Origin of the sequence: Wolbachia endosymbiont of Drosophila mauritiana (assembly GCF_004795975.1) — a bacterium.
Taxonomy (GTDB): Bacteria; Pseudomonadota; Alphaproteobacteria; order Rickettsiales; family Anaplasmataceae; genus Wolbachia.
Genome location: NZ_CP034335.1, coordinates 288,358 through 345,745, shown reverse-complemented (window position 1 = coordinate 345,745; position 57,388 = coordinate 288,358). Strand labels below are relative to the sequence as shown.

67 protein-coding genes, 2 tRNA genes, 2 rRNA genes, 2 pseudogenes and 1 riboswitch (2 of these 74 running past the window's edge) are annotated in these 57,388 nt (G+C 34.2%); of the genes and pseudogenes, 16 read left to right on the top strand and 57 right to left on the bottom strand.

Annotated features, from left to right (window positions below; translation table 11 throughout):
- Positions 1-550 carry the 3' portion of an ankyrin repeat domain-containing protein gene (locus tag EJB00_RS01815; protein WP_135352875.1) on the top strand. The gene continues 488 nt to the left of window position 1, outside the view, so only the last 550 of its 1,038 coding nucleotides appear in the window; the start codon falls outside the window, past its left edge; its stop codon occupies positions 548-550.
- Between the two features lie 725 nt (positions 551-1,275).
- Here EJB00_RS01815 and EJB00_RS01805 read toward each other — a convergent pair.
- From EJB00_RS01805 to pgsA, 8 genes are all read right to left on the bottom strand, one after another.
- On the bottom strand, positions 1,276-1,956 hold the full coding sequence (locus EJB00_RS01805; protein ID WP_135352876.1) for a thiamine diphosphokinase: 681 nt from the start codon (positions 1,954-1,956) through the stop codon (positions 1,276-1,278).
- A complete protein-coding gene (locus tag EJB00_RS01800) occupies positions 1,928-2,239 on the bottom strand; it encodes a SemiSWEET family sugar transporter (RefSeq protein WP_225416330.1) in 312 nt (103 codons plus the stop codon). Before EJB00_RS01800 ends, EJB00_RS01805 begins: the two co-directional genes overlap by 29 nt.
- A riboswitch (TPP riboswitch) is annotated at positions 2,201-2,305 on the bottom strand. It overlaps the preceding gene by 39 nt.
- A 76-nt stretch (positions 2,306-2,381) precedes the next feature.
- Entirely contained in the window at positions 2,382-3,251 is an 870-nt protein-coding gene (locus tag EJB00_RS01795; protein ID WP_135352877.1) for an SPFH domain-containing protein, read from the bottom strand.
- Positions 3,235-4,284: a M23 family metallopeptidase gene (locus tag EJB00_RS01790; RefSeq protein WP_015588380.1), complete on the bottom strand. Its 1,050-nt coding sequence runs from the start codon at positions 4,282-4,284 to the stop codon at positions 3,235-3,237. Before EJB00_RS01790 ends, EJB00_RS01795 begins: the two co-directional genes overlap by 17 nt.
- Positions 4,281-5,021 carry a YebC/PmpR family DNA-binding transcriptional regulator gene (locus EJB00_RS01785; protein ID WP_135352878.1) on the bottom strand — a complete coding sequence of 247 codons (741 nt, stop codon included), beginning with the start codon at positions 5,019-5,021 and terminating at the stop codon, positions 4,281-4,283. The genes EJB00_RS01790 and EJB00_RS01785 overlap by 4 nt, the downstream gene beginning before the upstream one ends.
- Positions 5,022-5,028: 7 nt before the next feature.
- Positions 5,029-5,715 (bottom strand): outer membrane protein assembly factor BamD, encoded by a 687-nt coding sequence (gene bamD, locus EJB00_RS01780; protein ID WP_015588378.1) that lies wholly within the window; start codon positions 5,713-5,715, stop codon positions 5,029-5,031.
- 67 nt (positions 5,716-5,782) lie between these two features.
- Positions 5,783-6,781, bottom strand: a complete 999-nt coding sequence (locus EJB00_RS01775) for a hypothetical protein (RefSeq protein ID WP_015588377.1) — start codon at positions 6,779-6,781, stop codon at positions 5,783-5,785.
- Positions 6,782-6,881: 100 nt separating this feature from the next.
- Entirely contained in the window at positions 6,882-7,424 is a 543-nt protein-coding gene (gene pgsA, locus EJB00_RS01770) for a CDP-diacylglycerol--glycerol-3-phosphate 3-phosphatidyltransferase (RefSeq protein WP_015588376.1), read from the bottom strand.
- 119 nt (positions 7,425-7,543) lie between these two features.
- Here pgsA and EJB00_RS01765 point away from each other — a divergent pair, with 119 nt between their 5' ends.
- From EJB00_RS01765 to grxD, 3 genes are read left to right on the top strand one after another with little or no spacing between them, the layout of a single operon-like run.
- Entirely contained in the window at positions 7,544-8,863 is a 1,320-nt protein-coding gene (locus EJB00_RS01765) for a malic enzyme-like NAD(P)-binding protein (protein ID WP_015588375.1), read from the top strand.
- Between the two features lie 38 nt (positions 8,864-8,901).
- The gene (locus EJB00_RS01760) at positions 8,902-9,120 is read left to right on the top strand and encodes a BolA/IbaG family iron-sulfur metabolism protein (RefSeq protein WP_135352879.1); all 219 of its coding nucleotides are present in this window, start codon (positions 8,902-8,904) and stop codon (positions 9,118-9,120) included.
- Positions 9,121-9,136: 16 nt separating this feature from the next.
- Positions 9,137-9,460, top strand: a complete 324-nt coding sequence (gene grxD / locus EJB00_RS01755; protein ID WP_135352880.1) for a Grx4 family monothiol glutaredoxin — start codon at positions 9,137-9,139, stop codon at positions 9,458-9,460.
- Positions 9,461-9,596: 136 nt separating this feature from the next.
- On the opposite strand, the gene EJB00_RS01750 is transcribed toward grxD, so the two are convergent.
- Complete coding sequence (locus EJB00_RS01750) at positions 9,597-10,631, bottom strand: efflux RND transporter periplasmic adaptor subunit (protein ID WP_179943653.1); 1,035 nt, start codon at positions 10,629-10,631, stop codon at positions 9,597-9,599.
- Between the two features lie 264 nt (positions 10,632-10,895).
- Between EJB00_RS01750 and EJB00_RS01745 the strand changes: the two genes are divergently transcribed.
- On the top strand, positions 10,896-11,159 hold the full coding sequence (locus EJB00_RS01745) for a hypothetical protein (protein WP_135352881.1): 264 nt from the start codon (positions 10,896-10,898) through the stop codon (positions 11,157-11,159).
- A 476-nt stretch (positions 11,160-11,635) separates the two neighbouring features.
- Here the strand turns inward: EJB00_RS01745 and EJB00_RS01740 are convergent, their stop codons facing one another.
- From EJB00_RS01740 to EJB00_RS06650, 3 genes and pseudogenes are all read right to left on the bottom strand, one after another.
- Entirely contained in the window at positions 11,636-12,919 is a 1,284-nt protein-coding gene (locus tag EJB00_RS01740) for a hypothetical protein (protein ID WP_135352882.1), read from the bottom strand.
- A gap of 157 nt (positions 12,920-13,076) precedes the next feature.
- A complete protein-coding gene (ppdK, locus tag EJB00_RS01735) occupies positions 13,077-15,746 on the bottom strand; it encodes a pyruvate, phosphate dikinase (RefSeq protein WP_135352883.1) in 2,670 nt (889 codons plus the stop codon).
- 305 nt (positions 15,747-16,051) lie between these two features.
- A pseudogene (locus EJB00_RS06650) lies at positions 16,052-16,992 on the bottom strand (IS5 family transposase).
- A 252-nt stretch (positions 16,993-17,244) separates the two neighbouring features.
- Here EJB00_RS06650 and EJB00_RS06205 point away from each other — a divergent pair.
- The 3 genes from EJB00_RS06205 (at position 17,245) to EJB00_RS01715 (ending at position 18,670) form a co-directional block, all read left to right on the top strand.
- Positions 17,245-17,388: a hypothetical protein gene (locus tag EJB00_RS06205; protein ID WP_167470139.1), complete on the top strand. Its 144-nt coding sequence runs from the start codon at positions 17,245-17,247 to the stop codon at positions 17,386-17,388.
- Positions 17,389-17,504: 116 nt separating this feature from the next.
- Positions 17,505-18,239, top strand: a complete 735-nt coding sequence (gene fabG / locus EJB00_RS01720) for a 3-oxoacyl-[acyl-carrier-protein] reductase (protein ID WP_006012309.1) — start codon at positions 17,505-17,507, stop codon at positions 18,237-18,239.
- A gap of 95 nt (positions 18,240-18,334) precedes the next feature.
- Positions 18,335-18,670, top strand: coding sequence for a TrbC/VirB2 family protein (locus EJB00_RS01715; RefSeq protein ID WP_006012302.1), 336 nt, complete (start codon positions 18,335-18,337; stop codon positions 18,668-18,670).
- A 1-nt stretch (position 18,671) separates the two neighbouring features.
- Here the strand turns inward: EJB00_RS01715 and EJB00_RS01710 are convergent, their stop codons facing one another.
- From EJB00_RS01710 to carA, 36 genes are all read right to left on the bottom strand, one after another.
- Complete coding sequence (locus EJB00_RS01710) at positions 18,672-19,961, bottom strand: M48 family metalloprotease (protein ID WP_135352884.1); 1,290 nt, start codon at positions 19,959-19,961, stop codon at positions 18,672-18,674.
- A gap of 71 nt (positions 19,962-20,032) precedes the next feature.
- Positions 20,033-20,686 carry a 3,4-dihydroxy-2-butanone-4-phosphate synthase gene (gene ribB / locus EJB00_RS01705; protein ID WP_135352885.1) on the bottom strand — a complete coding sequence of 218 codons (654 nt, stop codon included), beginning with the start codon at positions 20,684-20,686 and terminating at the stop codon, positions 20,033-20,035.
- Positions 20,687-20,689: 3 nt separating this feature from the next.
- On the bottom strand, positions 20,690-21,184 hold the full coding sequence (gene greA, locus EJB00_RS01700; RefSeq protein ID WP_135352886.1) for a transcription elongation factor GreA: 495 nt from the start codon (positions 21,182-21,184) through the stop codon (positions 20,690-20,692).
- A 9-nt stretch (positions 21,185-21,193) separates the two neighbouring features.
- Positions 21,194-22,735, bottom strand: a complete 1,542-nt coding sequence (atpA, locus tag EJB00_RS01695; RefSeq protein WP_015588366.1) for a F0F1 ATP synthase subunit alpha — start codon at positions 22,733-22,735, stop codon at positions 21,194-21,196.
- Positions 22,732-23,283 (bottom strand): ATP synthase F1 subunit delta, encoded by a 552-nt coding sequence (gene atpH / locus EJB00_RS01690; protein WP_015588365.1) that lies wholly within the window; start codon positions 23,281-23,283, stop codon positions 22,732-22,734. Before atpH ends, atpA begins: the two co-directional genes overlap by 4 nt.
- 38 nt (positions 23,284-23,321) lie before the next feature.
- Positions 23,322-23,675 (bottom strand): YraN family protein, encoded by a 354-nt coding sequence (locus EJB00_RS01685; RefSeq protein WP_015588364.1) that lies wholly within the window; start codon positions 23,673-23,675, stop codon positions 23,322-23,324.
- Positions 23,676-23,686: 11 nt separating this feature from the next.
- Entirely contained in the window at positions 23,687-24,115 is a 429-nt protein-coding gene (gene rplQ, locus EJB00_RS01680; protein WP_010404731.1) for a 50S ribosomal protein L17, read from the bottom strand.
- Between the two features lie 7 nt (positions 24,116-24,122).
- A complete protein-coding gene (locus tag EJB00_RS01675) occupies positions 24,123-25,190 on the bottom strand; it encodes a DNA-directed RNA polymerase subunit alpha (protein ID WP_015588363.1) in 1,068 nt (355 codons plus the stop codon).
- A 20-nt stretch (positions 25,191-25,210) separates the two neighbouring features.
- Entirely contained in the window at positions 25,211-25,597 is a 387-nt protein-coding gene (gene rpsK / locus EJB00_RS01670) for a 30S ribosomal protein S11 (protein ID WP_015588362.1), read from the bottom strand.
- Between the two features lie 24 nt (positions 25,598-25,621).
- Entirely contained in the window at positions 25,622-25,990 is a 369-nt protein-coding gene (gene rpsM / locus EJB00_RS01665) for a 30S ribosomal protein S13 (RefSeq protein ID WP_010404723.1), read from the bottom strand.
- Between the two features lie 59 nt (positions 25,991-26,049).
- Positions 26,050-26,691, bottom strand: coding sequence for an adenylate kinase family protein (locus EJB00_RS01660; protein WP_015588361.1), 642 nt, complete (start codon positions 26,689-26,691; stop codon positions 26,050-26,052).
- Entirely contained in the window at positions 26,688-28,016 is a 1,329-nt protein-coding gene (gene secY / locus EJB00_RS01655) for a preprotein translocase subunit SecY (protein ID WP_135352887.1), read from the bottom strand. Before secY ends, EJB00_RS01660 begins: the two co-directional genes overlap by 4 nt.
- A 3-nt stretch (positions 28,017-28,019) precedes the next feature.
- Positions 28,020-28,490, bottom strand: coding sequence for a 50S ribosomal protein L15 (gene rplO, locus EJB00_RS01650; protein ID WP_135352888.1), 471 nt, complete (start codon positions 28,488-28,490; stop codon positions 28,020-28,022).
- 3 nt (positions 28,491-28,493) lie between these two features.
- A complete protein-coding gene (gene rpsE / locus EJB00_RS01645; protein WP_010404712.1) occupies positions 28,494-29,006 on the bottom strand; it encodes a 30S ribosomal protein S5 in 513 nt (170 codons plus the stop codon).
- Positions 29,007-29,018: 12 nt separating this feature from the next.
- The gene (gene rplR / locus EJB00_RS01640; RefSeq protein ID WP_015588357.1) at positions 29,019-29,390 is read right to left on the bottom strand and encodes a 50S ribosomal protein L18; all 372 of its coding nucleotides are present in this window, start codon (positions 29,388-29,390) and stop codon (positions 29,019-29,021) included.
- A gap of 5 nt (positions 29,391-29,395) precedes the next feature.
- Entirely contained in the window at positions 29,396-29,941 is a 546-nt protein-coding gene (rplF, locus tag EJB00_RS01635; RefSeq protein WP_135352889.1) for a 50S ribosomal protein L6, read from the bottom strand.
- Positions 29,942-29,957: 16 nt separating this feature from the next.
- On the bottom strand, positions 29,958-30,353 hold the full coding sequence (rpsH, locus tag EJB00_RS01630) for a 30S ribosomal protein S8 (RefSeq protein WP_015588355.1): 396 nt from the start codon (positions 30,351-30,353) through the stop codon (positions 29,958-29,960).
- Between the two features lie 22 nt (positions 30,354-30,375).
- Entirely contained in the window at positions 30,376-30,684 is a 309-nt protein-coding gene (rpsN, locus tag EJB00_RS01625; protein WP_015588354.1) for a 30S ribosomal protein S14, read from the bottom strand.
- A gap of 12 nt (positions 30,685-30,696) precedes the next feature.
- Positions 30,697-31,233, bottom strand: coding sequence for a 50S ribosomal protein L5 (gene rplE / locus EJB00_RS01620; protein ID WP_015588353.1), 537 nt, complete (start codon positions 31,231-31,233; stop codon positions 30,697-30,699).
- 6 nt (positions 31,234-31,239) lie between these two features.
- Positions 31,240-31,557: a 50S ribosomal protein L24 gene (gene rplX, locus EJB00_RS01615; protein WP_015588352.1), complete on the bottom strand. Its 318-nt coding sequence runs from the start codon at positions 31,555-31,557 to the stop codon at positions 31,240-31,242.
- The gene (rplN, locus tag EJB00_RS01610; protein ID WP_015588351.1) at positions 31,557-31,916 is read right to left on the bottom strand and encodes a 50S ribosomal protein L14; all 360 of its coding nucleotides are present in this window, start codon (positions 31,914-31,916) and stop codon (positions 31,557-31,559) included. The genes rplX and rplN overlap by 1 nt, the downstream gene beginning before the upstream one ends.
- A gap of 18 nt (positions 31,917-31,934) precedes the next feature.
- A complete protein-coding gene (gene rpsQ / locus EJB00_RS01605) occupies positions 31,935-32,165 on the bottom strand; it encodes a 30S ribosomal protein S17 (RefSeq protein ID WP_015588350.1) in 231 nt (76 codons plus the stop codon).
- Positions 32,158-32,361 carry a 50S ribosomal protein L29 gene (gene rpmC, locus EJB00_RS01600; protein ID WP_015588349.1) on the bottom strand — a complete coding sequence of 68 codons (204 nt, stop codon included), beginning with the start codon at positions 32,359-32,361 and terminating at the stop codon, positions 32,158-32,160. The genes rpsQ and rpmC overlap by 8 nt, the downstream gene beginning before the upstream one ends.
- Before the next feature lie 11 nt (positions 32,362-32,372).
- On the bottom strand, positions 32,373-32,786 hold the full coding sequence (gene rplP, locus EJB00_RS01595) for a 50S ribosomal protein L16 (protein WP_006012233.1): 414 nt from the start codon (positions 32,784-32,786) through the stop codon (positions 32,373-32,375).
- Positions 32,787-32,797: 11 nt separating this feature from the next.
- Positions 32,798-33,418, bottom strand: coding sequence for a 30S ribosomal protein S3 (gene rpsC, locus EJB00_RS01590; protein ID WP_135352890.1), 621 nt, complete (start codon positions 33,416-33,418; stop codon positions 32,798-32,800).
- A 39-nt stretch (positions 33,419-33,457) separates the two neighbouring features.
- Positions 33,458-33,808 carry a 50S ribosomal protein L22 gene (rplV, locus tag EJB00_RS01585; RefSeq protein ID WP_135352891.1) on the bottom strand — a complete coding sequence of 117 codons (351 nt, stop codon included), beginning with the start codon at positions 33,806-33,808 and terminating at the stop codon, positions 33,458-33,460.
- A gap of 9 nt (positions 33,809-33,817) precedes the next feature.
- Entirely contained in the window at positions 33,818-34,102 is a 285-nt protein-coding gene (rpsS, locus tag EJB00_RS01580; RefSeq protein ID WP_135352892.1) for a 30S ribosomal protein S19, read from the bottom strand.
- Positions 34,103-34,105: 3 nt separating this feature from the next.
- Positions 34,106-34,930 (bottom strand): 50S ribosomal protein L2, encoded by an 825-nt coding sequence (gene rplB, locus EJB00_RS01575; protein ID WP_135352893.1) that lies wholly within the window; start codon positions 34,928-34,930, stop codon positions 34,106-34,108.
- A gap of 1 nt (position 34,931) precedes the next feature.
- Entirely contained in the window at positions 34,932-35,219 is a 288-nt protein-coding gene (locus EJB00_RS01570) for a 50S ribosomal protein L23 (RefSeq protein WP_015588346.1), read from the bottom strand.
- Positions 35,216-35,830 carry a 50S ribosomal protein L4 gene (gene rplD, locus EJB00_RS01565; protein ID WP_006012216.1) on the bottom strand — a complete coding sequence of 205 codons (615 nt, stop codon included), beginning with the start codon at positions 35,828-35,830 and terminating at the stop codon, positions 35,216-35,218. The genes EJB00_RS01570 and rplD overlap by 4 nt, the downstream gene beginning before the upstream one ends.
- A 2-nt stretch (positions 35,831-35,832) precedes the next feature.
- On the bottom strand, positions 35,833-36,555 hold the full coding sequence (rplC, locus tag EJB00_RS01560; RefSeq protein ID WP_015588345.1) for a 50S ribosomal protein L3: 723 nt from the start codon (positions 36,553-36,555) through the stop codon (positions 35,833-35,835).
- Between the two features lie 10 nt (positions 36,556-36,565).
- Positions 36,566-36,886, bottom strand: a complete 321-nt coding sequence (rpsJ, locus tag EJB00_RS01555) for a 30S ribosomal protein S10 (RefSeq protein WP_012482004.1) — start codon at positions 36,884-36,886, stop codon at positions 36,566-36,568.
- 14 nt (positions 36,887-36,900) lie between these two features.
- Complete coding sequence (gene tuf, locus EJB00_RS01550; protein WP_015587867.1) at positions 36,901-38,073, bottom strand: elongation factor Tu; 1,173 nt, start codon at positions 38,071-38,073, stop codon at positions 36,901-36,903.
- A gap of 78 nt (positions 38,074-38,151) precedes the next feature.
- Positions 38,152-38,222: transfer RNA gene (locus tag EJB00_RS01545), tRNA-Gly, on the bottom strand.
- A 4-nt stretch (positions 38,223-38,226) separates the two neighbouring features.
- A tRNA-Tyr gene (locus EJB00_RS01540) sits at positions 38,227-38,308 on the bottom strand.
- A gap of 105 nt (positions 38,309-38,413) precedes the next feature.
- Entirely contained in the window at positions 38,414-39,505 is a 1,092-nt protein-coding gene (gene carA / locus EJB00_RS01535) for a glutamine-hydrolyzing carbamoyl-phosphate synthase small subunit (RefSeq protein WP_135352895.1), read from the bottom strand.
- Between the two features lie 149 nt (positions 39,506-39,654).
- Here carA and EJB00_RS01530 point away from each other — a divergent pair, with 149 nt between their 5' ends.
- Positions 39,655-40,122 (top strand): hypothetical protein, encoded by a 468-nt coding sequence (locus tag EJB00_RS01530; protein ID WP_015588343.1) that lies wholly within the window; start codon positions 39,655-39,657, stop codon positions 40,120-40,122.
- Between the two features lie 769 nt (positions 40,123-40,891).
- Here the strand turns inward: EJB00_RS01530 and fsa are convergent.
- Entirely contained in the window at positions 40,892-41,533 is a 642-nt protein-coding gene (gene fsa / locus EJB00_RS01525) for a fructose-6-phosphate aldolase (RefSeq protein WP_015588342.1), read from the bottom strand.
- Positions 41,534-41,964: 431 nt separating this feature from the next.
- On the opposite strand from fsa, the gene EJB00_RS01520 reads away from it, so the two are divergent.
- The gene (locus EJB00_RS01520; protein WP_135352896.1) at positions 41,965-44,763 is read left to right on the top strand and encodes a coiled-coil domain-containing protein; all 2,799 of its coding nucleotides are present in this window, start codon (positions 41,965-41,967) and stop codon (positions 44,761-44,763) included.
- A 252-nt stretch (positions 44,764-45,015) separates the two neighbouring features.
- On the opposite strand, the gene EJB00_RS01515 is transcribed toward EJB00_RS01520, so the two are convergent.
- From EJB00_RS01515 to pstC, 3 genes are all read right to left on the bottom strand, one after another.
- On the bottom strand, positions 45,016-45,357 hold the full coding sequence (locus tag EJB00_RS01515; RefSeq protein WP_015588340.1) for a hypothetical protein: 342 nt from the start codon (positions 45,355-45,357) through the stop codon (positions 45,016-45,018).
- A gap of 5 nt (positions 45,358-45,362) precedes the next feature.
- Positions 45,363-46,799 carry a F0F1 ATP synthase subunit beta gene (gene atpD, locus EJB00_RS01510; RefSeq protein WP_179943652.1) on the bottom strand — a complete coding sequence of 479 codons (1,437 nt, stop codon included), beginning with the start codon at positions 46,797-46,799 and terminating at the stop codon, positions 45,363-45,365.
- Positions 46,800-46,895: 96 nt separating this feature from the next.
- Positions 46,896-47,984 (bottom strand): phosphate ABC transporter permease subunit PstC, encoded by a 1,089-nt coding sequence (gene pstC, locus EJB00_RS01505; RefSeq protein ID WP_015588338.1) that lies wholly within the window; start codon positions 47,982-47,984, stop codon positions 46,896-46,898.
- A 107-nt stretch (positions 47,985-48,091) separates the two neighbouring features.
- Between pstC and rpmH the strand changes: the two genes are divergently transcribed.
- The 3 genes from rpmH to EJB00_RS01490 all read left to right on the top strand — a co-directional run bounded on the left by rpmH (position 48,092) and on the right by EJB00_RS01490 (position 48,870).
- On the top strand, positions 48,092-48,226 hold the full coding sequence (gene rpmH, locus EJB00_RS01500; RefSeq protein WP_015588337.1) for a 50S ribosomal protein L34: 135 nt from the start codon (positions 48,092-48,094) through the stop codon (positions 48,224-48,226).
- The gene (gene rnpA / locus EJB00_RS01495; RefSeq protein WP_135352912.1) at positions 48,210-48,587 is read left to right on the top strand and encodes a ribonuclease P protein component; all 378 of its coding nucleotides are present in this window, start codon (positions 48,210-48,212) and stop codon (positions 48,585-48,587) included. Before rpmH ends, rnpA begins: the two co-directional genes overlap by 17 nt.
- Before the next feature lie 73 nt (positions 48,588-48,660).
- Positions 48,661-48,870, top strand: a complete 210-nt coding sequence (locus tag EJB00_RS01490) for a hypothetical protein (protein WP_015588336.1) — start codon at positions 48,661-48,663, stop codon at positions 48,868-48,870.
- 123 nt (positions 48,871-48,993) lie between these two features.
- Here the strand turns inward: EJB00_RS01490 and EJB00_RS06315 are convergent.
- From EJB00_RS06315 to EJB00_RS01480, 3 genes and pseudogenes are all read right to left on the bottom strand, one after another.
- A pseudogene (locus tag EJB00_RS06315) lies at positions 48,994-49,303 on the bottom strand (IS66 family transposase); the annotation flags it as partial.
- A gap of 351 nt (positions 49,304-49,654) precedes the next feature.
- Positions 49,655-49,761, bottom strand: a 5S ribosomal RNA gene (gene rrf, locus EJB00_RS01485).
- Positions 49,762-49,828: 67 nt separating this feature from the next.
- Positions 49,829-52,593 (bottom strand): 23S ribosomal RNA (locus tag EJB00_RS01480).
- A 331-nt stretch (positions 52,594-52,924) separates the two neighbouring features.
- Here EJB00_RS01480 and EJB00_RS01475 point away from each other — a divergent pair.
- The 3 genes from EJB00_RS01475 to ruvX all read left to right on the top strand — a co-directional run bounded on the left by EJB00_RS01475 (position 52,925) and on the right by ruvX (position 56,361).
- Positions 52,925-53,995: a methyltransferase domain-containing protein gene (locus EJB00_RS01475; protein ID WP_135352897.1), complete on the top strand. Its 1,071-nt coding sequence runs from the start codon at positions 52,925-52,927 to the stop codon at positions 53,993-53,995.
- Between the two features lie 48 nt (positions 53,996-54,043).
- Positions 54,044-55,828 (top strand): ribonucleoside-diphosphate reductase subunit alpha, encoded by a 1,785-nt coding sequence (locus EJB00_RS01470; protein ID WP_108784002.1) that lies wholly within the window; start codon positions 54,044-54,046, stop codon positions 55,826-55,828.
- Positions 55,829-55,893: 65 nt separating this feature from the next.
- The gene (gene ruvX / locus EJB00_RS01465; RefSeq protein WP_015588333.1) at positions 55,894-56,361 is read left to right on the top strand and encodes a Holliday junction resolvase RuvX; all 468 of its coding nucleotides are present in this window, start codon (positions 55,894-55,896) and stop codon (positions 56,359-56,361) included.
- A 26-nt stretch (positions 56,362-56,387) separates the two neighbouring features.
- On the opposite strand, the gene ruvC is transcribed toward ruvX, so the two are convergent.
- Both ruvC and EJB00_RS01455 read right to left on the bottom strand, forming a co-directional pair.
- On the bottom strand, positions 56,388-56,876 hold the full coding sequence (ruvC, locus tag EJB00_RS01460) for a crossover junction endodeoxyribonuclease RuvC (protein WP_135352898.1): 489 nt from the start codon (positions 56,874-56,876) through the stop codon (positions 56,388-56,390).
- On the bottom strand, positions 56,877-57,388 hold the 3' portion of the coding sequence (locus EJB00_RS01455; RefSeq protein ID WP_015588331.1) for a cytochrome c oxidase subunit 3. The gene runs 316 nt beyond the window's last position; the window shows 512 of its 828 coding nt (coding positions 317-828); its start codon lies off the right edge, out of view; it ends in the stop codon at positions 56,877-56,879.

Sequence of the window (57,388 nt, the reverse complement as noted above, 5' to 3'; positions counted from 1 at the left end):
AAAAACTCCTTTTGATTTAGCTAAAACAGAAGAAATAAAAGCTCTATTAAAAAAAGCCGCAGAAAAAACTGATGACAGTTCAGTATCGACAGATAGTGAAGGAGATCAAGAGAAAGATGCTGGACAAGAAGGTAATGTCCAACCAAGTTTACAAGAACAAAAGGAAGAATCACAGGAACTCATTGCAGAAGAAATCAGTGATGTACAAATTGAAGATGCTGATAATGGACATTCTATTGACATAGCACTGACAAAAAATGGTGTTAATCCACGAAGTGAATCATCAACAAGTGAAGAACACCCTAGCTCTTTTTTTGATAATTTGCTTAATATAATTATGAAGCCCTTTTCTTTAATAGGATCATTTTTTGGTGGCTTTTTTTCATGGTTGTTTGGATCTGATCAAACAACTGGGCAAGAACCATTGAGCAATTCAGTAGGAGATGAATCATCAACCAAACCTGACCAAACAACTATGCAGGAATCACCAAGTAACTCAGGAGGAGAGGAGCTAAAAAACTATCAAGAGGGTGACAATAATATTATATAATAGATTTCTTGCATAACTGGAATGCAAAAGTTGATGTCATGAAACCAATTAAATTTACGGAGTATAATGGATTCCAGACTGGAATGACGCTCTTTTGGTGCACAACCTTTGGTGTATTACGAAACGATTCCCATTCAAGGCAATGTCATCCCAGTGCTTGACACTGGGATCCAGAAATTTTGGGTACAAAAGTAATCCTAAGTTTTTATTGATGAGATTACGAAAGAGTGGATCCCAGTGTCAAGCACTGGGATGACAATAAGGAGCTACCTGAATGACAAGAAAAGACTACTTGAATGACAAAAAAGGGAGAATTGGCTTGCACATTCCCCTGAACAGATACCTTGATACATTAAAGTTTCTAGGTTTGAGTAGTGAAATCCGATCAGTATGAAAATTAGCAAACTCCTTTTTATTCGCTGTAGAATAAAATTTTTTATTTTAATGAAAAAATTGCTTCCGCATACTCAAGATGCCATTATAATGATGGTAGAGATATTTAGAGAGCTCAAAATCTATCTCGGTCTGCAGACCTTTTAACCAATTTTTCAATAAAAATTCAGCTACATCTGTTGTGTGTACATTCTGAATCTTTTTTATACAGGAGGATTTTATGTCCAGAATTCCAGATATTTGACCTTTACTTTAGCTAATAACAGGCGCCTGTAGTTTTTAGAATTAGTGTTAACACGGTTTTTCTACTTTTTTTTTCTTAATGTTTTAACTCAATACACACCATCATCATTTGCTGCTTCTAAATATATCATTGCTAAACACACGCCGCTGTGTATTTCTATAGATAACTCATTGCCTAAACTTCGATTAAAGCAAGAATTCTTTCCTGGAAAAGCAAGGTTACTAAGGCACAGTTCCCATTTTAATCCTTTAGTTGATATTTGAGCTTTCGGTATACCAAGTAAGGACATTTTAGTATTTTTTAGCAAAGAGGAAAAATAGGTAATACCCTTTTGTAAGGCGTACCCCACCATGGAAGGCGAAGGCATATAAAAGATACTATCTGTACTTGAAAAAATGTTGATATTTTGTAGTATATGATCAATTGCTCCTCCAGTAATACCCGTTACTATTGATGGCAATAACTTTACTGTTTTTAAGTGAGCCATTGCTTTAGAAAAGTCGCAATAATCTTGATCAGGTAGATATACTGTATTTAAATTAGCACGTAAATTCGGATTTATACTATCCAAATCTCCTATTACAAGATCAGGTTTCACGCCAATTGATAGAAGCTTGTTTGCTCCTCCATCTACAGCAATAACAGGTATATCTTGTTTAAAAAATGATGAATCAGGTATTTCTCCATTTAGCACTACAATAGAGCAATATTCTTGCTCCACGCTACAATGTAGCATATGGTTATAAAACGCTCCGTGCAGTTTTTGCATCGTAGTAACATTTTTGAACAATTGATATTATACTGATCACTAATCCAGCAATATTACTGAGTATCACAAAAGTTAAACCCTGACAAATACCGTAAATAAGCCAAGATGATGAACAAATAAGATAACTCACCAACATTAGCATCGATACGTCACGAGTAAGTTTTGTGATATATGCTTTATATACTTGAGGCAATAACCCAATGAGAGATGTAACGAACGCGATGAAGCCAAAGCATTCTTCAATATTGACATACATACATTTTCCTACGTTTGTGTTTAACAAGAGTCAGGTTCAAAGGGTTGTACTTTATGTACTCTCAGCTTTTTTAGAGCACCCCTAATGCGTGTAATTTATAACACCATTTAGTCTATTAATCAAGAAATTAACAGTGACTTGCATTCATGAAACCCTATCGGCTTCTGTGCTAATTATTATTCAAACTAATAGTCGGCTGTGCATCTTGCTCAGAGATCAGAGCAACTAGCAAATTGTTTATCAATTGAACCTTTTGTTTTCCATCCAATTGTAAGCTTTTATTTTTTTCAAAATGAGCTATTACTTCCTCGATAATTCCTATTGCATTTTGCACTATATGCTTTCTTGCAGAGGTGATGGCATGCGCTTGTTGACGCCTTAGCATTGCTTGTGCAATCTCAGATGAATACGCCAAATGCGATATTCTTGCTTCTGCAATTTCAATTCCAGCAATATTCAATCTTTGTTGTAACATTAACCGCAATTCATCTGAAATTTTATCAGAATTTTTACGCAAAGATTCCTCATCGTTTTCGCTATCATAAGGATAATTACTTGCCAGTTCTCTAATTACCGAGTCACTTTGCACAAAAACAAAATCATGATAATTATTAACATTATAATATGCCTTTGCAGGGCTGCTAACTCTCCAAACAATCACTACTGAAATCTCTATTGGACTTCCATTTGCATCATTAACTTTGATTTTTTCTGTGTTAATATTCTGAAATTTCAGAGAAACTCTATATTTACTCGAAAATGGAAGCGTTACGCATATTCCAGATTTAAAATAAGTTCCAATATAATGACCAAAAAACTCTATCACTCTTGCTTCATTAGGGTCATTAACAAAAAGTGACTGAAGAAAAGTTAAAATTGAAACAGCAGCAACTCCAAGTGCAATTGTGCTGTCATACACAAAAAGTACCAATAAAATTAACCCTAGCGCTATTAGTACAGGAAAAGCCCGAATTTTACTTAGATTTCTATCATTTATTGTATTTTTATCTGTACTGTCTTCATCAGATTGCTTTTTCACTTGCACCCTCTCTGCCGATTATTTCATCTACCTTACTTACAAATAATTTAAACTCTCTTAATTCACGATCAGGCAACTTTATCTCATTGCCATGAGCTATCGTAAGCGGATCAATATGTTTACCATTATATATAACTTCATAATGTAAATGAGGTCCTGTTGCAACACCAGTGCTGCCAACATAAGCAATGATTTGTCCCTGCTTTACTTTAGAGCCTAACTTTATATCGCTACTAAATTTGCTTATATGTGCGTAACAAGTTGAATATTTATTGTTGTGCTTTATTTTGATGTAATTCCCATAGCCACCATTCTTTCCTATATATTCTATTACACCTTCTGCAGTGGCGTGTATAGGAGTGCCAAGTTTAGCTGCATAATCTACTCCTTTATGAAAAGCAATTTTACCATGAATGGGATGCTTTCTATTACCAAAATTCGAGGATATACGAAAATCTCCGTTTAAAGGACTTACAAAAATTTCGCTACTCTTCAAGCTTACCCCCTCTTTATTAAAATACTCTTCTTTGCTGTTTTGTGACTCATAATGATACAAGCTAATGACCTTTTTATCTGTTGTCAGTGAAGTATATAAAATTTTTTCTTCAGCCTTCTGATCACTCTCACACAGAACTTCCAACTTGCTTTTGGGCACAATGTCTTTTTTAAAATCTACACCATAATCTTTATATATGCTGATTAATCTCATTATTGTATCTGGCGCCAAACCTCCTGCATCAAAAAAAGAGGATTTTATGTCACTGGATATGAATAACAACTTTCTATCACTTTCTGTCACCAAAGCAGCTTTTTTTTTCCTGATCCCGTCTTGGAATAACACTGGAGAGTGGGTTAGTGTCATTTCAGTGCTTGACCAATTTTTTAATCGAAAATGTTGTATAGCGTGCTGTTTACAATCAATTTTGCTGGATTCCAGTGTCTGGGCACTGGAATGACAATAGTCTTTCTGCGCAAATGTTTCAGTTGCATATGCTGGTAAAATACAAAGCAGTGGAAGTATTACCAGCCTCATAGTTTATCAGCAAAAATAAAATTACCTTCAACATACTGCACATCATCATTATCTTCTAGCTCTTCAACTAATGTAGATAATTTATCAATTAATTCTTTGTCGCTAACTTCAATCAGGTCCTTTGGTTGCCATGAAAGACGAGCAAGTTCTGGTTCTCCAAATTTTGTATAGAAAGCGTCACGTACTTTACCAAAGTCTTTTACTTCACAAGTTATAACATATAATTCTTCTTTGTTATTTTCCTCAACATTCAATACTTCTAATGCAATTCCATAGTTAAATAAATCTTCAAAATTTATACCCTCTGCTTTATAGACAATTAAGCCTACATGATCGAAAAGATAACTCACACATCCTGTTTCTCCCAAATTACCGCCTTTGCGAGAAAAGATATAACGTATCTCAGAAGCAGTTCGGTTGCGATTATTTGTCAGAGCATGGACAATAAGTGCAGCACCAAAAGGTCCGCAGCCTTCATATTGTATTTCTTCATAACTTTCTCCAGCAACGTTACCAGCTGCATTTTTTATTGCTGTTTCTATTTTATCTTTTGGTAGATTTTCCTTTCGCGCAGCAAATATAGCAGAGCGAAGACGTGGATTGAGTTCTGGATCAGGCAGCCCTTGTTTTGCAGCAACTGTTATTTCCCTAATGAGCTTCGTAAATTTTTGCGAGCGCTTTGCATCCTGAGCACCTTTTCGATGTTTTATATTTGAAAACTGTGAATGACCAGCCATAAGAAAACTAATTCACCCCTTCTGCTAACATATTTTCATACTGCTCAGCTTCTAAGTCAAGGCCAAGAGCTAAGTGAGCTGTTATTAAATAACTAATAACTCTAGAAGAATACTTAGAATCTTTATCGCTTACCATATTTTGAAAACGCTTAATTGCTGCTAAATATTCACCACGCTTTAGGTAAAATTCACCAATAGAATACTCTTTTCTTGATATATGTTCTGTGATTAATTTTTCTTTTTCTTTGATCTCTTCTATATATTCGCTATTCGGAAAAAGATTAATATATTCAGTAGCTAGCTCTAAAATTTTATATGCAATTTGTTGCCCAAGCTGCACTTTGTTAATTTGCATGTAATAAGATAATACTCTTAAGTAATATACATATGGCAAATCTTCACCATTTGAATAAACGTATATATAATCATCCATATCACCTGCAGCACTGCTGTAGTTACCCATATTATAGTAAGAAACTCCAGATAATAATTTTGCTTTCATTGCCCAATAAGATAAAGGATACAAATCCTCTATCTTTTTAAATGCTCTAATAGCTTGCTTATATTTTTTCTGATCATAAAGCTTAACTGCCTCCTCATATAGTTCAGTTTCAGTGTGTTCCAGATCATTCGCATATAACTGCGTAAAGGGGCAAGTCAGAAGAAAAAAGCATATGATTAAAGTCTTATACATAAGATTTTTTTTGATCAAAATAAAGTATAGACTAAATATTACCTAAATAAACAAATTTTTGGCATTATCATCGAACGAAAAGCGGCTCTTGGCCAACATTACCTATATTGCTCGCACCACCACCTATTGCAACACCCTTTCCGCTCACTTCTATATTCTCTAGCTTTCTAATATAAGAATGTATGCTCAATCCACTTCCGACCATCAAAAGAGCAATACCTACTAGACCTAAAACAGGCCCAACAGCAGATGATGCTAATGCTACTTCAGAAATCAACATTATCTTCCTGATTAGTAATAAAGAAGAACCAGCAAGCATTAACTTAGCTACAGACATATTGCTTATCTTTTTTTCAGATTTCTCATCAAAGCCTTGCTCTTTTTCTAACTCGTGTTTTGTACTTTTCTTATACTCACGATAGCAGAAAGTAGCACTTGCTACAAAGTAGAATAAACTAGACATTGAAAAAGCTACGTCTCCTATTATTCCTTGCTCCAATGCTTCACCTACTATGCTAGCCACAATAACTAATGTAACTAAAGCAGCATCAGCATAGTTAAAGTAATCATCAACGGTACAAGGAAGGTCTCTCTTTTCTTTTTCTACTGTTTTCCCACTTTCAATATTCTCCAATTCTCGTTCTTTTTGTGCTATTTTTCTATTATTATAAATTAAATATAGCGTGCAAATAAGGGATAAGACTGTGAAAGGTAATATAGTATGGCCTAATGCGCTGCTTATAAGGCCAAGTACTACCTGATCGCTACATGTTTTTTCAAGCTCAATTGCCATCAATAATGCAAATGGAACCATTGTTACCAATGATACACATTTCCTATGTAGCTCTCTTTTTTTTAGTGTTAATAGTTCTTGTTCCAGCTTCTGCTTTTTTTTTCCTTCTTCAAGTATTAATAATTCTTGCTCAAGTTTTTTTCTCTTTTTTTCTTCTTCATCAACTGTTGACCAGAAATCTCGAAAAAAATCCTCTATTTTAGTATCTTTCTCAGAACTTGATCTCTTAAAGGAAGACTCAGTATTAAAGCTATCTATAATAATACCAGTCATACAAACTTGACCAATTTATAAACTAATACATTATACAGGATTTTAACTAATCAGTCAATATTGTGAAATTATTAACCTTCTTTGTATACTCTTAAGCAATTTAGTCAATCTGTTTGATGCCAGCTAGAACGTAATTATAGCCTGACCACATAGTCATAACAGCTGCAGCCCATAAGCAAATCACACCTGCATATCTAATTTTCTCATAATCACTCATTATTAGCGCTACCACAGCAATCATCTGCAAAAATGTTTTAATTTTTCCAGCCTTACTCACAGGTAGGCTAACGTTTGTAGCTATCAAAAACTCCCGCATACCTGAAACTAATATCTCCCTACAAACAATTATAACTGACGGTATAATTGTAATATCATCTATCTTGTGCTTATAAACTAGCATGATTATTGTTGAAGCTACTACTAATTTGTCGGCAATTGGATCAAATAACTTGCCAAAATTCGATTGGACTTTCCATGCACGTGCTAAATAACCATCAAAAAAATCTGTAATGCACGCAAACATAAAGATCAATATTGTTATTAGATTTGCATATTTACTTTCTATATAAAAGCTTGATATTATTGCCGATATCGCGAGCGCACGAGAAATTGTTAGCAAATTAGGCACGTTTTTCTTAAGCATGTAAGTCACACTATTGGTAGATAAACTTATACAGAAGTACAGCAGAATTCACAAGCTAATAGTTGAATATTCATAAAAACCCCATATACTTAAAAAATTACTAACAATAAGCTCAAAGCATGAATAATGATTTAGATAACACCACAAAACAAGAAGCACTTAAGTACCATAATAAAAGTGGTAAACCTGGTAAGGTATCGATCATACCGACAAAACCCTTGTCTACACAGCATGACCTATCACTTGCTTATTCCCCTGGTGTTGCAGCCCCATGCCTTGCAATAGCTAAAAACCCTGAGGCTGTTTATGATTACACGGCAAAAAGCAATTATGTGGCTGTCATTTCAAATGGCACCGCAGTGCTGGGACTTGGCAATATCGGTCCTCTTGCTTCAAAACCCGTCATGGAAGGCAAAGCTGTTTTATTTAAGCATTTTGCTGACATTGATGCAATTGATATAGAAGTTGACACAGAAAACATAGAAGATTTCATCAATGCAGTAAGGTATCTTGGTCCAAGTTGGGGGGGAATAAATCTAGAAGATATAAGATCTCCTGATTGTTTTATAATAGAGAAACGTCTAAATGAGTTGATGGATATTCCGGTGTTCCACGATGATCAACATGGAACTGCAGTAGTTGTTGCAGCTGGTATAGAAAATGCCCTCGATATTGTTGGAAAGAAATTAAGAAATGTAAAGATCATCATGAATGGTGCTGGAGCAGCTGGTATTGCGTGTTTGGAAATACTGAAGTCTATGGGTGCTAAGAACATAGTACTATGTGATAAACAAGGAGTAATACACAAAGACAGAAAAGAGGATATGAATGAGTGGAAAGAAAAATATGCAATTGACAGTAAAGAACGTTCCTTGCTCGATGCCATAAAAGATGCTGATGTATTCATCGGACTCTCTGCAAAGGATGTGCTCAGTGAAGAGATGTTAAAAAGCATGGGTAAAGACCCAATCATTTTTGCTCTTGCTAATCCTGATCCAGAAATAAGGCCTGAGTTTGCAAAGTCTGTAAGGCCAGATGCAATAATTGCAACTGGTAGATCAGACTATAACAACCAAGTCAATAACGTAATGGGATTTCCTTACATATTCAGAGGAGCACTCGACGTACATGCAACGACAATAAATGATGAAATGAAAATTGCTGCTGCAGATGCAATAGCAAAGCTTGCCCGCGAATCAGTGCCAAATGAGATATCTGCAGCCTATGGCGGTCGTAAAATGAGCTATGGACGTGAATATATAATACCTACTCCATTTGATCCAAGATTAATTTCTATAGTATCTCCTGCTGTTGCAAAAGCTGCCGTTACCTCAGGTGTGGCAAGAAAGGAAATAGAGGACTGGAATGAGTATGCAAGTCAATTAAAATCTCGTCTTGCTAGTGCTCTCAGCACGCTGAATCTATTGTCTTCACAATAATCAATTGCATATTTTAGACTTATAATTAAAATAAACCAATGACTATTACAATTCACGAGTTAGGGAAAATTATCAAACAATCATTTCCTGATGCTGATATAAAGATTAAGGACCTTGCTGGAGATGATGATCATTATCATTTAAAAATAACTTCCAAGTGTTTTTCTGGAAAGACAAAAATAGAACAACACAGAATGGTATATAAGGCTCTTGAAGGTCAGTCTATACATGCATTGCAACTAGAAACTGGAGCTTAAAATTAAGGTGATATTTATGAACAACTTTGAACAAATAAAAAAAGACATAGCAGAAAACGATGTAGTGCTGTATATGAAAGGCACCTCTGACTTTCCTCAATGTGGATTCTCTGGACTCGTCGTGTCAATTCTCAAAAAATTGAATGTAAAATTTAAATGCATCAACGTACTTGAGAATGATGAAATACGTCAGTCCATAAAAAGTTTTTCTGATTGGCCAACAATTCCACAATTATATATAAAGGGAGAATTTGTTGGTGGCTGTGATATAATCCGCGAGATGTATGAAAACGGTGAATTACAAAATTTGTTAAAAGAAAAAAAGGTTGTTGCGGAGTAAGTTTACACAGCAAAGTGGCAAAATAAGATAGATAAAAACATAGTGTTAGTGTCCAGACACTGCCTTCTTTTCTGGGTTTCAGTGTCAGCTACTTGAATGACAGAACTCGATGTCATGAAAGTAGCTGACACTGGAGTTATACCTTATCACCAGGATTAACAAATAGATGACCCAATGTTATTAACTTTATAGGCTTACTTTCATTATTTGCGACTACCCAAACTCCATCGTCTTCATAATCAACAATTTCTATTGCTGTAAATACTACATAATTATTGTCATCAACAATCTTTATTCCAAGAATACCATCGTCATTTAAGCTTAAGGCTGAAGAAGGAATTTTATATGCAAATCTTTCACCTGAAGGGAGGCTTACACTAGCAGTCAGTCCTTGCAAGGATATAATCTCATTATCAGTTACCTTTACCTCCACTCTATAAGATCCAGTTTTAGGCTCAGCAATTTTACTAATAAAACTCACTTCACCTACTAATTCCCTTCCGTCTAGCAAATTAATTTGCGCTGCACTACTCAGTTTTATTTTATTTACTTCATTTTCTGAAACATACAACACTACAAGAACCTGATCAAAATTAACTATGTCAGTTATCTTATGTCCAAGATTAACAAAATCCCCTTCATTTACGTTGATCTTATCTACATAACCATCAATAGGGGATTTAATCGCAGTATTTTCTAAATCCAACTCTAGCCTTTTTAGGTCAGCTTTTGCACTCTGCAATGCAGTAAAAGCTGTTTCCACTTGTATCTGCGCTCCATAGCCTTTTTTATTCAATTTTTTAGAGGAATGATACTCAATTTCACGCTGATTTAATAAAGCTTTGGCTTTCTCAACTTGTGCAACTCTGTCATAATCTTCTATCTTTAAAATTACATCGCCTCTTTTTACTTTTTCACCATCAGACAAATAAATAGCAATAACTTGACCACTTGTTCTTGAGACAAGGCTTGCCCTATGCAAGGGATTTACTGTACCAGAAAAATTTAAATATACAGTGCGATTTTGTGGAGTATAATCCTGAGTTTTTACTGAAAAACTACTAGTTGTATCATCACTATGAACTGTTTGATCTTCTTTTAAAAACGTACTATTGATAAAAAACAGTAGAATAAGAACAATACTGGAAACGATGATTACTTTGTTTCTCATCTTTAAACAATAAAATTTATTTACCAACCTTGTTAGAAACAACTGCATAAATTTTCGAATCAGAAGTGTAAGTATAATACATCTATTGTCACTCTATAAACAGTTTTATGTGAGCAAATTTTTCTAAAATTAAGTAAGTTTGCTAAAATGCAATTTTAAATCAAGAAACCTTATCCGAAAAGTTATTATGTCAATATAAGAATTAACATTATATTAGCATATAAGTACTAACATGGTGTTAGTTTTATAATTAAGGAGCATATTATGACAAATCCTGTACTAAACCCTCCATTTCAATGGAAGGAAGTTGATTCACTTCATGATTGCTATAGAGAATGTGAAGAAAAGTCCCCAGGGTGGGCAATAGCAGAGCGAAATAAATGCCAGTGGTACTGTCATTTGAAAGATACTCATGGCTTATTTAAATCTGATTCACAAGAAGAGTCGACACCTATTGATATAAGTAGTACATTCAGAGAGATTGGAAATAAATTCTATGATCTTGCAGATTCAGTGTCTGTTCTATAGTAAAATAAAGGATCAAAGTTCAATTAGTAAGTCTACTTTTGTAGACTTACTCTCTCATATTGACTCAACTGCAGAGCTGAAGTGCTAATGCCTGAGCTTTTTTTTACTGACTTTCCGTATTTTCAGGAAGAGGAGACCCTATTAACTCTATCTTGGTCTGTTGTACCACAATGTTCGTACAGCAACTAAAAGGGTGTCATTCCAGCGCGTGACGCTGGAATCCATAATCTTTTCAAAAACTCAAAATTCCTGGATCCCACCTATTTATTTTCGGTGCTCCCTTTCTTGTCATTCCAGTGTCAGCTACTTGAATGACTCCTATTTATTTTCAGTGCTCCCTTATCTTGTCATTCCAGTGCGTGACACTGGAATCGAGAAAAGAAGCCAGTATCAGTTACTTTCATGACAACCATTTGTGTTTCTATGGTTGTATTTCTCTCTTCTACCTATTTTGCCACCCTGATGAGGATATATTATCATATATTTAAATAGGGTAAGCCCATCACTAAACGGGTATCCAATTGCTCAACACTATCAATTTTAATTTGTAAAGCATCCTTTATAAATTCATCAGCCTGTTTTATGCTCATCGTAATTATATATTTATTTTTTTGAATACGTGATGAATAGCTACATTTATGTAAGTCTAAAATTCCAACAAATCTGCTTCTATCATCTTTATAGTGAAAAATTACGTTAACACCCACAGCTTCTTCTTGATCATATTTAATATCAAGTTTTGGTTTATGGCCATAATTTGCTCCAATAATCCTTCTTATTGAGTGTTCTACTGCCATTTTTATTATTTGAGGATTACTGCAGTCTGAAACAGGCACTGATTTATAATCATGAGCAGCTACTTTAGCATAAACCGACTGGCTTTCTAATTTATCTGAGTATTTTTCATTAAATTCTTTTACCCTTTTAAAATGTCTTTCATATTGAGTCAACCCATCTTTTCCTTTTTTCTCCATCCTTTTCAAGAATTCCTCTACTGGCTCTCGTTTGGCTAGAGTAATTTTGCGTATAAGCGGAATTTGTTTTTTCAAGCTAATCCAATATGATAGGCAAACAACTTTTGCATCTTCCGAAAATAGACCTTCTAATTTTTTCACTGCATTGTATAAGTTTGCTGGTTCTGGTTTATAATGCCCACTATTATTGTCTATATAAGTTATTTTACCATTTACCACTTTCATTAAACCAGAACATAAAACTGGCCTACCACCTGCAAGAGTTGAATAACGATAAGCCCATTCGCTTTTGTTAACATTAATATGTTCATGAGTTACTAGCTTTCCGTCAAGCGTGATCACATAAGCTACATAACCTTTTTTACCCTTACTAATTTTATCAGTTGTATCATATAGTTTGCCTTTAAAGCCTTTTAACTTGTTACCTTCCACTTCTGGCATTAAGTCCACGTATAATTTTCCTTTATAAGGAATTATAGTATATTCTGCTTGGTCATCTGGAGTAAAATACTTAACCCTTGTATTAGTTCCAGGGATTTTTCTTCCTTCAACTCCAACTTCTGGAAACAAATTATATCGTGGAAAAAAATAAGTAAAATTATTCTCTATCCAATACAGAATCTTATTTATGATACCAAAAACTTTTCTATTACCTAAATCAATAGAGAGTTGCTGTTCTTTTGGTACTGCTAGATGATTGGACTTTGTACCAGATTTGCCAAATTCTTTGGCAGCATATTTAAACTTTTCTAGTAAATATTCCTTACGTTCTTTTGATATTGACATTTTTACCTCATTCACTACTATTTTATAGTATATTATTTTAGACAAAAAGTCAATCTTTCTTGAGATATTAAGAAAAAAAGTAGCAGCAAAATAGCTAAACTGACTTAGATTTATCGACAATTTGAAAAATCATCATTCCGCTACTTGTTAGCGAAATCTATGTTCGTACAATTGTGCTGCCCAACAAACTTATGCTAAGCTGTGCTGCCACTAATTTTGCAACCGGTACTCTATAGGGCGAGCATGACACATAATCAACCCCTGATTTGATGAAAAACTCTATGGACTGTGGATTCGCTCCATGCTCTCCACATATACCAAGTTTAATTTCTTTTCTGGTTTTTTTGCCCCTTTCGATAGCTATTCTGATTAATTCCCCTACCCCTTCGACATCTAGCACCTCAAAGGGATCGTTTTTGAATATGTTGCTTTCCTTATAAGAATCGAGGAAATTAACTGAATCATCTCGTGAAAGTCCCATAGTTGTTTGTGTTAAATCATTAGTGCCAAAACTAAAAAATTCTGCGTGTTTTGCGAGTTTGTCAGCAATAAGTGCTGCTCTTGGCAGTTCTATCATCGTTCCGATTGAATAATTCACATCGAAATTTTTAGCTTCTTTCTTTACTAACTCGCATATCAGAACAAACTCTTTCTCGCTAATGATAAAAGGAATCATGATTTCAGGTTTCACTTCTATCTTCTTTTCTTTCCTTAATTCACTTGCAGCACGGAGTATTGCCCTAATCTGCATTTTATATATTTCAGGATGAGAAATAGCAAGCCTACACCCTCGATGGCCAAGCATTGGATTTTTTTCTGATAACTGTACTATTTTATTTTTTACCGATTCAACTGACTTATTCAGTGATCTGGCGATTTTTTCTATAATGGATTGATCATGAGGTAAAAACTCATGTAGAGGTGGATCAAGTAATCGTATAGTGACTTCCTTGCCCTCCATAATAGAAAACATTTCTTTGAAATCAGACTTTTGCATTTCTTCGAGTTTATTTAATGCATTTGCCCTTTCATTTTCATCATCAGCTATTATCAATTTTTGAATGAATTCGATTCTATCATTAGCAAAAAACATATGTTCTGTGCGACATAATCCTATACCTTCTGCACCAAATTCTTTTGCAATTTTTGCATCTTTTGGAGTATCAGCATTCGCTCTCACCTTCACTGTTTTGATTTTATCTACCCAGTTAATTATCGTTTTGAACTCTTGCGATAATTCAGGCAAAACTGTCGGAAGAATACCAAGCATAACCTCTCCTGTTCCTCCGTCGATGGTGATTGGTTCACCTTTATTTATTTTTATATCCCCTATAGAAAGGTATTTTCCATCTTTATCAACATAAAGTCCACTTAGACTACAAATACATGGTTTACCCATTCCACGAGTTACAACAGCGGCATGCGAGGTCATACCTCCCCTCGCTGTTATTATTCCACTTGCAGCATTCATTCCATTAATATCTTCAGGACTCGTTTCTGATCTTACCAAAATTACTTTTTTACCCTGCTCTGCAGCTTTTTCAGCATCACTTGCACTGAATACTATATATCCAGAAGCAACACCTGGAGAAGCTGGCAGTCCTTTGCCTATTACTTCTTGATCGATTTTAACATCAAGAACTGGATGTAATAAATTGTCAAAGGTTTTTGGATCAATTCTCAATATTCCTTCCTCTTTTGTAATCGCTCCTTCGTTTACCATATCAACTATTATGCGAATAGCAGCTTCGGCTGTGCGCTTGCCAGACCTAGTCTGCAAAATCCATAACTTACCGTCCTGTACAGTAAATTCGATATCCTGCATGTCCTTATTATGCCTTTCAAGTTTTTCACATACCGTGCATAATTCCCGGTAGACACTTGGTAGCAACTTCTCCATGGTACTTTCTTGCTCCCCGTCAATTGGCATAGGAGTATAAACACCAGAAACCACATCCTCACCCTGAGCATTAACTAAAAACTCACCAAAAAGCTTTTTTTCTCCAGTTGAAGGATTCCTTGTAAATATCACACCAGTTGCTGAATTATCATTCAGATTGCCAAAAACCATTGCTTGTACATTAACTGCAGTTCCAAGATTTTCAGGAATATTATTTATTTTTCTATAGGAAACAGCTCTATCATTTTGCCAAGAAGAAAACACTGCATTTACTGAATTGAGTAACTGTTCTTCAACGTTCTGCGGGAAATTTTTTCCTATTTCCTCATATACTACATCTTTGAAATCATTAACAATCCCCTTTAAAACATCAACATCAAGATCAGCTAAGCTTTTTGCTCCTCTCTTTTGCTGTTCATTATCAACAACATCTTGAAATAGGTGATGGTCAAGCTGTAGTACAACATTCGAGTACATCATAATGAAACGACAGTAGCTATCATAGGCAAAACGTTCTCCACTTTTTTTTGCAAGACCAACAACGGTTGCATCATTTAGGCCAACATTTAGGACTGTATCGAGCATGCCCGGCATTGAATTCACACTACCAGAGCGTATGGAAACTAATAAAGGATTATTTGAATCCCCAAATTTACAACCGATGTCACTTTCGAGCATCGCCATGTAGTTTTTTATCTCGTTACGTAGATCACAAGACAATTCATTATCTTGACAATAGGCCTGACAAACAGCAGTGGAAATTGTAAAACCAGGTGGAACAGGAATGCCAATGTTACACATCTCTGCCAGATTTGCTCCCTTCCCTCCTAGTAGATTTCTCATTGCTGCATTGCCTTCACAGTTGCTTTGGCTAAAGTAATATATTAACTTTTCTTGCATTTTTTTCGGATTTTCACTAATACACATACTATTCTAATAAATTTGTCGGGCAGGAGTAATAAATTTTGTAAAATTCAGCACAATTAAATAGCCTCTTTTCCTTTCATTCTAGTGTCCCTATTGTCATTCAAGTATTCTTTCTTGTCATCTCAATGACCTCTATGATGTCATTCCAGCGCATGACGCCGGAATCCAGTTTGTCCATAACCTCACCAAAAACGTTGTGTTTTAGCATAATTTTGTGCTCAATATGCTTATTTGTAGTAAAGACTCCTGGATTCCAGCAGGCTTTGTTGCACAGCTCTTCGGATAGTGGGTAATGTATAATAAATTCATGAAGCTATATCAAACTTAGCCATGCCTATTTCAGTAAATTTGTTAAGCAAATAACACTTGAGTAGCAGTTCCTTCTCACGATTAATCTCAGATTTATTCCTAAAACTAAATCCAAATATTTGCTTCAGTCGCGAGAAAAAACTTTCTATATAAGATCTCTTCCAATAATTTATCTCTTTTTTCCACCTCTTCATACCATCTTCATCATATGACTTTATGAGCTTGATTGTAGAATTTCTCTCATTCATATAATCCAACTTTGGATGCTCTACTGCATTATTTTGCGGAGGAATCCTTGTCTTTATGTCAAGCTCATCGCACAGTTTGTATAACTTCTTTCGATCTATCTGCATATATCGTGCTTATGTTATACTTGGTATCCACTCTTTCAATAAGATCACAGGCTCCATAGTGGTCGGAATAAACTCCACTACTGTATTTTGCAGCTATAACTTTTTTACTACCTATCTCCAGCATTACATCTTGTTTGCTCATAGCGGCGATACTTTATATCTGTACCATTTGCCTTACTATGGCCTGGAATATTATTGTAGATGCTGATACCTGTACTATCTATAGCAATTTCAATATCTTCCATATCGTTCTTATCAACTCTGCAGTCGTTGATTTTGATATTAAGCTTTTTAAACCTTCTTGAAGCCTGCGAATAGCTGATAATTTGCAAAATTTTCCCTATTTGCTCAAGATATTTCTCTATAAATCCCACTGTTTGCCTAAGACCAATCCTGAATAGATAAGTTATTATGTGAATTAGAATCACTACTTTGTCGCTGTAGACATTGTTGCCACCTGCTACTTTTGGACTATTTTCGTACCAATTTTCAATGGCATCGTTGATATAATGAAAAACATTTCCCCTTTCTTGAAGAAATTTGTTATATTCATTGCAGTTACTGACTTTCATTCTTATTGGCATATTTTTCCTTTGTCGGCTAAATATCTATTTTATAACAAATTCCATCAGTAACTGCCTGTTCTTTCCTTGAGTGGTGCAACAAAGACATTCCAGCATCAAGTGCTGGAATGACACCGTCATACCTGTTAGAGTATGAATGTAGCCTTATCTCACACTCCTGTCATCCCAGTGCCCAGACACTGGGATCCAGAAGATTGATCAAGTAATAAGAACTAGTCACGCGCTGGCTCTCTTAAATTACTTTAGCTATAAGTGTTAAGAAATTTACCAATCAAAAAAAGGCAAAAGAATCCACATGGTGTTGATTTTATTACTGTAATTGATAATGTGCTAACGCTTAAACGAAGCGTGTTTAGGCTGAATAGAAAAAATAAAAAAGGCATGCAGCCGCCATAATTTCGCCAATAAATACAAGATTTATCAAGAAGCTTCTATTAAATGAAAGTTATGCAAAAAATCTATTGCAAGTCTTTTAATATTCTGTTAAGAGCTGAAGCAATATAAAAATTATTATGTTTGGATTAGAGAATAAGAAATTTCTGATTACTGGTGCATCAGGTGGAATAGGCCAGGCAATTGTAGAAATTATGCATAAGGCCAGAGCAACTTTATGTATTTCTAGTACAAAAAAAGAAGTACTCGAAGAAGTTGCTAAAAAATATGAAAAAAACATTCACGTACTTCCTTGCGACTTATCAAATTCTGAAGAGGTAAATCAACTAATAAATAAAGCAAGTGAGTTGATGAAAGGCTTTGATGGGCTCATATGCAATGCAGGCATTACACAAGACAGTTTATTACTAAGAATGACAGATGAATCATGGCAAAAGGTGATTGATATTAATTTGAGTTCTACATTTAAGCTAAATAGAGAAGCATGCAAGAAATTAATTAAAAATAATTGGGGAAGAATCATAAATATTTCCTCAATAGTAGGATTGACAGGAAATGCCGGGCAAGTAAATTATGCAGCATCAAAAGCTGGAATAATAGCTATGAGCAAATCTATAGCAAAAGAAGTTGCAAGTCGCGGTGTAACAGTAAATTGTGTTGCTCCTGGATTTATAGATACTAAAATGACTGAAGTTTTAAATAAAGAACAAAAAGAAAAAATATTAGATAACATTCCAATGAAAAGAATGGGAACAGGAGAAGAAATAGCAGCAGGGATATTGTTTTTAGCAAGTGATGAGGCAAAATATATAACGGGGCATGTGCTTAACATCAATGGTGGGCTATTTATGTAGCAACACTTATTTATGGACAAACTATGAGTTTTACCCTAAAATAAATATATATATGAATTTAGATTCACACTGGTTTATTACTTGGAGGCAAAAGAATGAGCTATATAATAAAAAAATTTTTTAATGCTTTATGTATAGTGCTGTTTCTCTCTTTTTCAGATTATGCAAATGCTGCTAATGATATAGATGATACAACTGCCCAAGTAATATGCAATATTATTGGTTATATTTGGGGAATAGGTGGGCCACTTATGACTGTAGTCATAATAGGTGCAGCTTTGCTTGCAATATTTGGTAGAATGCCATGGCCAGCTCTCTTTGCCTTGGGTATGTTTTGTGGTGTATTTTTTGGCGCCAAAACGATTATAATGAAAATTATACCCAATATAAGTACTGAAGTAAAAGATACGTTGGATAAATGCGGAAAATAATCTAAAAATAAGTGTGTTTTTGTGTGTATTGTTCCTTCATATCCTCAATTTGCAGCAAGCAAGAGCTATCTTTCGGTAAAGTTTTAATAGCTAACTCAGCGTACTTCATAAATTTCTCTAAATTACCTTCAATACAAGCCTTTTTCGTCAAAGCAAAATAATACATTGCCATATCAGCGCTACGTTTATATGCAATACTTAAATGCTTCCAGACAAAGGCATTATTTGTTTCTACGTTTGCAACCTGCTCTAGGTAAAAAATTGCCTTCTCTATTTCACCGTGTAATAATAAAGTATGAGATAACGCAAGTTTCACTAAATAGTTATTCTTCTCAGATAAATATCTAAGTGATTCTTCATACATTTTTATTGCTTCACTTAAATTTCCAGCTTTGTATAAAATCTCTGCTTTTAATTCATATAAGTACGGATCATTGCGTGACTCTTGAATCAATGAATTAACTTTAGTAATAGCCTCTTCTATCTTTCCTTGCCTATAGTGAATTACAGCATTTACATAATTAGAACTACCTTCATATTTATTAGATAACACATGAATAGGGGTAAAAAAAGAGTCTAGCTTTGCAACCATACGCTCAAACTTCAACAACTTATCTGCAAGGATTGGTTTTATATTATTTTTAACCTTATAATTCTGTACAGCAAATATACGTTTATCACTAAGTGGGTGAGTGCGAAAATACTCTTCAGTGTTTTCATGCTCAATACTCTTAAAATAGTCAAAAATCTCTTTCATACCCAAATTATCATAGCCAGATTCATCAAGGTATCTTAAAGCATAGCTATCTGCTACACTCTCTTGCTCTTGGGAATAGTTAAAAAACAACCTCGAACTAAGCGTTACACCACTAAGCAAGATTGCACTCGCAACCTGAGGGTTAATAACAATACTAGAAACTAATCCTACCATATAACTAATCATTGCTATTGATTGAAAATAACCTACAGCACTACTCATTTGTAATACATGACCAGCAGATATATGAGCAATTTCATGTGCTAATATACCAAGTAAGACATAAGGTTCAGTCGAATATTGTAAAAGCCCTAAATGAATGAAAATGCTATTATTGTTAATTACAAAAGCATTAATCGATCTATCATCAACTATAAAAACTTTTATTTTATCATTATCAATACCCGCAGCAGAAAATAAAGGTTGCGCTAGATCCTTCACTACCGCTTCCACTTCACTATCTCTAATAATACTAACAGAGTAAACGCTATTACAGTATACGAAGAAAAATAGTAAAACAAAAAGCTTAGACATGGAAGTTCCTTATTCGTATAACTTTTAGGAATCTTACATTTTAACATTTAAACTATACGAATTTATAAACGCTAGTTTAAATTTTGAACGTAACTGATAAGTTTATCGATGGTAGTTAACTTAATTTTGTGTTGTTCAGCAAATTCAAGCAACTGGGGTAAGCGCATCATAGAGCCATCATCATTCACTAATTCACACCCTACAGCCGCATGACTAGATCCAACCAATTTTGCTATCTCAACACTTGCTTCAGTATGACCGTTACGTGCTAAAACCCCGCCCTCACTTGCAATAATAGGAAAAACATGACCAGGGGTAATAATATCATCCTTAGTACTTTTTCCATCAATAGCGGTAAGTATCGTATGCGTTCTATCATGAGCAGAAACACCCGTTGTAATACCATAACGAGCATCGATTGACGTAGTAAATGCAGTGTGAGGAATAAGTGCTTCATCTACATTACTTCTCTTCATAAATTCAAGGTTAAGTTTATTCATGTAAAACTTTGTCATAGCTAAAAACACAATACCAGTGCCATACCTAACCATAAAAGCAATATGTTCTGGTTTCACCTTTTTAGCTAAAACAACCAAATCACCTTCATTCTCTCTATTTTCATTATCAACTAAAATGAATAATTTACCGGAACGCACATCCTCTAATATATCTTCCACAGAAGAAATGAGAGACAGATCAATTGAAGGGTAAGCTGCTTGTACCATGATTTACTTAAACTCAATCTTAACTATTTTATACAATTTCTCTCCATTTGGCACTATCACTTCCACATACTCACCAACTTTTTTGCCAATTAAAGCACTACCGAGTGGTGAATCCGTAGAGATCAACTGCTTTGAAGCATCAGCTTCATACCCACCTACAATCTTATAAACATATTCTATTTCACTGTTATCATCACTGAGCATGCTTACCGTAACAGTTGCACCAAACATTACTGTATCACCAGACAAATTTTTTACTTCTATCACTTCTGCATGTGAAAGTTTACTTTCTACCTCAATTATACGGCCTTCAATAAAACTTAATCTCTCCCGTGCTGCATGATATTCTGCATTTTCGGATAAATCGCCTTGATCACGAGCATCAGAAATAGCCTGTATGATAGAAGGTTTTTCTTCCTTTAATTTCTCAAGTTCGACTTGCATACTCTCAAAACCTTCCCTTGTAATAGGAAACTTGTTAACAATGGATGAAGTCATAATCACCGCCTAAACGCAATTAAATTGAGTGACAAAATCACTCACAATACCAAGAATATCATCTTTTATATCATCATTCATGTCACCTGACAACTTTTTTAAAACTCCAGGGTGAACAGTTTGAAAATAATTGATAAGATCACACTCGAATCTATTGATGTTGCTCACCTGTACCTTACTTAATTGACCATATAGATTAGAAAAGATATACATAAGCAATACTTGCTCCTCTATTTGCATAGGTGAATACTGTTTTTGCTTTAATAATTCAATAAGGTATTTACCTTTGTTTAAGGACAATTGAACAGTAGCATCAAGATCAGAACCAAATTTAGCAAAGTCTTCCAGTTCTCTATATTGGGCCAAACTCAGCTTTATAGAACCAGCAACTTTTTTCACAGATTTCAATTGTGCAGCAGAGCCAACCCGAGAAACCGATAAACCTATATTCACTGCAGGGCGAAATCCTTTGTGAAACAATTCAGACTCAAGAAAAATTTGTCCATCGGTAATTGAAATCACATTAGTTGGAACATATGCAGATACATCACCAGCCTGAGTCTCAATAATCGGCAAAGCAGTCAAAGATCCCCGTCCTTTTTCATCAGACATTTTGGCAGCTCTTTCAAGCAAGCGAGAGTGTACATAGAATATATCTCCAGGATAAGCTTCACGACCAGGAGGACGTCTGAGCAATAAGGACATCTGCCTATATGCCACAGCATGCTTAGATAAATCATCATATACCACCAAGCAATGCATTCCATTATCACGGAAAAATTCTCCAATAGTGCAACCGGTATAAGGTGCTAGAAATTGCATAGGCGCGCAGTCAGATGCGCTAGCCACAACTACGGTTGTATACTCTAATGCTCCACTTTCTTTTAGCTTATTCACCACTTTTGCTACTGTCGAAATTTTTTGTCCAATAGCAACATAAACACAGTAAATTTTTTGATTTTCATTTACCTCATCATTAATCTTCTTCTGATTGATAATAGTATCAATCGCAATAGTGGTTTTACCAATTTGTCTATCGCCAATAATTAATTCACGTTGCCCTCTACCTATAGGAATCAACAAATCTATAATTTTAATTCCTGTCTGCAGAGGTTCATGCACAGATTTACGGTCAATAATACCTGGCGCTTTAGATTCTATATACATTCTGTTCTTGGCTCTAATTTCTCCGCCATCGTCTATAGGATCGCCTAATGCATTTACAACTCTCCCTAATAATTCATGACCTACAGGCACCCGTACAACATCACCACTACATTTTACAACGTCCCCTTCTTTTACATCACGGTCATTGCCAAGCACAACTATTCCAGCTGTATCATGATCTAAATCAAGAACTATTCCTTCTACACCGCTTGCAAAAGATACCTTTTCACCAAACTTTGCTTTTTCCAGCCCATAGACTAATGTGATACCATCCGTTACTGAAATTACTTCACCTATATTTTCTCGTTTTATAGGATTATCAAATGTCTCAACCTTCTCTTTTATTATGTTTACTACTTCAGAGGCATTTATGCTATTCTTCATATACAATTCCTTATTTTCAACATTTCCATTTTACTCAAATCAACCAATCTATCCAAATAACTCTTAAGCGAAGCATCAATCAAGTTAAAACCATACCTAACTACAAAGCCACCTAGTATAGAAGGATCAACCACATTACTAACTTTTATTATTTTACCAAGAAAGTTCAAAGATTCAGTAATTATTTTTATATCAGGTTTCTTTAAAACCTCTGCTGATTTTATAGTAATTTCCAATTCGTTTTCACTTTCCCTTACAAGATTTAAGAATTTTTCTAATATAAGGATTAATAAACGGGAGCGCTTGTTTGCAAGTGTAACCATAATAAATTTGACTAAATTTTCACTCAAGTTCTCATTTATAGAAAGTATCGCTTCTTTTTTGTGCAAAAGAGAAACCATAGGATGAGATAGATACACAAAAACATCACTTTGATCTTTAAAAAAAGCTAACAAAAATTCTACTTCTTTTCTTATAATACCTAATCTGCTTCCTGAAACATGAAACAGTGCTCTAGCATAAGATGAAACTAAATTATTGTTTTTCATATTAAATTACCTATTCTAGTAAATCTAAGTTATTTAAGCTACCATTCCTCAATCCAAGCATTTTTTATATAAATAGGTCTTCTCCTTAAGGAAAGAAAACATAAATCATATCTGACTGAATAATCTAAAAAATCAAGATTTTTACTTAAGAAATATTTAGAAGAATTTATAATAGACTGACACTGAAAATGAGATATCGGTACTTCTTTTCCAAATAAACTTGTTTTAACTTCTATAAAAATCAGCTCCCTTTTTTTAGATACAATTAAGTCAATTTCACCCAACCTACAACGGAAGCGACGTTTTATAACATTATAGAATTTCAGCTTTAAATATATCGAAACTAACAATTCTCCAAAGTAACCTACAAAATAGCGTAACCTACTTACCATAAAAAGAATAATTAGCTTTGTGTAACTACTTTGCTTCCTTTTTTATTTTTACTATAAATCTCACCTTTTGCTGAAATATCTCTATCAACTAGCTCTATCACTGCCATTGGAGCGCAATCACCCTTTCTAGTACCAAATTTTATTATTCTAGAATATCCACCTTTACGGTCTTGATAACGATTAGCTAGAACGCTTAATAATTTATCAACTACTAACTTACTATTATGAAGACGTGAAAGCAAAAGCCTTCTACCATGTAAAGAATCGTTATTCTTAGCAATTGTAATAAACTTTTCCACATATGGACGAAGTGCTTTAGCCTTTGGTAAAGTAGTTACAATCTGCTCATGATTAATTAACGAGATAGATAGATTCTTTAACATTGATAACCTATGCTCGGTACAACGAGACAGTTTATTTTTCTTTATTCCATGTTTCATATACTACCTAATCCTCATCAGTATGTTGTTTAGCCAGTTCATCTATATCCTTAGGCGGCCAATTTGGTATATTCATACCCAAAGACAAACCTGAATTATTTAAAATTGCCTTGATTTCATTCAAAGATTTTCGGCCAAAATTAGCAGTTCTTAACATTTCAACTTCCGTCTTTTGCACAAGATCACCTATATAAGTGATATTTTCATTTTTCAGACAGTTATGAGATCTAACAGATAATTCCATTTCATCTACTTTACACAATAGAACAGGATCATAGCCCAAATCTTTAGCACCACTAGACAAAGAAACCTGCGATTTTTTATAACTCATATCAGAATTAATAAAAGGCTGAAATTGCTCTTGTAATATTCTTGCAGCATAGTCAATAGCTTGACTTGGAGAGATTGTACCATCAGTTTCAATTGACAATATCAGCTTATCTTTATCAGTAACTTGACCAACACGACTATTCTCTACTTTATATGAAACCCTCTCAACAGGACTATATAAAGCATTAACTGGAATAAAACCAATTAAATCTTGTTCATTCATAGATTTTAAAAATTCATTTTCTTTATATTTATTTACAGAAAGATAACCTTTTCCACTAGCAACATATATAGTAATGTTAAGCTCCACATCTTGACCTAGTGTACATATCACCAAATCTTTATTAATAATAGAGCATTGGTCATCAGTTTCTATCATTCCAGCTAATACTTGACAAGGCCCTTTAGCGCTCAAATTTAAGCACTTATTAGACGTATTATTTAACTTACATCTCAACATGCCCATATTTAATGCTATATCAGTTATGTCTTCCCTAACTCCTTGGATCGAAGTAAATTCATGATTCATGCCTTCAATTTTTATTCCATAAACAGCACTACCACGAAGAGAAGACAACATTACACGCCTTAATGCATGACCCAACGTTAAAGCAAAACCACTTTCCAAAGGTTCTAGAACTATATCACTTTTTTTACTCGAATCACCTAATATTACCTTAATTGCATTAGGCTTAGTTAATCTATCTAAATTTCCACAGAAAGAAACATTATCACTATAATACATACAAAAACCTTCCAAATATCCTATACTCTTCTTTTTTTCCTTAATCTACACCCATTATGAGGTATCGCCGTTTTATCTGCAATTGAAGTGACAGTCAATCCACAACTCCGAAGTGCTTTAACTGCAGCTTCTGCACCAAAACCAGGACCACGAATTATTACAGAAACAACCTTCATACCAAATCTCTCTATTACTTTCTTCGCAGCAGAATCGGCAACCTTACCTGCAGCATAAGGTGTGGATTTTCTCGAACCAGAAAAACCACATGCACCAACAGAAGTCTGGTAAAGCGTATTACCACAAACATCAGTCACATTTACAAAAGTATTATTAAAAGTTGCACGAATATGGACAATACCAGTAATAAACCTTTTTGTATTCTTACCAACCGTTTTAACTTTTTTCATAAAAACTCACGATAATAACAAATTTTATTTTTTCCCAGCAATAGGCAATTTAGATCTGCCTTTACGAGTTTTAGCATTAGTATGGGTTCTTTGTCCCCTCACAGGCAAACCTTTTCTATGCCTTAATCCTCTATAGCAACCAATTTCGATTAAAGATTTTATATCCATAGCCACTTTTTTTCTGAGCTCACCCTCTATGACATATTTTTGCCTAATAAAACTACTAATTTTCTCTATATCTTCATCTTGTAATTCTGAAACACGCTTACGCTCATCAATTTTACAGCTACGACAAATTATATTCGCAGTAGTAATGCCTATACCATGTATATAAGTTAATGCAAAAGGAATACACTTCTTCACCGGAACATTTATGCCTGCAATACGTGCCACTGATACCTCGATACTTTATTAATAATAACTCTTAATTTATACCATAAAACAACTTATAGTCAAATCAAATTACAAGAAATTTTACTTTCAATCTCTTGCATTACTCTATCAACACTCAAATTAGCGTTAATTGTTAACAATTTGCCCTTATAATACTCGCGCAAACCCTTCATCTGAAAATGATATTCTCTTATCCTCTTATTAATTGCAAGCATATTAGCATCATCAATTCTCTTCTCCAATCTCGTACTTTTACATTTAGCACAAGTAGTATTTTTAAAAGAAGATATACTATATATAGTTTTACAATCCAAACAAGTAAGACGATCTTTTAATCTATCAATTGCAATATTATCGTCAAGCTGCAACTCAATTACAAGATCAACATCCCTATTGCATCTTTTTTGCAAAACTTGAGTTAAAAAATGAGCTTGATTTAAATTTCTTGGAAAACCATCTAACAAAAAATCACCATCTATTAATGCAAGCTGGTCACACAATAATTTACATATAACTTCATCTTGAATTAAATTACCAGATTCAACAGTATCCTTTATTCCTTTACCTAATTTACTCCCACTAGATATAATATTCCTTAATAAATCTCCTACTGAAACTAATTTAAAATTATACTTTGCTATTAACAAACTGGACTGAGTACCCTTACCAGAGCCAGGAGGACCAAAAATTGTAATAATCACTTTAGTCTCCTTGTTTTAGACTCATATTTCTTTATCCAACTATCGTACCTATTTGAAAAAACATAAGATTGTACTTGCATAATAGTATCAGTAATAACGTTAACTATAATCAGCAAGCTCGTCCCACCAAAAATAAATGGTATATCATAATGATACCTCATAACTTCAGGTACAGTACATATTACCACCAAATACGCAGACCCAATAAATGTTAATTTAAAAACTATATCTTGAAGATAATCAGAAGTATGTTTTCCAGGCCCTCTACCAGGAATAAAACCACCATTTTTCCTAAGAAAATCAGCATTTTCCTCTGGATTAAATATAAAATTGGTATAGAAAAAATTAAAAAGTACTATGAGTATTAAGTAAGTTATAATGTACATCACTTTATTTGCCATAAAGTAGTTTAAAATAAAATCAGCAATGGCATGACCTTTATAGAAATTTGCAATTGAAATAGGCGTTAATAGAATTGCGTTAGCAAAAATAGTTGGTATTACACCAGATAAATTGATCTTCAATGGAATGTAAGTAAAATCATCATTATGTAATTTTTTAAACTGTTTTTTGGGATATTGAACAATTACCTTTCTATAAGAAGATTCTGTAAAAATGACTAAAAGGAGCAGTAAAAAAAACAATGCTATAACAAAAAGGGTAATGAAAAATGACATACTACCATTTTTATTTAATGTTAGCAGAGATGATAAAGCATTATGTAATTCAGATGTTATGCCAGTAAAAATGATTAATGAGATACCATTTCCTATACCGCTCACACTGATCCGCTCACCAAGCCATATTAAAAATATAGTTCCACCTAAAAGGCTAAAGATACCTATAGTACGAAACATAATACCAGGTTCAACTACAACTAATACCCCTTCTCTATTCATTCTTTCTAACCCTATTAAGATCGTAATTGATTGAAAGATACAAAACACTATAGTCATATAGCGTATATAAGAGTTCATCTTTCGACGTCCTAACTCTCCTTCATTTTTAATTTCATTGATTCCTTTAACGGCAGAGGATAATAATTGCATAACTATGGATGCAACTATGTATGGCATAACGTTTAACGCCAAGATCGTCATTCTAGCTAAAGCGCCACCAGAAAATAAATTAAATACTCCAAAAACACCAGAACTCTCCTTTGGAAATATATCATTGATTATATCAAGATTAACTCCAGGGATAGGAACATAAGTGCCTAAACGATAACAAACTAAAGCCATTAGCGTAAAAAATATACGCTTTAGTAAATCACTTTTATATAACAACGTAGAATCCAAACTATTAAATGCAAATTTACTGTTCATGATTTACGATAGTATTTCTACACTACCACCAACTGAAGCTACAGATCTTTTTGCAGCTTCTGATGCAAAATCAACATGAAACACAAATTTTTCGCTTAATTTACCCTTATTAAGAAGTTTGATTTTACTTTTAACAGATCTGATAAAACCTAATTTATGCAGTAGCTCCTTATCTATGATAGAATCCTTGACTATTTTTTTAGCTTCCATTAAGCACTGTACATCACCAACATTAAATATAGAGTATAAGTTTTTGCGTATAGGCTTAAAACCTCTTTTAGGTAAACGAGTATATATAGACTGCTGTCCACCTTCAAAACCATTTATAGAAACGCCACTTCTCGCTTTCTGCCCTTTATGCCCCTTACCGGATGTTTTACCTTTACCACAACCAATACCTCTACCTAATAATTTAGGCTTCTTTTTCTTAGATAATTTGGTAAATATAGAATTTAATTTTACAGCATCATTCATACTTTACCTATTTCCAACTATCTCACTAATCTTTTTACCCCTCTTACCTGCCACTTGGCGAGGAGATAACATAACATCAAAAGCCTTAAATACTGCACATATAATATTATGAGGATCATTTGATCTAGTAGACTTAGCTACCACATCCTTTATACCTAATACCTCAAAAACCGACCTCATTGCTCCACCAGCAATAATACCTGTTCCAGTTCTTGCAGCTCTTAAAACTATCTCACCAGAACAAAATTTAGCCTTAATATCATGATGTAAAGTTCTACCTTCACGTAAGTACACCCTAATCATCGACTTCTTTGCAGCATTTACAGCTTTCACTCTTGCTTCAGCAACCTCTGCGTGTTTACCTATTCCACATCCTACCCTACCCTTACCATCACCAACAACAACCAAAGTTGAAAATGAAAATCTTCTACCACCTTTGGTAACCGTTGTTACTCTTCGGACTGAAACTAAAAGTTCTGATAAATCATTATTATTTTGTAAATTCTTTACAGCCATATTTAAAACCTTCTAAAATTTAAATCCAGAGCTTCTTAAAGCCTCAGCAAATTGAGAAATCAATCCTGTATACTTATATGCCCCCCGATCAAAGACGAACCGCTGCTCCAATTTTGTACTAGGCAGACGCTCAATCACTAAAGAAGAAACCTGTTTTATAGTTTCAGCATTTACCCTACCTTTACATACATTCCTAATTTTATCATCCAAAGTAGAAGCAGAAGCTAGGGTTGTTCCTTTTGCATCGTTAATCAACTGAACGTAAAAATGTTTATTAGACTTAAATATGGATATACGTAAACGTCCAGCGCTCTTATCGAGCTTCGCTCTATTACGAAGTTTCCTTTTTTCATAGCCACTTAAAAAATTATACAATCTTTTCATTTTCATTACTTCTTTTTATTTACAACCTTACGCAGCATAAATTTGCCTTTTATTACAATACCCTTACCTTTATAAGGATCATATTTTCTAATTTTACATATATCAGAAGCCACCATATAGACTTTTTGCTTATCCATACCGCGAATCACTAAATGAGTTGGCTTTATACACTTAATCTCAACATATTTAGGCACTTTATACTTAATATTATGACTATAACCAAGATATAAAGTCAAACACTTATCATCACATTCTGCTTTATATCCCACACCATTAATCTCAAGATCAACAAAAAAATCATTAACCATACCGTTAATCATGTTATTAATATTACTTCTATAAGTGCCCCATATAGATTTTATTTTATCATAATCATCCCTGTCTTGATCAACAGAAAGTAACAATTGATTATCAACTATCTGACACAGAATGCCACTACACAAGCTCAGCTCTTTTTCTGCCCTAACACTTCTTATCAACACCCTACCATCATTATATTCAACTGAAAGATCAGCAGGAATATTGATAGGTGCGGCACCTATACGAGACATACATTTCTCCTATCATTTAAAATACACGACACAAAACTTCTCCACCAACTTTTAATCTACGTGCATTATAATCGGTCATCACTCCTTTCGGTGTAGATATAATAAAAATTCCAAGACCATTATATGCTTTAGAAATGTCCTTACACTTAGAATAATAACGACAACCGGGCTTTGATACCCTAGCTATATCATTAATCACAGGTGATTTATCATAATACTTCAACTGCACAACAAGCGAAGGGACACTATCACTCTCTTGCTTTTTATAATTAAGAATATACCCTTCCTCTTTTAAAATCTTCAATATAGAAGAATTCACTTTAGAGAATAGGACTCTTGTTTCCCTATGCATTGCCAATTGAGCATTACGTATTCTTGTTAAAAAATCACCAATACCATCAGATAACGACACTATTACACTCCTTATATCACATTTACCAACTAGATTTTGTAACCCCTGGAACTTGTCCAAAAGAACACAAATCACGTAAAACAATCCTACATAAACCAAATTTTCTATATACTCCTCTCGGCCTACCAGTTAAAGCGCATCTATTCCTAATTCTGATTTCAGAAGAATCTCTAGGCAATTTTTTAATCAGCTTACTTTGAGCTGCAAACCTTTTTGCAATAGATAAATCCTTATTATTCATTATAGATTTTAATTCTTCCCTTCTCTCCCTATACTGATCGCATAACTTTATTCTACGAAGATTCTTCTGTATCATAGATTTTTTTGCCATATATTTTTTCTCTCAATTATCAAAAAAAGGGAATTTAAGAGCCAGTAATAATTCCTTTGCTTCCTTATCACTAACTGCACTTGTTATAATATTAATATCCATACCTCTAATTTTACTTATTTTATCATAGTCTATTTCTAAAAATGATATATGCTCCTTGATACCAAAGGAAAAATTACCATGACCATCAAATTGCTTCACACTAAACCCTCTAAAATCTTTTTCCCTTGGCAAAGCAATATATATTAATCTTTCTAAGAATTCATACATTTTATTTCTACGTAAAGTCACTTTACAACCCACAGGTGCACCTTTTCTAATTTTGAAACCAGAAATAGATTTTTTTGCAAAGGTTGACACAGGCTTTTGCCCAGCAATCAAATGTAGATTATCAAATGGCTCATTTATCGCTTTATTGTCCGTAGCAGCATCTCCAACGCCCATATTGATACACACCTTGACAAGTTTAGGAACTTGCATTACATTGCCGTAATTAAACTTATCCTTTAAGGATTTTACTATACTATCTTTATACAATTGTTTAAACATATCAACCTAATCTATCACTTCTCCAGAAACTTTTGCAAAACGCACTTTTCTACCATCTATAATCTTAAATCCTACTTTAGTTGGAGTTTTACACTTAGGATCCAATATTGCAACATTGGATACATCAACAGCTAACTCTTTATTCAATATACCACCACCACTACCAGCTCTTGGTTTAGTATGTCTCTTACACACATTTACGCCAGAAACAACTACTTTCTTTTTAGCATCACGTATTATAACTTTGATTACCTTACCAATTTTTCTCTTATCTTTACCAGTTAAAACTATAATATCATCACCACTTTTTATTTTAGCACTCATTATAAAACCTCATCAGCTAATGACATTATTTTCATAAAAGAACCAGATAATAACTTTTTTACCGGACCAAACACCCGAGTGCCAAGTGGTTCACCTTGATCATTAATTAAAACCACAGCATTGCTAGAAAAACGAATTACAGAACCATCAGATTTCTTAACATTATTTTTTACTCTAACAACAACTGCTTTATATACTTTTCCTTTTTCAACTTTACCTTTTGGGTTAATAGACTTAGTAGATATAATAATCGTATCACCTACAGATGCAGATTTTCTACCACCTAACAAGCCAATACAAAGCACTGCACGCGCACCAGAATTATCAGCTACTTCTAACAATGTGTTTTTTTGAATCATACAAATACCCATTCCATTTTAGCCATTGATAACAACCCATTTTTTAGTAACAGAAATAGGCTTATGTTCCTGTATTAAAACCCTATCTCCCTTTTTGCAACTATTATTCTCATCATGCGCTGTATACTTCTTGTATTTTTTAATAACTTTTTTATACAGCCTATCCTTATACACTTGTAATACCGAAACCTTTACAGTCTTATCAGACTCAGCATTAGTTACGACACCACAAAAAACCTTCTTAGGCATTTCTTCCCTCTCTCTTTCTTCTATTTAACACAGTTAGACTACGAGCTATGCTCTTTCTTATTGAGCTAAAACGCGAAAAATTATTGCACTGGCCCAGCTTTTTTTGAAAAGCCAAATTAACAAATTCTTTTCTCAAATTCACAAGAAGTTCATGTAATCCTTGTGAAGATTCTGATTCAAATTTAACCATATCCATTGCAACTCCATTCAATTATGATTAGATATAAATTTACACTTCATAGGAAGCTTAGCAGTCGCTTTTTCAAGCGCCAATCTTGCTAAATGCATGGGAACATCACTACTAATTTCAAACAAAACCCTACCGGGCTTAGCTTTAAATACCCAAAATTCAACACTACCTTTCCCTTTACCCATACGTACATCTGCTGGCTTTTTACTAACTGGGGTATCAGGAAAAATTCTTATCCACACTTTACCAGAGCGTTTTAACGTTCTAGATATTACGCGTCTTGCAGTTTCAATATGCTTAGACTGAACCTTACCTACTTCCATAGCTTTTAATCCATAATCTCCAAAAGACAGCGTGCTACCACCCTTAGCATTACCCTTAATTCTCCCCTTAAATACCTTTTTATATTTACTCTTTTTGGGAACAAACATTTCAATATACCTTAACTACCAATATAAACCCAAACTTTAACTCCTATAATACCACATATAGTTTTCGCTTCACAAAAAGCATAATCTATATTAGCACGTAAAGTGTGCAAAGGCAAACGACCTTCTTTGTACCATTCAGTACGAGCTATTTCAGCTCCACCAAGACGCCCAGAGCAACTTACTTTAATACCCCCAGCACCCATCTTCAAACAATTTTGAATAGCTTTTTTCATTGCTCTTCTACATGAAATCCTTTTTTCTAGCTGATATGTAATACCCCTTGATATTAAAGCTGCATCTATTTCAGACTTTTTAACTCCTACTACATTCACTTCGACACTACTTCCTACTTTTTTAGCTATTTCTTGCTTTATCTTCTCAACATCCAAACCTTTCTTACCTATTATAACCCCAGGTTTAGAAGAATGTATTATTACAGACACTAAAGTAACTGTACGCTCTACAGTTACTTTAGAAATACCAGCATGCTTAAAGGATTCATTTATATAACTGCGAATAAATAGATCTTGATGCAATTTCTGTTTATAATCGTCCGTAGCACACCAAACAGAATCCCAGGTATTACTATTTATTTGCAATCTAAATACTTTAGGATTAACCTTCTGTCCCATATTTTTACACTTTCCTTATTAATTTTCCATTTCTATAAATCATACAATTTCTTTCAATTTTATAGTTATATTACTATAAAATTTGCTCATTCTATTAGCCCTACCCATAGCTTTTGGATATACTCTACGCAAAGTAAGTGACTTACCTATTAAAATTTCCTTTATATATAAATTATCAACGTTCAATCCATAATTATTTTGAGCATTAGCAATTGCAGAATTCAACACCTTCATTATAAAATCGGCAGCCTTTTTTTCACAAAATCTTAATTGTACATTAGCAAAAGAAACTTTTTTATTACGCACTAAATCAGCAACCAAATTTAATTTGCGAGGAGTTGATCTTAAAACCTTAGAACCAGCCTCAACTATTATATCCCTATTTTTCATATCAATTGCCTACCTTCTTGTTGCCTTTTTATCACCACCATGCCCAGTAAATTTACGAGTAGGTGAAAATTCACCGAATTTATGACCTATCATATTCTGATTATCAACACTAACAGGAATGTAATCTTTACCATTATAAACAGCAAATTTTAAACCCAAACAATTAGGAAGAATTACAGAAGCCCTGGAATGAATTTTTATCACCTTATTAATAGAACCCTCTTTTAAAGCTCTCTGAACTAATCTTAGTACAGATGGGTGTAAAAAAGGTGGTTCCCATACAGATCTACTCATAAATTAACCTTTCAATTTTTTTATATACTTATCACTAGATTTATTTTTTTTCCTAGTTTTCTTTCCTTTTGTTGCAACACCCCAAGGAGTAACAGGATGACGACCGCCAGAAGTTTTTCCTTCTCCACCTCCATGAGGGTGATCAATCGGATTCATTGCAACTCCACGCACAGCCGGTCTAATTCCAAGCCACCTACTTCTCCCAGCCTTACCTAACTTTCTATTCTTATGATCAAGATTAGATACTACACCAATAGTGGCTTTACAAGAAGATAAAATCAACCTAACTTGACCAGATCTAAGCCGCAATAAAACATATTGACCATCACGACCAACAATTTGCGCACAACAACCCGCAGCTCTAGCAATTACAGCACCACCACCTGGCTTCAATTCAACGTTATGAACAAAAGAACCAACAGGTATATATTTCAACAACAAACAATTACCTGGCAGAATATCAGCATCATCTCCAGCTGTCACAACATCACCAGGCTTCATACCTTGAGGAGCTAATATATAAGATTTAGCATCATCCTCCTTATATGATATTAATGCTAAAAATCCACTTCTATTTGGATCATACTCTATTTTCTCAACTATACCCTGATCTCTTCTATTACGTTTAAAATCTATAACTCTATACTTCTTCTTGTGACCACCACCTCTATGACGAGTTGTAATTCTACCATGATTATTTCTTCCACCACTGGATTTCTTACCAAATACAAGAGACTTCTCCGGCTTATCTTTTGATAAACCAACTTTACTTATTAATACAGTCCCACGAGAAGACGGAGTAACAGGATTAAAAAATTTCATACCCATATTAAACGCTCATTATATCTAATTTTTGACCATCTATCAAAGAAAAATAAACCTTTTTTCTCTGTTTTTTACAACCAATCACACCCCTAAACCGTCTATATTTAGGTTTAACTCTAATAACATTTATAGAAGAAATTCTGACATTAAATAAAGACTCTATTGCCGATTTTATTTGACGCTTATTTACATTTACAAAAACGTACAAAGAGTATTTATTAAACTTCTCTCTTAAAAGAGAAGCCTTTTCTGTGATTACAGGAGATTTTATTATATTATTATATTTAATCATAACAATCTACCTTCAAGATGCTTTAAAGTGTCTTTTGTTAACATCACGCATTCATGATTCAATATATCAAAAACATTTAACCCAATAGGTTTGATTAAATCTACATAATGCAAATTTTTAGCAGCACGTAACAAATCATCTCCATAATCACCAACTATTAAAAAAGAAGAAAATTTAAAATTTTTAATATATTCACACATTTTAGATGTTTTCTTCACATCAACATTTAAACTATCAAGAACAATAACTTGATTATTTAAATATTTTAGAGATAAAGCAATTTTCAAACCAAATTTACGTACTTTTTTATTAAGAGAGTAAGCATGACTCCTCACAACAGGACCAAAAATAATTCCACCACCTCTAAACTGAGGAGATCGCAAGCTCCCCTGTCTCGCCCTACCGGTGCGTTTTTGACCATACGGCTTAGCTGTTGTACCAGAAACATCACTGATACCCTTTGTTTTATGAGCACCAACTCTTCTCTTTGCTAATTGCCATCTCACTATATCATGCAAAATACTCAATTTTTGCTTGGCAGAAAATATCAAGGGATTAAGCTCAACACTACCTACATTATTATTAGATAGATCAACTAATTCACATTCCATAACTAACTCACCAAATTATTAGCATCATCACTCATATTCAACAGCAGACCTACTGGAAAAGGAACATCTTTATGTAAAGGCTTTTTAACTGCATCTCTCACAAAAACATAAGAGTTTTTAAACCCAGGAACATTATTACCCTTTACAGCAATTATGCTATTTTCACAATCAATGGATAATATTTTCATATTCTGTACAGTTACTCTGCTATTACCTAAATGACCAGCCATTTTCTTCCCCTTGAATACTCTACCAGGATCTTGACATTGACCAGTAGAACCTTGTGATCTATGAGCGATAGAAACACCATGAGATGCCCTAAGCCCACTGAAGTTATGCCGCTTCATCACACCAGCAAACCCTTTGCCTAAAGAATAACCTGTAATATCAAGATATTGACCAACTACAAAATGATTAACCCCCACTTTTTTACCACATTCTATTCCGAATAGATCAGTTAATCTACTTTCATATAGTTTACATTTACTATTTACACCCTTTTTCTTTAAATATTCCAACTGAGGCTTTGCTATTTTTTTTAAATCTCCTGTGCCTAAAATGACTGAATTGTAGCCACATTTATCTTGTCCTTTTATATCGATAATATAAGTTTCGCTGAGATGCAATAAGGTTACAGCCATGCAACTATTATCAAAATACATAGCAGTATGGCCAACATTCGTCATTAACAAACCAATTCTCCTAAGCGAATTTATTCTCTTCATTTTTCTTTTCCTAAATATTAACTTCCTTAACCTTTAAATCCACTTCTACACCAGCAGAAAAAGATAAATCTGCAAGCATCTTCATCATAGTAGAAGTAGGATTATGTACAATAATTAACCGCTTAGAAATTCTCATTTCAAATTGCTCACGAGATTTTTTATCAACATGAGGAGACCTATTAACAGTAAATTTAGAATCTTTTCTTGGCAACGCAATCGGACCAGATAAATCTGCATTAAACTGCTTTAATTGATCAATAAACTCCCGAATACACTTTTCCAATAAAGAACAATCGAAAGCTTTGATTCTAATATATATATCTTGCTTCATCTTAGTTGTTATACTCATTCTAAAATTTCCGAAACAACGCCAGAACCAACAGTTCTACCACCTTCTCTTATCGCAAAACGCAATCCTTTATCCATTGCTATTGGTACTTGCAACTCCACTTCTATACTTACATTATCCCCTGGCATTACCATCTCCTTTCCATCTAGCAATTTTATGCTCCCAGTTACATCCGTTGTTCTTAAATAAAACTGTGGCTGATAATTTCCAAAAAATGGTGTATGCCTTCCTCCTTCTTCTTTCTTCAATATATACACCTCCGCATTAAATTTCTTATGCGGGGTTATTGTCCCTGGTTTTGCCAATACTTGCCCTCTCTCCACTTCTTCTCTCTTTGTTCCTCTTAGTAATATTCCTACATTGAGTCCTGCACTTCCCTTATCTAGCAACTTCTTAAACATCTCAACACCAGTACATATCGTCTTTTGTGTCGCTTTCAGACCTATTATCTCTATCTCATCCCCTGTCTTTACCTCCCCCTTCTCTATTCTTCCTGTTACTACCGTCCCTCGGCCCGATATTGAAAATACATCTTCTATTGGCAACAAAAACGGCAAATCTATAGGCCTTGGAGGTACTGCTACATACTCATCTAACTTCTCCATCAATTTATCTATTGATTTCTTTCCATACTCACTACTATCATCCTCTAATGCTTTTAACGCAGACCCAACTATCACAGGCACTTCATCACCTGGAAATCCATACTTACTCAGCAACTCTCTCACTTCCATTTCCACCAAATCTATCATATCAGCATCAGCAACATCAGCTTTATTTATATATACCACGATATATCCAACACCCACCTGTTTTGCTAGCAATATATGCTCTCTCGTTTGTGGCATCGGCCCATCAACCCCCGACACTACCAATATCGCTGCATCCATCTGTGCTGCACCTACTATCATATTCTTTACATAATCAGCATGTCCAGGGCAATCAACGTGTGCATAGTGTCTCTTTTCTGTTTGATATTCAACATGCGCTGTTGCTATTGTTATTCCTCTCTTTCTTTCTTCTGGCGCTTTATCTATTTGATCATATGCTACAAAATTACCATAATGCTTTGTTATCGCCGCTGTTAACGTTGTCTTCCCATGATCCACATGTCCTATCGTTCCCACATTTACATGCGGCTTTCCAAATGCTTCTACTATCGCTGTCATAACTTTAACTCTTCTACCTAAAATACAAATACATCAATAAATAATATGTTGATTTTATATAAATACAACAAAAAAAAGAGCGGATAGTGGGAATCGAACCCACGTCACTAGCTTGGAAGGCTAGAGCTCTACCATTGAGCTATACCCGCACAATGGAGGAGGTAGGATTCGAACCTACGTACGCAACGCGGACAGATTTACAGTCTGTTACCTTTAACCACTCGGTCACTCCTCCACAAAAATCTGTTAAGAGAACACTACCTTAACTTAAGTTTTATTATCCCTAATATTAAACATCCAAATCCAAAAGATCAAGTAATAAAAGCTAATCTAACTGAAATCAGTTAGATTTCATTTTGTATAACATAATATTATCAATAAAACGCCTAAACAAATAATGCGAATCATGAGTGCCTGGCGCCTCTTCTGGATGATACTGCACAGAAAAGACTGGGCAATCCTTCATCATTATTCCCTCTACACTATTATCAAATAGAGAAATATGAGTAACCTCAACGTTACTTGAAAGAGAAGCTGAATCAATAACAAAACCATGATTTTGGCTAGTTATCTCAACTTTTTTACTCTCAAAATCATAAACTGGATGATTACTCCCTCGATGACCAATATCCATCTTGACAGTCTTTGCTCCCAAAGTAACTGCAAGTAATTGATGGCCCAGGCATATGCCGAAAACCGGCACCTTAGACTTTACAATAATTTCTATCTCTGAAATTACACTCTCCCCTATCTCTTGCGGATCACCAGGACCATTTGAAAGCACTATACCATCTGGGTTCATGCTTAATATTTTGTAAGCAAAACCTGTATCTGGTTTGACTAATTCAATCGTACAATCAAGTTCTACTAAGCGTGAGATTATACTAATTTTTACACCGAAATCAACAATTACAACTCTATATTTTGCATTAAGATCGCTTTTAAAGTTATTACTTAAACTAACTTTCTTGGTTATTTCTATTCCATTCACAGATTTGTATTTCTTCAATTCATCCAATATATGCGCCTCACTTGAAGGACATATCATTCCATTTTGAGATCCATATTTTCTCAAATGTCTCGTCAACGCTCTAGTATCAATTCCCGATATCCCAACCACATTATTTTTCTCCAACCAATCATTTAAGCTAATATATGAAGAAGAGTGAGACATAGGAGAAAGTTCACGCATAACCACACCACTTGCAAAAACTTTTTCTCCTTCATTATCTTTATGATTTATTCCAACATTACCAATATGAGGAAAAGTGAACGCTATTATTTGATCAGCAAAAGAAGGATCGGTTATAGTATGTTGATAACCGGTCATACCAGTGATAAAACAAACCTCACCTATACACTTGCCTTTTTTACCTATTGATTTTCCTAAAAAACACTTGCCATCTTGTAAAACTAAAGCTGCATCCTGCATTTAACTCTCTCTTAAACTAATTTAAATATTATATAAGAATTTTAAATAACATGCCAAAACTCAATCGCAAACTTTTCCACATAAAAATATCTTGACCATCGCATATTTCATACTATATGAATAAACCATTAATTAAAATGGAGGGTGCAGTGCTTAGCAATACAGATCAGTCTAAAAAAATAAATGAGAAGTGGCTACTGATAGGAGCTGGCTCATTGTTGCTTACAATAATGCTACCATCAATTTTGCTTTTAGCAAAAATAGCTATAATGTTCATTATAATCTCAACTACAGCAATAGCAATAAAAGTGGCCTCAAAAGCAATATCAAATGTCTTAGAGGATAAAGAGAACCAGTCAACACAAAATAAAATTATAAATTTAGCTATTGGAGTAGTGTCCATACTTGCAGGTGGGTTATCATTACTTATTACAGCAAAAGTTGGTTTCATCGCAATATGTTCAACTATAGCTATTTTAACTCTGTACGAATATATTAAAGATGAAAAAATAGGTAAGGATATAAATCATAAATTTGATGAAATAGCTAATAACATAACTGAATTTTGCGTGAAAAGCATTGAAAAACTTATTCCATCACAAAGTTGTGAAGTGTAACCTTTTGTTTATAAATTTTTAGATGCATGGCTAACGTATAAACACTGAAATCAGCACTTCCTTTCTTGTTATCCTAGTAATGGCTTCCATCATCAAAAATGTTGTATTACTTTTATACTCGCAAATCTAACTGGATTCCAATGTCAAGCACTGGAATGACATTACCTTGAATGGAAATCGGTGCGTGATGTACATCTGTATAGAGATTAAATATGTCATTCAGTTTGTTATCATTCTAGTACTGCCATTCTATAGGTAACAGCTGTACCTGGAACTCCTCTCTTGTCATTCCAGCACTTGATGCTGGAATCCAGAAAACTTAATTTCAAACTAGTACTTTCCCTCTTTTCATCCCAATTTCCAAAATGTTACTCCAGCACTGAAATCCAGCTTTTTTATAACTATCGAAAACACTGTATTACTTTACAAATTTAACTAGATATAATTACTGGCATGGCACGTTCGTAAAATTACGATAAAAAATTACTTGACAAACTCTAATAGCTTTGTTACCATGCACAGCGAAGGTGTTCTAGAGTTCGGAATCTATCTTCGTCTGCAGACTTTTCAATTCAATTAATCTATAATCTTCAGTTAAAATATATTTAAGCTATACTTCGGTCGTAACTGTATACATTTTTCTGAATCTTTTTTTATTAACAGGAGGATCATTATGTTTAAAATTCTGAATTACGCATATCATTAACCTGCATGTCTTTAAAGGACAGATGGTACCTATGTCCTTTTTATATTATATTTTCTAAATTTATTATTTTACACCCCAGTCTTTTTCAAATATTGCAAGCCCTTGATCAGTAAGTGGATGATTAATTAACTGTCTAAGTATTTTTGCTGGCACAGTAATTGAATCAGCACCAAGTTTTGCAGCCTCTATTACATGCGCTGGACTTCTTACTGATGCAACAAGAATTTTTGTGTTAAAACCATAATTAGAATATATAGTGCATATATCTTCTATTAGCGATAAGCCATCATAGCTTATATCATCAAGACGACCAACAAAGGGAGAAATAAAACAAGCACCGGCCTTAGCGGCAAGCAGTGCTTGTCCAGGAGAAAAACATAATGTGATATTAGCAGGTATTTTATGTTCTGTCCACAACTTTTTACAAGAAATTAATCCTTCATGTGTAAGGGGTAACTTCACTACGATATTACTAGCGATTTTCGCTAACTTAAGGCCTTCCTTAACCATATCCTCATGGCTATCTGCAACAACTTCAACACTAACAGGCCCTTTTATAACAGAGCATATCTCACTTACTAAATTTTCGTATTTATCTTTATGTCCAGATTTTGCTATCAAAGAAGGATTTGTTGTTATGCCATCAATGAACTCTTTTAGCTCCTTAATTTCATTCAAATCAACACTATCAAGAAAAATTTCCATATTATTGTCCTAATTATTGTCCTATTCAAAACCCATTTTTACAAAATATTGTCATCTTTGAAAAGTATTAAATAAAATCGGATTTTTAACTCAACTCAATTCTAAGTCCGTTAGGAAAGAAAATATTGCACTGAGACACAGTATAGCGCTTTCCTTAATTGGTTGCATTTTATTAACAGAATTAGCATAACCAATTTCTGAAGTTTACTAGCTTTACGTCCAATAGAAATTCTTGCATAGCCTAAAACTTAGTGCTACTATTAGTATAGTAACATAAATAGGTAGTGAGGAACAATAAACAAAACGACTAAGGTCGAGTTTAACGCTCGCAATTAAATTCAACTAAAAAGGTTAATATAAAAGGAGTTTTGATAGCTTAATCACTCCTAAAGTAAATATATTATCAGAACAATAGTAATAGGGGGTATACTATGTCAACAAATTTCCCGATATTGAAAGATATATTAGCAGAACTGAAAAGAAAAAATAGCATTACTGTTCTAGAAGAATACTATCAGAGCAAATGGGAGATTTATGACTTGTTCATGAATTTAACAAATGATGAAAATTTGAAGCAAGCATATATAGATCTATCTTTCAACAAAAGCTTTAAAAAAAACTTTATAGAATTAGCAAATCAGGCAAAAAAAGCTGTAAGTAAGTATTTTAGAGACAAAGACATAGATCTTCGAGCTTTTTATGTAGAAACTAACAATTCTGATAAAGTGTTAAACATTAATCTTATTAATTACAATAGAAGTGAGCCAATAAGAATTAGTGATATCTTACAGCAAGAAAGGGATATTAGCACATTGAATATCTATTGCGATAAAAAGCATGACATATACGCTTACCGAAAAGGTAAGGAAAGACATTATGAATTTAAAGAGGATGCATATTATGAAATGACAAGCACTTGGCCTGTGCAGGACAAGGATGGAAAAACTGTTACCTGTACTATGGTTATGAATGTAAGTAATTCTGGTATAACTAAAGTACTACAGTTTAATGGTAAAGATTTTGAATCGCCACCTAAGGAGTTTTTGGAATTAATAAGACAAAATGAAGAATTATATATTCAAGGTCTCTCTCTACATGACGCTGTCAAAGCATTATTGGAGAAGAACAAAGATGCTCCAGCTGTTATTAATCTGCAAAACAATGAACATATCGTAATCAATAAAGATGAAAAGATGAAAGATCTTGAAAATGATGCTAAAAGCAATCCTATTCTTTCTTTCACTAGCAACAATGTATCAGAGGTTAATCCACAGCAGATTGCAACTCAGGCAATTGCAACTCAAACAGAAGTTAATTCACAGCACACTGAAACTCAGACAGAGGTCTCTGTGCAACACGTTAAGACTCAAACAGAAATTGGCTCTCAACAGACTGAAACTCAAAATTTGCAAGAAGTTACAACTCAAACAGAGATTAATCCACAACAGATTGCAACTCAAACAGAAGTTAATTTACAGCACACTGAAACTCAAACAGGAATTGGCTCTCAAGAAACTGAAACTCAGACAGAAGTTAATTTGCAAGAAGCTGCAGTGCAAACAGAAGTTAACTCACAACAACTAGATCAAAAGCTTACAAAAGCTGAGCAAGAAATTAGAGAATTAAATGAGCAGAGGAACGAATTACGATATAGGTTCGACAAGGCTGAACAAGAACTTGAAGAGTTAGAAAAGCACAATAGTGACTTACAGAATGAACTTGGAGAAGAAAAGCAAGAAATTAGAGAATTAAACGAGCAAAAGAATAAATTACAATATAGCCTCGATGAGGCTGAGCAAGAAATTAGAGAGTTAAATCAGCAGAGAAACAACTTACAATGTAGGCTCGAAGATGCTGAGCAAGAATTTGAAAAGCATAATAGTGATTTACAGAATGAACTTGGAGAAGAAAAGCAAAAAAATGCAAAATTGCAAGATGAACTGACACAAGAAAATGAAAAGCTAGCAAATATGTCAACAGAGCTGGAAGAAAGAGCGCAAAAACTTGAGAGTGTGCATGAAGGAAAGAAAGACCTGAAGAAAAAACTGGAAGTTGCTAATGCAGGAAAAGAAGAGTTGATAAGTGAGTTAAGAAAACTGCAAAACGCATTAGCTCACCTGGAAGAAGAAAGGTTTCATTTAAAAAACGATCTTGATCAGTTAAGAATCGATAATGAGAGTATAAAAAAAAGCAAAGAGGAGCGAATATCAGATTTAGAAAAAAAGTTATTATTATTGAAAGAAGAAAAGCAAATGTTAAACAGCCGTATAATAAAGCAAGAAAAATTAGAACAGGAAATCATAGAGGCTAAGCAAGAAATTGAAGAGTCAGAAAAGTATAATAGTGATTTACAGGATGAACTTGGAAGAGAAAAGCAAAAAAATGCAAAATTGCAAGATGAACTGACACAAGAAAATGAAAAGCTAGCAAATATGTCAACAGAGCTGGAAGAATTTGAAAAGGCAAATAAAAAACTGAAGAAAGACCTGGAAGTTGCCAATGTAGAAGGAAAGAAACTGAAAAGTAAAGTGAATCAGTTAGAAGAAGAGGCAAATGCAAATGAAGAGGAAGCAAACAGCATGAGAGATGAACACAGTAAATCGTTAATGAATTTAAAATCTCAAATGCAAAGCTTAGATGATAAGCACAACACAAATCTGGAATCTTGTAAACAAGAGGTAGATCAGCTAAAGTGGAAATGTGAAGAGTTAACGAACAAGGTAGAGCTTAAAGATGAACAGATCGAGAAAATAAGAGAGCAATTACAGCAGGAGGTAAAGAATGAACGTTTAATGAATTTCAAATCTCAAATGCAAAATTTGCAAAGTGAGCACAACGCACATTTGGAACCTGATGAACAAGAGGAATGTGAGCTAGAGTGGGATAAGTCGGATTTAACGCCAGAGACTGAAGATAAGCAGATCGAAATGATGATACTGCAATTACAGCAAAAGATAGTAGAAGAGAATAAGCGCTATGCTGAGATTGAAAGATTGGAAGAAAAGGTAAAAAATCAAGCTTTGGAAATTAAAAGAATAATGGAAGAAAAAGAAAAGCTAAACGGTAAAGAACCATATCTAAATAACCAAGATGCAGAAAAAAACCCTAGGTCTTTAAGCTTTGATAGCGCATTTCATAGCGATGATGATGATGATCACTATAATTCATTTCTAAATTTAATCAGCATTCCCTCACAGGCGTGTAGTCAAAGTCAGCACGAAAGTGTTTAATACTGTTCAGATGCATGTGAAACCAGTCCTTCTTTTCTTGTCAAGTCCCCCTTGTCATCCTAGTGCGCGACACTGGGATCCAGTTAAATTTGCGAGTATAACAGTAATCAACGTTTTAATGATTATGAAAAACCAGTGTCACAAACTGGGATGACATCTTCCCTGAACCATAATGTTCGTACAGTTGTGTGTCAGCTACTTGAAGTGGGAATGACAAGAGTAAACTCATTTCTTGAACACAAAAAGAGCGCCCTAAAGAGACTTACCATCAAGATAACTTAAATATATACCAACTCCCTTATTTTTTAATGATTCCTCATCATGAGTCAGGTGATCAAAAACCTGAATTTGATTTGTTACAATGCTACAATCATTATTTACGACCTCTAATACACCATTGTCAATTACAACTTTCTCCTTTATCTGGTTACTCATTTGAACAGTAATTATACCAGGCAATAAATAAATTAAATAAGGGGAATGGCAGGCTAAAATCATCAATTTCCCTTCAAGCCCACTCACTGAAAGCGAAACCACTTCATTGAATGAAATTCGATTATCAGGAGAAAAAAACTGCACCTTAAAAGTGTTCATAATCTTTAATGTCCGGCTCCAACTTCAGCTTTTATTGATTCAGCCTTTTCTATTGCTTCACTTATACTTCCCACCATATAAAAAGCAGCTTCTGGCAGATGATCATATTTACCTTCAATAATTCCTTTAAAACTAGAAATAGTATCAGAAAGTGAAACAAATTTGCCAGACATGCCAGTAAATACCTCCGCAACATGAAAAGGTTGAGAAAGAAACTTCTGAATTTTACGAGCTCTATCAACAATAATTTTATCTTCATCAGATAGTTCATCCATACCAAGTATTGCGATAATATCTTGCAGCGACTTATAAGTTTGCAATATACGTTTCACCTCAGAAGCCACATTATAATGTTCTTCACCAATGATTTCAGCAGATAAAGACTGAGAAGTTGAGTCAAGTGGATCAACAGCAGGGTATATACCCATTTCAGCTATCTGCCTTGACAACACTGTGGTTGCATCAAGATGAGAGAATGTCGTTGCTGGAGCTGGATCGGTCAAATCGTCTGCAGGAACATATATAGCCTGTACAGAAGTAATAGAACCAGCAGTAGTTGAGGCTATTCTCTCTTGCATAGCGCCCATATCAGTCGCAAGAGTTGGCTGATAACCAACAGCCGACGGTATTCTTCCAAGCAAAGCAGAAATTTCAGAGCCAGCTTGAGTAAAACGGAAGATATTATCTACAAAAAATAGAACATCTTGATTTTCATGATCACGAAAATACTCCGCCATAGTTAGTGCTGTTAAAGCAACCCTAGCCCTTGCTCCAGGAGGTTCATTCATTTGACCATAAACCAAAACGGCTTGAGATTTTTCGTGCTCATTTATATTTATTACATTCGAAGTAATCATCTCGTTATAAAGATCATTACCTTCACGCGTTCTCTCTCCTACTCCAGCAAACACAGAAAATCCTTTATGAGCTTTTGCTATGTTGTTAATCAGCTCCATTATCAGAACTGTTTTACCAACACCAGCTCCACCAAATAAGCCAATTTTTCCTCCTTTAAGATAAGGAGCAAGAAGATCTATAACCTTTATTCCTGTAACTAAAACTTCTTCCTGTATCTTTTGCTCAGTAAAACTTGGAGGTGATCTATGTATAGGTTCTAAATCATACTTTCCTTTTAGCGGACCACACTCATCTATAAGCTCCCCTACAACATTAAAAACCCTTCCTAAAGTTGAGCGTCCAACCGGAACTGATATTGGTGCACCTGTATCAACAAACTCATCACCTCTTGACATACCATCTGTGCTATCCATAGCAATGCAACGAACTATATTGTCACCTATATGCTGTGAAACCTCTAAAACTAGCTCCTTGCCCTTATATTTTAGTTTGCTTTTTAAAGCATTAAATATCTTAGGCAACCCGTCTTCAAATTTTAAATCAACAACTGCTTGAGTTATTTTAACTACTTTACCTGTACTCATCTCTTTCATCACCTAACACTACAATTCTATAAAAGAACTTCTAAAGAAAATAAATCTTATATTATTAACAGAAATTTTGCAATATTAAAACACTTACTAGTTACGTTTCATTATAAACAATGCAAATGCATTCAATAGCCAAGTAATAACAAACAGCACCAAACTAAGCGCATAAGCAGCAAGAGTTTGCACACTATTGAAATCCTGATCTCCGGTAAGTAATGTAGCAATTTGTACAGTGATAGTAGTAACTGAATTGAGAGGATTAAAGGTCAAATTTGCATTGATTCCCACAGCCATTAGTACAATCATTGTTTCACCTATCACTCTTGAAATTGATAATAAAATTGCACTTAAAATTGTAGGCATTGCATAAGGTATTGTTATATGCCATATAGTTTCCGCTGGTGTTGCGCCAAGCGCCATAAAACCATAACGCAAACTTTTTGGAACAGATCTTATAGCATCTTCAAGCAAAGAAATAATAAAAGGAAGAATCATTACCCCGATCGATAAACCAGCAATCAAAGCACTTTCTGAGTGTATACTTAAATTAAAAAAATTTGCTACCTGCTTTATAAAAAAAGACAAAAATACAACTGAGAAGTATCCATATACAACAGTAGGAATAGCAGACAAAACCTGTAAGGCTGTATTAATAACATAACGCACTTTTTCACTCGCATACTCACTAATATATATTGCAGAAAATAAACCAAGCGGCACCGCAACTAACATTGCTACAATAGTTATAAGTAATGTCCCCACTAAAAGTGGCGCTATACCAAAACATCCCACCTCTCCTCCGCCAATAATAGCTACATTATGCTTCCATTTTAAGCAAAATAAGAATTCTGAAATAGCTACTTTATTAAAAAAAGAAATGGACTGAACAAAAATAGATAGCATTATAAATAAAGTGATAAAAAGTGATATTGCTAAAGCCATAAATAACAAAAATTTTACCATCTTATTTCTTTTACCTTTAAAGATAAAAATCAGCATAAAAAAAAGTAACGCTATAGAAATAGAAGTTATAAAATAACCATCATAGAATGCTAACAAACAAGGTAGCATCCACATACAACTCAAATATATATAAGACTTAACTTTACTTACTGCTTGAAACTTACTCAAACAAAATAAAAGGATTAGTAAAACAGGTACGCCTATAATTAAATTCATTTTTCCATACATCAAATTTTATTCAACAAGAATGCCATAGAAGTTGACCATTATTTGACAATAGAGCAAAATAATTTAAAATAAATAGTCATATTAATATAAAAGCAATGAAAAGAACATTTCAACCAAAAAATTTAAAAAGAAAGCACAGACATGGATTTCGTTCACGTATGTCAACAAAAGCTGGAAGAAAAATTCTTAATAAGCGTCGTTCATTAGGGTGTAATAAATTATGCGCATAATAAGCATAAAAAAAAAGAGTTTTCCTTTGCTTTTAAAAACAGATTAGCACCTGACAGTCTTTTTTATCGAGGGGTATATATATCACTATATGCTATAAAAGAAAGAGAACCTGAAAAGTATATTCATGTTATTAGAGTAGGTCTGGCTATCAGTAAAAAAGTCGGAAAAGCAGCAAAAAGAAATAAAATAAAAAGGCAATTACGAATGCTAGCTAAAGTTAGCATTTCTAATATAAGTAATCTAGGATACTATTACATAATACTAACCCATAAAAACATTATGCAAGCAGGCTATAAAAATTTACAAAAAGATCTAAATATTTGCTTAAAGAAAGATAAAATAAGAAGAAATTTTCACTAAAGTATTTACAGCTATGTTTTTTATGATAAAGTAAGTAAAGTTTTTAAAATAAATTAATAGATGTGGGTACTTGATGGTAGAGAGTATAAGAAAACAAGATAAAAAGCTCGATACAAATAATGCTGAAGAGAGTTTTTATGAATATAGAAAGTCTAGCTACCGTACACAATGGGGAATGGCATTTGAACAAAGCCAGTACTTAGAACAAAATAAGGATAATCCTAGAGGGAAGTTGCTAAATTTGAATATAGAAGCAACTTATTACAATAAGAGAATGGTTTGATAAAAGTAAAAGTACCTGTTCAGGGGAGTGGTTGAAGAAGCGATAGGCAGGGGATTGTATAGTTCTCTTTGTTTTCATGTGAAGTATAATGAGATTATCTTTTCAAATTCCTAGCTCTGATTACGTAAAATATGAGCTTTTACAGTAAACGATATAATGCCTAATTTGCTGTTCAGCGTGATAGCGGAATACTTTCTAGTTTACTTAAAAAATTTCACATCATTCTTTCAGATTTTAAAATATTTTTCGCAACTTGAGAAGCTCCAGTTGCTTCAGATAGGTAGCTTCAAGTAATACCTTATACGTTTTGCAACTTTCTTACACTTCTGTTTCATTTTTTAATAAAGCTTTTTTTTAGCATAAACAATTTAGTGGATGCGTTTTTTAAGTAACAGCCCAGAACTTTAACTTCAATAGTCCGACTATGTTTCAAAGTACCTGTCAGCGACTATTACGATTGCACCATACACCTTTTTGCATTTTGAAGGAACTCTACATTCACTATTTGATACGCTTTCAATTCACATTAAAAACTTCAATTCACATTAAAAACATCACTTATAATTCTCACGTGAAGATCAACTTTTTGATGATTTGTTAAATATTGCTATCTCTCCTCCTCATTTACAAACAGGTAGCAAATTCTACTTTTAAATTTTCTACTTTTATTTTAAAGTTTTCGCAGAGTTCTAAAAGATCAATTATATTACCTCACAGCTACTCTATGTTTACCTTGTTTCATCGCTCTACTGAACAGATATAAATAAAAAAGAAATTTTTATAAACTTGGCAACGACCTACTTTCCCTTTTTAAGTATCATCGGCGCTAAAAAGTTTCACTTCCGAGTTCGAAATGAGATCGGGTGGTTCATTTTTGCTATAGTCACCAAGTCAATAAAAATTTCTGACTTAACAAATTTCAATTTAATATTTAACACTGCATATACACATATAGAAAGGAAATAAATCAATCAGGCTATTAGTACTAGTTAGCTTCACATGTTACCATGCTTCCACACCTAGCCTATCAACGTGGTAGTCTTCCACGGCCTTAATTGGGAAATTTTTTTGAAGAGGGTTTCTTGCTTATATGCTTTCAGCAATTATCCCATCTATACATAGCTACCCAGCGATGCTATTGGCATAACAGCTGGTACACCAGAGGTATATCCATCTCGGTCCTCTCGTACTAGAGTCAGACCTTCTCAAATTTCCTTCACCCACGGCAGATAGAAACCGAACTGTCTCACGACGTTCTAAACCCAACTCACGTATCACTTTAATCGGCGAACAGCCGAACCCTTGGGACCTTCTCCAGCCCCAGGATGTGATGAGTCGACATCGAGGTGCCAAACGGTGTCGTCGCTATGAACGCTCGAACACCATCAGCCTGTTATCCCCGGCGTACCTTTTATCCGTTGAGCGATAACCCTTCCATACAGAATTACCGGATCACTATGACCGACTTTCGTCTCTGCTTGGCTTGTCAGCCTCGCAGTCAGGCAAGCTTATGCCATTATACTATCAAGCTGATTTCCGACCAGCTCTAGCTTACCTTCGTACGCCTCCGTTACTTTTTAGGAGGCGACCGCCCCAGTCAAACTACCCACCATACAATGTCCTAGTTTCAGATAATGAAACATAGTTAGATATCAAAAATGTAAAGGGTGGTATCTCAAGGTCGACTCCATTACAGCTAGCACCATAACTTCAAAGTCTCCCACCTATCCTGCACATCACATTTTTAATAGCAATGTAAAGCTATAGTAAAGGTGCACGGGGTCTCTTCGTCTAACCGCGGGTACCCCGCATCTGCACGGGGAATTCAATTTCGCTGAAATGATGTTGGAGACAGTGGAGAAATCGTTACGCCATTCGTGCGGGTCGGAACTTACCCGACAAGGAATTTCGCTACCTTAGGACCGTCAGTGTTACGGCCGCCGTTTACTGGGGCTTCAATTCAGAGCTTGCACTCTTCCTATTAACCTTCCAGCACCGGGCAGGCGTCAGACCCTATACTTCCACTTACGTGTTTGCAGAGTCCTGTGTTTTTAGTAAACAGTCGCTACTCCCTATTTTGTGCCACCTACTCATAGTTGCCTAAAAGCAGGTTACCCTTCTTCCGAAGTTACAGGTATAATTTGCCGAGTTCCTTCAACATCATTCTTTCAACACCTTAGTATACTCTACTCATCCACCAGTGTCGGTTTACGGTACGGCCTCATAAATATTAAGTGCTATTTCCTGGAGCTTCTTTTAAGCATAGATCAATCCAATAAGACCTACACAAATACAAAACCCGTCACACTTAAGAGGTTTAGGAATATTAACCTAATTGCCATCGACTACTCCTTTACGGACTCGCCTTAGGAACCGACTAACCCTACGCAGATTAACTTAACGTAGGAACCCTTAGATTTTTGGTGAGAGTGTTTTTCACACTCTTTTACGCTACTTATGTCAGCATTCTCACTTCCGATATCTCCAGCAGCTTTCACAAACCGCCTTCACAGACTTACGGAACGCTCCGCTACCGCGCCTATTAATCGAAATTAATAAGCACCCACATCTTCGGTATACAGCTTTAGCCCCGGTACATTTTCGGCGCAGAAAAACTTATTTAGACAAGTGAGCTGTTACGCTTTCTTTAAAGGATGGCTGCTTCCAAGCCAACCTCCTAGCTGTAATGGTTTTTCCACTTCCTTCCCCACTTAGCTGTAATTTTGGGACCTTAGATAGTGATCTGGGCTGTTTCCCTTTCCACCACGGACTTAGCACCCGTAGTGTGTCTGCTGTATAATTAATTGTTGGTATTCGGAGTTTGGTTAGATTTGGTAAGATGATGAATCCCCCTAGTCTATCCAGTGCTCTACCCCCAACAACATACATACAACGCTCTACCTAAATAGATTTCGCGGAGAACCAGCTATTTCCAAGTTTGATTGGCCTTTCACCCCTAATCACAACTCATCCAATAATGTTGCAACATTAACTGGTTCGATCCTTCAGTATGTTTTACCATACCTTCAATCTGGTCATGACTAGATCACTTGGTTTCGGGTCTAATCCATAAAACTAAACGCCCTATTCAGACTTGCTTTCGCTACGCCTACACCTACCGGCTTAAGCTTGCTTCATAGATTAACTCGCTGACCCATTATGCAAAAGGTACGCTGTCACTCTAAATATCAATAAATTGATATAGAGCTCCAACTGTTTGTAAGCACTTGATTTCAGATTCTATTTCACTCCCCTCCCGGGGTTCTTTTCACCTTTCCCTCACGGTACTTGTTCACTATCGGTCGTTAAGGAGTATTTAGGCTTGGAGGATGGTCCCCCCATATTCAAACAGGATTTCACGTGCCCCGCTCTACTCAAGGATTTAAAAACTTTCTACTTATACAGGACTATCACCTTCTATGGTTACCATTTCCAGAGTATTCTAATTCTTATTTTTAAATCACTAGCCTTTTCCGCTTTCGCTCGTCACTACTAACAGAATCTCGGTTGATTTCTTTTCCTTTGGCTACTTAGATATTTCAGTTCACCAAGTTTGCCTTATATATTAGTATATAATAACTAGCTAAGCTAGTTGGGTTTCCCCATTCGGAAATCTGCGGATCAAAATTTGTTGACAATTTCCCACAGCTTATCGCAGCCTGCCACGTCCTTCATCGCCTCTTAACGCCAAGGCATCCATCAAGTGCTCTTAATAATTTATTTATCTGACTATATGTAGAATATGCAGAGTTAAATATTAACTTACAATTGAATTGAGATTAAATAATCTCTACCATAAAACTTTTCAAACATCTAAAAACTAATCTTTTATATGTTACAATCTGATACATCATATGTCAACGCCTTTTTACACAAAACATTTACCTATTATTATCAACAACAACATACCAGTAATCTTAAACAGTACAATCTGAGAAATATTCGACAAATTGATATGTACAGAAAAATTAATGAAAAAGATATTTTGTAAGATAAAATGTGTTAAAATTAGTTACCTAAAAACGACAATGAACATTTCGAGTATTTCTAATGTATGAAAAGTAATCTATCTTTTATAAAAAACTTTGCTTTAAATTGTATATCTAAGCTCACTGGCTTATTAAGTATTAAAAAAGTAAAAAATTTCATTATGGATAAATACAATACTCTCCATAAAGAAATTGTAGCGCTTCTTGAAAAATCTAAAAACCTGTTAAATACCAACATTGAAATCGGGTTATATCACTTCTATAAAGGTAATATATCAGATGCAAAGTTAATATTTTGGTTAATTAGCATATTCTACCCCAAATTACCTATAATCTGGTATAATATTGGAAGATGTCATTTTGCAGTAGGAAATACTAATAAAGCTTATAATTATTTAACAAAGACGCTAAAATTAGATAGTAGTCACAAAGAAGCTTCTTACTACTTAAAAAAAATAACAAACACATCAGATATCGTAGAATTGCCTGAAAATCTCATAAAACAATATTTTGATTACACAGGTGAATATTTTGTTGAGCATTGGCTAATTGCCAAACAATACAGAGGGCATGAACTCGTACACATGATAATTACAAAAGTCTTTAACCACTACACTTCTGAACTGAATATACTCGACCTTGGTTGCGGTACTGGAATATGTGGTCACTTCCTAAAAATAAGTAATATTAGAAGTCGCATAACAGGAGTTGATATCTCAAATAGAATGCTCAATATTGCAAGAGGATGCCTTATAAAAGGTAAACCTGTTTACGATGAGTTAATACATACAGAAATGAAAGAGTTTCTTAAACAAGAGAAGAACCAGCAGTATGATGTAATTATCTTTGCTGAAGTGCTACACTATCTACATGATTTTCTAGCAGAATTGAAACTAGCAAAAGGATTGACAAACAAAAAAGGGGTTATTGTATGTTTAGTAAGAAGAAAGGAAAGTAAGGGTATTGACTTTGTAAACAAGGGAGATTATTTTCGTCACTCAGAAGATTATATTCAGCATGTTGCAAAAGAAACAAATATGCAAATAAGTCAAATGAGTTACTGTAAAATATATGGCAGCCAAGTTGATGGTATCTTGTTTGCATTACATTATCCACAAAAAAATTTAACAACTTAATCGAGAAATCGCTCAAATAAATGTCTATATTATCATAAAAGGAGCCTTATGAATTACATTGCTATTAACTACGCAAAGGATAGTAAATTAACCGATTTTGGAAAAGCAGTTCTATTGGACAGGTATTTAATAGAAAATGAAAGTTATCAAGATCTCTTTATACGCATTGCCAATTACTACTCTGATAATAAAGAGCATGCACAGCGTCTTTATGACTACATGAGCAATTTATGGTTCATGCCTTCAACTCCAATACTTAGCAATGGTGGTACCAAGAGAGGATTGCCTATTTCCTGCTTTCTTAACGAAACTGAAGATAGCTTGCAGGGAATAGTTGATTTATGGAATGAAAATGTTTGGCTCGCTGCACGTGGTGGTGGAATAGGTAGTTATTGGGGAAATTTACGTTCAATTGGTGAAAGTGTCAAAGGTAGCGGTAAAACATCAGGAATTGTGCCATTTATTGTAGTACAAAACGCTCTAACGCTTGCAATCAGCCAAGGATCATTAAGAAGAGGAAGCTCAGCCGTCTATCTTCCTGTATCCCATCCAGAGATAGAAGAGTTTCTAGATTTACGTAAGCCAACTGGTGGTGACCCAAATCGCAAAGCATTAAATATACATCATGCTGTAATAGTAACAGATAAGTTTATGCAAGCTGTTGAAGATGATCAAGAATGGGATTTAATAAGCCCTCATAACAATAAAGTTATTTCAACAGTAAAAGCACGGGATATATGGATTAAAATATTAACAGCAAGAATTGAAACTGGAGAACCTTATATTATCTTTCTTAATGCAACAAATAACAATAAACCAGAACCTTACAAAAAGCTCAATTTAGATATAAAAATGTCAAACCTATGCAGTGAAATAACTTTAACTACAGGTTACGATCACCTGAACAAGTCACGCACTGCTGTATGTTGTTTATCATCCGTAAATCTTGAATACTACGAAGAATGGAAAGATAATGAGCTTTTCATAGAAGATATAATGCGTTTTCTTGATAATGTATTAGAGGATTTCATAAACCAAGCACCAAATGAAATACAGCGAGCAAAATATTCCGCAATAAGAGAGCGTAGTATCGGTCTTGGCGTGATGGGTTTTCATTCATTTTTACAAAGTAAAATGGTTCCTTTTGAATCAGTAACAGCCCAACAATGGAATAAAAAAGTATTTAAGCATTTGCGCGAGCAAGCGGATGTAGTTTCTAAAAAATTAGCAGAAGAAAAAGGGCCATGTCTTGACGCTAAAGAAATCGATCTAATGGAAAGGTTCACACATAAGCTCGCTATTGCTCCAACTGCCTCAATTTCGATTATCGCAGGCAACACTTCCCCTGGAATAGAGCCATATGCAGCAAACGTATTTATACAGAAGACATTAACAGGTTCATTTGTAGTACGAAATAAATTCTTGCAAAAACTACTAGCAGAAAAAAATCAAGACAATGATGAAACATGGTCCTCAATTTCAACAAATGAGGGTTCTGTTCAGCATTTAGATTTTCTTAGCAAGCATGAAAAACTGACATTTAAAACAGCATACGAACTTGATCAACAATGGATCATAGAACATGCAAGTGATAGAACTTCTTATATTTGTCAATCTCAATCAGTAAATCTGTTCTTACCTGCCAATGTGCATAAACGTTACTTACACAAAATACACATGCTTGCTTGGAAAAAAGGATTAAAGAGCTTATATTACTGCAGATCACAATCAATGCAGAGAGCTGACAAGGTCTCACATGACATATTCAAAAAAAGTCAAATATTGCAACAAAAAACAGATATTAATTATGATGAATGTCTGTCATGCCAATAGATTTATGACACTGAATTTACAGATCATGTAATAAATAATGATGTAAAAAACAAAAAATCTAATGAATGCTCTATAGAAACCTCAATGAATTTTTACAATCCATCCCAAAAGATAAGCGGTTAATGTGCCTTGATATGGGAGAAAAACAAATAGGCATAGCATTTAGTGATAAAACACAGCTTATAGCTACAGCTCATAGTATATATTATAGAAGAAATATGAGCAAAGATTTAGGTTATCTAAATAGAGTACTTAAAGAAAATGAAGCTGGATCAATGGTAATAGGGCTACCATTCACAATAGATGAACAAGAGACCGAATGGTGTAAAGCAATAATCCAATTCGCAAATAAAATAATAAAAAAATGTAAGATAAACATATATCTACAAGACGAAAGTTTATCAACATCTCTTGCAACTCACGCACTAAAAATTACTGGAATATCAATCACAAAATCAAAAAAAATAGATGATAAAATTGCTGCATGTATTATTCTGCAACGAACATTAGATAAGATAAATACCATCAAATAGTTTTTTTTAACTGAATTCATGTAAAACTATTCAATAAAACAAGAACTTCTCGTATAAGCATGACAAATTGCTGTAGCAAGAGCATCAGCAGTATGATGACATTTTATATTTAAGTTTTTAACTATTTGCTTCACCATAAATATAATCTGATCCTTATCAGCATGACCATTTCCAGTAATGCTCTTTTTTATATAGTTCGCATCATATTCATTCATGGTCAAATCCGTCATTTGTAATACTAAAATTACAATTGCTCTTGCATATCCTAAAGTTAGTGAAGATTTTGGATTTTTATTAACAAAAATTTTTTCTACAGCAGCTTCATTGGGAGAGTACAGAAAAATTACTTTCTTTAATTGTTCAAAAATTATATATAGACGTTCACCTGTACCTAACTTACCATCAGTTGATATGGTATCACCACCCAAAAATTTAATATTATTTTTTTCTTCCAGGCTGATAATGGCCCAACCCGTTTTGCTTATTCCCGGATCTAGACCGATTATCTTAACCACTTAATAAAGGCTTAACCAATAAACAAACACAAATAAAAATATCCAGACTACATCCACGAAGTGCCAATACCAAGAGGCAAACTCAAAGCATAAATGATCTTGAGGTATAAATTGATCTTTCCGAGCTCTAAATAAACATACTGACAAAAATATTATACCTATTATAACATGGACACAATGAAAACCAGTAATCATGTAAAAGTTGGATGTATAGATAAGTTTCTCTCCCGCTTCTTGTAGAGAAAAACTTGCTTCATAATACTCAATTGCTTGCACTATTATAAAGAAAATTCCAAGCAATATAGTTATAGATAACATTTTAATCATGCTCTTTTTATCATTTTCAAGTAAAAAATGATGTGCTGAGGTAATTGTTGTACCAGAAAGTAATAATATTAGTGTATTCATAAATGGTAACGACCACGGATCCGGTGGTAAAATCCCTTCAGGGGGCCATTCAACTTTTTTTGTAGGAGAAAACGCTTCAAATAAAAAAACCGGATCAAGCCAGG

Bases quoted from the DNA above. Each gene is read 5' to 3' on its own strand.
- EJB00_RS01760 (WP_135352879.1), top strand. From the start codon at position 8,902: ATGACTATTACAATTCACGAGTTAGGGAAAATTATCAAACAATCATTT.
- ppdK (WP_135352883.1), bottom strand. From the start codon at position 15,746: ATGTGTATTAGTGAAAATCCGAAAAAAATGCAAGAAAAGTTAATATAT.
- greA (WP_135352886.1), bottom strand. From the start codon at position 21,184: ATGACTTCATCCATTGTTAACAAGTTTCCTATTACAAGGGAAGGTTTT.
- rpsE (WP_010404712.1), bottom strand. From the start codon at position 29,006: ATGGCTGTAAAGAATTTACAAAATAATAATGATTTATCAGAACTTTTA.
- EJB00_RS01520 (WP_135352896.1), top strand. From the start codon at position 41,965: ATGTCAACAAATTTCCCGATATTGAAAGATATATTAGCAGAACTGAAA.
- rpsN (WP_015588354.1), bottom strand. From the start codon at position 30,684: ATGGCAAAAAAATCTATGATACAGAAGAATCTTCGTAGAATAAAGTTA.
- rplD (WP_006012216.1), bottom strand. From the start codon at position 35,830: ATGGAATGTGAATTAGTTGATCTATCTAATAATAATGTAGGTAGTGTT.
- EJB00_RS01515 (WP_015588340.1), bottom strand. From the start codon at position 45,357: ATGAACACTTTTAAGGTGCAGTTTTTTTCTCCTGATAATCGAATTTCA.
- ruvX (WP_015588333.1), top strand. From the start codon at position 55,894: ATGCTCTATAGAAACCTCAATGAATTTTTACAATCCATCCCAAAAGAT.
- EJB00_RS01685 (WP_015588364.1), bottom strand. From the start codon at position 23,675: ATGGTAAGTAGGTTACGCTATTTTGTAGGTTACTTTGGAGAATTGTTA.
- atpD (WP_179943652.1), bottom strand. From the start codon at position 46,799: ATGAGTACAGGTAAAGTAGTTAAAATAACTCAAGCAGTTGTTGATTTA.
- EJB00_RS01775 (WP_015588377.1), bottom strand. From the start codon at position 6,781: ATGACTGGTATTATTATAGATAGCTTTAATACTGAGTCTTCCTTTAAG.
- pstC (WP_015588338.1), bottom strand. From the start codon at position 47,984: ATGAATTTAATTATAGGCGTACCTGTTTTACTAATCCTTTTATTTTGT.
- grxD (WP_135352880.1), top strand. From the start codon at position 9,137: ATGAACAACTTTGAACAAATAAAAAAAGACATAGCAGAAAACGATGTA.
- rplE (WP_015588353.1), bottom strand. From the start codon at position 31,233: ATGTTTAAACAATTGTATAAAGATAGTATAGTAAAATCCTTAAAGGAT.
- rpmC (WP_015588349.1), bottom strand. From the start codon at position 32,361: ATGGATATGGTTAAATTTGAATCAGAATCTTCACAAGGATTACATGAA.
- EJB00_RS01490 (WP_015588336.1), top strand. From the start codon at position 48,661: ATGGTAGAGAGTATAAGAAAACAAGATAAAAAGCTCGATACAAATAAT.
- rplN (WP_015588351.1), bottom strand. From the start codon at position 31,916: ATGATTCAAAAAAACACATTGTTAGAAGTAGCTGATAATTCTGGTGCG.
- EJB00_RS01470 (WP_108784002.1), top strand. From the start codon at position 54,044: ATGAATTACATTGCTATTAACTACGCAAAGGATAGTAAATTAACCGAT.
- secY (WP_135352887.1), bottom strand. From the start codon at position 28,016: ATGAACAGTAAATTTGCATTTAATAGTTTGGATTCTACGTTGTTATAT.
- rpsQ (WP_015588350.1), bottom strand. From the start codon at position 32,165: ATGCCTAAGAAGGTTTTTTGTGGTGTCGTAACTAATGCTGAGTCTGAT.
- EJB00_RS01675 (WP_015588363.1), bottom strand. From the start codon at position 25,190: ATGTATTATAGTGATAATGTTTCTTTCTGTGGAAATTTAGATAGATTA.
- fabG (WP_006012309.1), top strand. From the start codon at position 17,505: ATGTTTGGATTAGAGAATAAGAAATTTCTGATTACTGGTGCATCAGGT.
- rpsK (WP_015588362.1), bottom strand. From the start codon at position 25,597: ATGAAAAAAGTTAAAACGGTTGGTAAGAATACAAAAAGGTTTATTACT.
- rpsJ (WP_012482004.1), bottom strand. From the start codon at position 36,886: ATGAAGCAAGATATATATATTAGAATCAAAGCTTTCGATTGTTCTTTA.
- rplB (WP_135352893.1), bottom strand. From the start codon at position 34,930: ATGGGTATGAAATTTTTTAATCCTGTTACTCCGTCTTCTCGTGGGACT.
- ribB (WP_135352885.1), bottom strand. From the start codon at position 20,686: ATGGTACAAGCAGCTTACCCTTCAATTGATCTGTCTCTCATTTCTTCT.
- pgsA (WP_015588376.1), bottom strand. From the start codon at position 7,424: ATGCTTAAGAAAAACGTGCCTAATTTGCTAACAATTTCTCGTGCGCTC.
- atpH (WP_015588365.1), bottom strand. From the start codon at position 23,283: ATGAAAAACAATAATTTAGTTTCATCTTATGCTAGAGCACTGTTTCAT.
- rpsC (WP_135352890.1), bottom strand. From the start codon at position 33,418: ATGGGACAGAAGGTTAATCCTAAAGTATTTAGATTGCAAATAAATAGT.
- rplO (WP_135352888.1), bottom strand. From the start codon at position 28,490: ATGAATGATGCTGTAAAATTAAATTCTATATTTACCAAATTATCTAAG.
- bamD (WP_015588378.1), bottom strand. From the start codon at position 5,715: ATGTATAAGACTTTAATCATATGCTTTTTTCTTCTGACTTGCCCCTTT.
- rpmH (WP_015588337.1), top strand. From the start codon at position 48,092: ATGAAAAGAACATTTCAACCAAAAAATTTAAAAAGAAAGCACAGACAT.
- EJB00_RS01765 (WP_015588375.1), top strand. From the start codon at position 7,544: ATGAATAATGATTTAGATAACACCACAAAACAAGAAGCACTTAAGTAC.
- rplF (WP_135352889.1), bottom strand. From the start codon at position 29,941: ATGTCTCGTATAGGTGCCGCACCTATCAATATTCCTGCTGATCTTTCA.
- EJB00_RS01740 (WP_135352882.1), bottom strand. From the start codon at position 12,919: ATGTCAATATCAAAAGAACGTAAGGAATATTTACTAGAAAAGTTTAAA.
- atpA (WP_015588366.1), bottom strand. From the start codon at position 22,735: ATGAAGAATAGCATAAATGCCTCTGAAGTAGTAAACATAATAAAAGAG.
- tuf (WP_015587867.1), bottom strand. From the start codon at position 38,073: ATGACAGCGATAGTAGAAGCATTTGGAAAGCCGCATGTAAATGTGGGA.
- carA (WP_135352895.1), bottom strand. From the start codon at position 39,505: ATGCAGGATGCAGCTTTAGTTTTACAAGATGGCAAGTGTTTTTTAGGA.
- rplC (WP_015588345.1), bottom strand. From the start codon at position 36,555: ATGAAGAGAATAAATTCGCTTAGGAGAATTGGTTTGTTAATGACGAAT.
- EJB00_RS01805 (WP_135352876.1), bottom strand. From the start codon at position 1,956: ATGCAAAAACTGCACGGAGCGTTTTATAACCATATGCTACATTGTAGC.
- EJB00_RS01715 (WP_006012302.1), top strand. From the start codon at position 18,335: ATGAGCTATATAATAAAAAAATTTTTTAATGCTTTATGTATAGTGCTG.
- fsa (WP_015588342.1), bottom strand. From the start codon at position 41,533: ATGGAAATTTTTCTTGATAGTGTTGATTTGAATGAAATTAAGGAGCTA.
- EJB00_RS01570 (WP_015588346.1), bottom strand. From the start codon at position 35,219: ATGATTAAATATAATAATATAATAAAATCTCCTGTAATCACAGAAAAG.
- EJB00_RS01750 (WP_179943653.1), bottom strand. From the start codon at position 10,631: ATGAGAAACAAAGTAATCATCGTTTCCAGTATTGTTCTTATTCTACTG.
- rplX (WP_015588352.1), bottom strand. From the start codon at position 31,557: ATGAGTGCTAAAATAAAAAGTGGTGATGATATTATAGTTTTAACTGGT.
- rplR (WP_015588357.1), bottom strand. From the start codon at position 29,390: ATGAAAAGATTGTATAATTTTTTAAGTGGCTATGAAAAAAGGAAACTT.
- rplP (WP_006012233.1), bottom strand. From the start codon at position 32,786: ATGTTTGTTCCCAAAAAGAGTAAATATAAAAAGGTATTTAAGGGGAGA.
- rplV (WP_135352891.1), bottom strand. From the start codon at position 33,808: ATGAAAAATAGGGATATAATAGTTGAGGCTGGTTCTAAGGTTTTAAGA.
- rplQ (WP_010404731.1), bottom strand. From the start codon at position 24,115: ATGAAACATGGAATAAAGAAAAATAAACTGTCTCGTTGTACCGAGCAT.
- EJB00_RS01475 (WP_135352897.1), top strand. From the start codon at position 52,925: ATGAAAAGTAATCTATCTTTTATAAAAAACTTTGCTTTAAATTGTATA.
- rpsS (WP_135352892.1), bottom strand. From the start codon at position 34,102: ATGAGTAGATCTGTATGGGAACCACCTTTTTTACACCCATCTGTACTA.
- EJB00_RS01710 (WP_135352884.1), bottom strand. From the start codon at position 19,961: ATGTCTAAGCTTTTTGTTTTACTATTTTTCTTCGTATACTGTAATAGC.
- EJB00_RS01785 (WP_135352878.1), bottom strand. From the start codon at position 5,021: ATGGCTGGTCATTCACAGTTTTCAAATATAAAACATCGAAAAGGTGCT.
- EJB00_RS01790 (WP_015588380.1), bottom strand. From the start codon at position 4,284: ATGAGGCTGGTAATACTTCCACTGCTTTGTATTTTACCAGCATATGCA.
- EJB00_RS01745 (WP_135352881.1), top strand. From the start codon at position 10,896: ATGACAAATCCTGTACTAAACCCTCCATTTCAATGGAAGGAAGTTGAT.